This window comes from Desulfomonilaceae bacterium (assembly GCA_041662605.1).
In the GTDB taxonomy this organism is placed as follows: Bacteria; Desulfobacterota; Desulfomonilia; order Desulfomonilales; family Desulfomonilaceae; genus CAJBEZ01.
In genome coordinates this window covers 288,357-346,027 of record JBAZSD010000001.1, presented here as the reverse complement: position 1 = coordinate 346,027, position 57,671 = coordinate 288,357, and the positions used below count along the sequence as shown (strand labels likewise).

The 57,671-nt window shown below is 46.4% G+C and carries 45 protein-coding genes and 1 tRNA gene (2 of these 46 cut by a window edge); 18 read left to right on the top strand and 28 right to left on the bottom strand.

The genetic code is table 11. From position 1 onward, the window contains the following. The 6 genes from WC647_01435 to WC647_01410 form a co-directional block, all read right to left on the bottom strand. On the bottom strand, positions 1–1,756 hold the 5' portion of the coding sequence (locus WC647_01435; protein MFA6220955.1) for a phosphoadenosine phosphosulfate reductase family protein. It extends 545 nt beyond the left edge of the window; 1,756 of the gene's 2,301 nt are visible here — the first part of the coding sequence; its start codon is at positions 1,754–1,756; the stop codon falls past the left edge of the window. Between the two features lie 2 nt (positions 1,757–1,758). Further along, positions 1,759–4,314 (bottom strand): hypothetical protein, encoded by a 2,556-nt coding sequence (locus tag WC647_01430; protein MFA6220954.1) that lies wholly within the window; start codon positions 4,312–4,314, stop codon positions 1,759–1,761. A 205-nt stretch (positions 4,315–4,519) separates the two neighbouring features. Then, positions 4,520–4,798: a hypothetical protein gene (locus WC647_01425; GenBank protein MFA6220953.1), complete on the bottom strand. Its 279-nt coding sequence runs from the start codon at positions 4,796–4,798 to the stop codon at positions 4,520–4,522. A 373-nt stretch (positions 4,799–5,171) separates the two neighbouring features. Then, positions 5,172–5,498: a nucleotidyltransferase domain-containing protein gene (locus WC647_01420; GenBank protein ID MFA6220952.1), complete on the bottom strand. Its 327-nt coding sequence runs from the start codon at positions 5,496–5,498 to the stop codon at positions 5,172–5,174. A gap of 404 nt (positions 5,499–5,902) precedes the next feature. Then, positions 5,903–6,304, bottom strand: coding sequence for a type II toxin-antitoxin system HicB family antitoxin (locus WC647_01415; GenBank protein MFA6220951.1), 402 nt, complete (start codon positions 6,302–6,304; stop codon positions 5,903–5,905). 1 nt (position 6,305) lies between these two features. Further along, positions 6,306–6,527 carry a type II toxin-antitoxin system HicA family toxin gene (locus tag WC647_01410; GenBank protein ID MFA6220950.1) on the bottom strand — a complete coding sequence of 74 codons (222 nt, stop codon included), beginning with the start codon at positions 6,525–6,527 and terminating at the stop codon, positions 6,306–6,308. A gap of 124 nt (positions 6,528–6,651) precedes the next feature. On the opposite strand from WC647_01410, the gene WC647_01405 reads away from it, so the two are divergent. The 4 genes from WC647_01405 to WC647_01390 all read left to right on the top strand — a co-directional run bounded on the left by WC647_01405 (position 6,652) and on the right by WC647_01390 (position 12,716). Further along, positions 6,652–6,840 (top strand): hypothetical protein, encoded by a 189-nt coding sequence (locus WC647_01405; protein MFA6220949.1) that lies wholly within the window; start codon positions 6,652–6,654, stop codon positions 6,838–6,840. 248 nt (positions 6,841–7,088) lie between these two features. Continuing rightward, the gene (locus WC647_01400; protein MFA6220948.1) at positions 7,089–8,189 is read left to right on the top strand and encodes an SPFH domain-containing protein; all 1,101 of its coding nucleotides are present in this window, start codon (positions 7,089–7,091) and stop codon (positions 8,187–8,189) included. Continuing rightward, positions 8,186–9,211, top strand: a complete 1,026-nt coding sequence (locus tag WC647_01395; protein MFA6220947.1) for an SPFH domain-containing protein — start codon at positions 8,186–8,188, stop codon at positions 9,209–9,211. Before WC647_01400 ends, WC647_01395 begins: the two co-directional genes overlap by 4 nt. Before the next feature lie 118 nt (positions 9,212–9,329). Then, on the top strand, positions 9,330–12,716 hold the full coding sequence (locus WC647_01390) for a TM0106 family RecB-like putative nuclease (GenBank protein MFA6220946.1): 3,387 nt from the start codon (positions 9,330–9,332) through the stop codon (positions 12,714–12,716). Between the two features lie 48 nt (positions 12,717–12,764). On the opposite strand, the gene WC647_01385 is transcribed toward WC647_01390, so the two are convergent. From WC647_01385 to WC647_01375, 3 genes are all read right to left on the bottom strand, one after another. After that, on the bottom strand, positions 12,765–13,304 hold the full coding sequence (locus tag WC647_01385; GenBank protein MFA6220945.1) for a hypothetical protein: 540 nt from the start codon (positions 13,302–13,304) through the stop codon (positions 12,765–12,767). Further along, on the bottom strand, positions 13,297–13,836 hold the full coding sequence (locus WC647_01380; protein MFA6220944.1) for a hypothetical protein: 540 nt from the start codon (positions 13,834–13,836) through the stop codon (positions 13,297–13,299). The genes WC647_01385 and WC647_01380 overlap by 8 nt, the downstream gene beginning before the upstream one ends. A 133-nt stretch (positions 13,837–13,969) precedes the next feature. Continuing rightward, positions 13,970–14,734 carry a hypothetical protein gene (locus tag WC647_01375; protein ID MFA6220943.1) on the bottom strand — a complete coding sequence of 255 codons (765 nt, stop codon included), beginning with the start codon at positions 14,732–14,734 and terminating at the stop codon, positions 13,970–13,972. A gap of 197 nt (positions 14,735–14,931) precedes the next feature. Here WC647_01375 and WC647_01370 point away from each other — a divergent pair, with 197 nt between their 5' ends. The 3 genes from WC647_01370 to WC647_01360 are packed head-to-tail and all read left to right on the top strand — an operon-like array spanning position 14,932 to position 19,581. Beyond that, a complete protein-coding gene (locus tag WC647_01370) occupies positions 14,932–16,116 on the top strand; it encodes an efflux RND transporter periplasmic adaptor subunit (protein ID MFA6220942.1) in 1,185 nt (394 codons plus the stop codon). Between the two features lie 13 nt (positions 16,117–16,129). After that, entirely contained in the window at positions 16,130–19,267 is a 3,138-nt protein-coding gene (locus tag WC647_01365) for a multidrug efflux RND transporter permease subunit (GenBank protein ID MFA6220941.1), read from the top strand. Further along, positions 19,264–19,581, top strand: coding sequence for a multidrug efflux SMR transporter (locus tag WC647_01360; protein MFA6220940.1), 318 nt, complete (start codon positions 19,264–19,266; stop codon positions 19,579–19,581). Before WC647_01365 ends, WC647_01360 begins: the two co-directional genes overlap by 4 nt. Positions 19,582–19,590: 9 nt before the next feature. Here the strand turns inward: WC647_01360 and WC647_01355 are convergent, their stop codons facing one another. The 5 genes from WC647_01355 to WC647_01335 form a co-directional block, all read right to left on the bottom strand. Then, the gene (locus WC647_01355; protein ID MFA6220939.1) at positions 19,591–19,935 is read right to left on the bottom strand and encodes a CGGC domain-containing protein; all 345 of its coding nucleotides are present in this window, start codon (positions 19,933–19,935) and stop codon (positions 19,591–19,593) included. Between the two features lie 162 nt (positions 19,936–20,097). Next, positions 20,098–21,327, bottom strand: a complete 1,230-nt coding sequence (locus tag WC647_01350) for an ABC transporter permease (GenBank protein MFA6220938.1) — start codon at positions 21,325–21,327, stop codon at positions 20,098–20,100. Positions 21,328–21,359: 32 nt separating this feature from the next. Continuing rightward, positions 21,360–22,544: an efflux RND transporter periplasmic adaptor subunit gene (locus WC647_01345; GenBank protein ID MFA6220937.1), complete on the bottom strand. Its 1,185-nt coding sequence runs from the start codon at positions 22,542–22,544 to the stop codon at positions 21,360–21,362. Between the two features lie 172 nt (positions 22,545–22,716). Beyond that, the gene (locus WC647_01340) at positions 22,717–24,351 is read right to left on the bottom strand and encodes an arylsulfatase (GenBank protein ID MFA6220936.1); all 1,635 of its coding nucleotides are present in this window, start codon (positions 24,349–24,351) and stop codon (positions 22,717–22,719) included. Between the two features lie 48 nt (positions 24,352–24,399). Beyond that, positions 24,400–28,284 (bottom strand): response regulator, encoded by a 3,885-nt coding sequence (locus WC647_01335; protein ID MFA6220935.1) that lies wholly within the window; start codon positions 28,282–28,284, stop codon positions 24,400–24,402. 776 nt (positions 28,285–29,060) lie between these two features. Here WC647_01335 and WC647_01330 point away from each other — a divergent pair. Beyond that, entirely contained in the window at positions 29,061–29,342 is a 282-nt protein-coding gene (locus WC647_01330; GenBank protein MFA6220934.1) for a hypothetical protein, read from the top strand. A 79-nt stretch (positions 29,343–29,421) separates the two neighbouring features. Here WC647_01330 and WC647_01325 read toward each other — a convergent pair whose 3' ends face one another. Next, a complete protein-coding gene (locus WC647_01325) occupies positions 29,422–29,736 on the bottom strand; it encodes an RNA-binding protein (GenBank protein ID MFA6220933.1) in 315 nt (104 codons plus the stop codon). A gap of 664 nt (positions 29,737–30,400) precedes the next feature. Between WC647_01325 and WC647_01320 the strand changes: the two genes are divergently transcribed. Continuing rightward, complete coding sequence (locus tag WC647_01320) at positions 30,401–31,111, top strand: hypothetical protein (protein MFA6220932.1); 711 nt, start codon at positions 30,401–30,403, stop codon at positions 31,109–31,111. A gap of 415 nt (positions 31,112–31,526) precedes the next feature. On the opposite strand, the gene WC647_01315 is transcribed toward WC647_01320, so the two are convergent. The 6 genes from WC647_01315 to WC647_01290 all read right to left on the bottom strand — a co-directional run bounded on the left by WC647_01315 (position 31,527) and on the right by WC647_01290 (position 36,949). After that, on the bottom strand, positions 31,527–32,060 hold the full coding sequence (locus tag WC647_01315; protein MFA6220931.1) for a hypothetical protein: 534 nt from the start codon (positions 32,058–32,060) through the stop codon (positions 31,527–31,529). Between the two features lie 1,709 nt (positions 32,061–33,769). Then, a tRNA-Pro gene (locus WC647_01310) sits at positions 33,770–33,846 on the bottom strand. Positions 33,847–33,891: 45 nt separating this feature from the next. Then, positions 33,892–35,094 (bottom strand): tyrosine--tRNA ligase, encoded by a 1,203-nt coding sequence (gene tyrS / locus WC647_01305; protein MFA6220930.1) that lies wholly within the window; start codon positions 35,092–35,094, stop codon positions 33,892–33,894. A gap of 165 nt (positions 35,095–35,259) precedes the next feature. Continuing rightward, the gene (locus WC647_01300) at positions 35,260–36,012 is read right to left on the bottom strand and encodes a TlyA family RNA methyltransferase (GenBank protein MFA6220929.1); all 753 of its coding nucleotides are present in this window, start codon (positions 36,010–36,012) and stop codon (positions 35,260–35,262) included. 14 nt (positions 36,013–36,026) lie between these two features. Beyond that, positions 36,027–36,605 (bottom strand): hypothetical protein, encoded by a 579-nt coding sequence (locus WC647_01295; GenBank protein MFA6220928.1) that lies wholly within the window; start codon positions 36,603–36,605, stop codon positions 36,027–36,029. Beyond that, the gene (locus WC647_01290) at positions 36,602–36,949 is read right to left on the bottom strand and encodes a hypothetical protein (protein MFA6220927.1); all 348 of its coding nucleotides are present in this window, start codon (positions 36,947–36,949) and stop codon (positions 36,602–36,604) included. The genes WC647_01295 and WC647_01290 overlap by 4 nt, the downstream gene beginning before the upstream one ends. Positions 36,950–37,148: 199 nt before the next feature. On the opposite strand from WC647_01290, the gene serC reads away from it, so the two are divergent. From serC to WC647_01275, 3 genes are read left to right on the top strand one after another with little or no spacing between them, the layout of a single operon-like run. After that, positions 37,149–38,234 (top strand): 3-phosphoserine/phosphohydroxythreonine transaminase, encoded by a 1,086-nt coding sequence (serC, locus tag WC647_01285; GenBank protein MFA6220926.1) that lies wholly within the window; start codon positions 37,149–37,151, stop codon positions 38,232–38,234. Positions 38,235–38,240: 6 nt separating this feature from the next. Further along, a complete protein-coding gene (gene serA / locus WC647_01280) occupies positions 38,241–39,878 on the top strand; it encodes a phosphoglycerate dehydrogenase (protein MFA6220925.1) in 1,638 nt (545 codons plus the stop codon). Between the two features lie 60 nt (positions 39,879–39,938). Further along, on the top strand, positions 39,939–41,228 hold the full coding sequence (locus WC647_01275; protein MFA6220924.1) for an adenylosuccinate synthase: 1,290 nt from the start codon (positions 39,939–39,941) through the stop codon (positions 41,226–41,228). A 27-nt stretch (positions 41,229–41,255) separates the two neighbouring features. Here the strand turns inward: WC647_01275 and glp are convergent, their stop codons facing one another. The 6 genes from glp to WC647_01245 form a co-directional block, all read right to left on the bottom strand. Continuing rightward, complete coding sequence (gene glp / locus WC647_01270; protein MFA6220923.1) at positions 41,256–42,494, bottom strand: gephyrin-like molybdotransferase Glp; 1,239 nt, start codon at positions 42,492–42,494, stop codon at positions 41,256–41,258. 57 nt (positions 42,495–42,551) lie between these two features. Continuing rightward, positions 42,552–43,523 carry a D-glycerate dehydrogenase gene (locus tag WC647_01265; GenBank protein MFA6220922.1) on the bottom strand — a complete coding sequence of 324 codons (972 nt, stop codon included), beginning with the start codon at positions 43,521–43,523 and terminating at the stop codon, positions 42,552–42,554. A gap of 33 nt (positions 43,524–43,556) precedes the next feature. Then, entirely contained in the window at positions 43,557–46,658 is a 3,102-nt protein-coding gene (locus WC647_01260) for an efflux RND transporter permease subunit (protein ID MFA6220921.1), read from the bottom strand. A 276-nt stretch (positions 46,659–46,934) separates the two neighbouring features. Next, positions 46,935–48,023 (bottom strand): LPS export ABC transporter permease LptG, encoded by a 1,089-nt coding sequence (lptG, locus tag WC647_01255; protein ID MFA6220920.1) that lies wholly within the window; start codon positions 48,021–48,023, stop codon positions 46,935–46,937. Between the two features lie 16 nt (positions 48,024–48,039). After that, on the bottom strand, positions 48,040–49,020 hold the full coding sequence (locus WC647_01250; GenBank protein ID MFA6220919.1) for an NAD-dependent epimerase/dehydratase family protein: 981 nt from the start codon (positions 49,018–49,020) through the stop codon (positions 48,040–48,042). 96 nt (positions 49,021–49,116) lie between these two features. Then, the gene (locus tag WC647_01245) at positions 49,117–50,094 is read right to left on the bottom strand and encodes a glycosyltransferase family 2 protein (protein MFA6220918.1); all 978 of its coding nucleotides are present in this window, start codon (positions 50,092–50,094) and stop codon (positions 49,117–49,119) included. Between the two features lie 238 nt (positions 50,095–50,332). On the opposite strand from WC647_01245, the gene tig reads away from it, so the two are divergent. The 6 genes from tig to WC647_01215 all read left to right on the top strand — a co-directional run bounded on the left by tig (position 50,333) and on the right by WC647_01215 (position 56,976). Beyond that, positions 50,333–51,652 carry a trigger factor gene (tig, locus tag WC647_01240; protein MFA6220917.1) on the top strand — a complete coding sequence of 440 codons (1,320 nt, stop codon included), beginning with the start codon at positions 50,333–50,335 and terminating at the stop codon, positions 51,650–51,652. A gap of 23 nt (positions 51,653–51,675) precedes the next feature. Further along, positions 51,676–52,281: an ATP-dependent Clp endopeptidase proteolytic subunit ClpP gene (gene clpP, locus WC647_01235; protein MFA6220916.1), complete on the top strand. Its 606-nt coding sequence runs from the start codon at positions 51,676–51,678 to the stop codon at positions 52,279–52,281. 85 nt (positions 52,282–52,366) lie between these two features. Then, complete coding sequence (gene clpX, locus WC647_01230) at positions 52,367–53,623, top strand: ATP-dependent Clp protease ATP-binding subunit ClpX (protein ID MFA6220915.1); 1,257 nt, start codon at positions 52,367–52,369, stop codon at positions 53,621–53,623. 68 nt (positions 53,624–53,691) lie between these two features. Next, positions 53,692–56,100 carry an endopeptidase La gene (gene lon / locus WC647_01225; GenBank protein ID MFA6220914.1) on the top strand — a complete coding sequence of 803 codons (2,409 nt, stop codon included), beginning with the start codon at positions 53,692–53,694 and terminating at the stop codon, positions 56,098–56,100. A 94-nt stretch (positions 56,101–56,194) separates the two neighbouring features. Beyond that, on the top strand, positions 56,195–56,383 hold the full coding sequence (locus WC647_01220; GenBank protein MFA6220913.1) for a hypothetical protein: 189 nt from the start codon (positions 56,195–56,197) through the stop codon (positions 56,381–56,383). A gap of 149 nt (positions 56,384–56,532) precedes the next feature. After that, on the top strand, positions 56,533–56,976 hold the full coding sequence (locus WC647_01215; GenBank protein MFA6220912.1) for a DMT family transporter: 444 nt from the start codon (positions 56,533–56,535) through the stop codon (positions 56,974–56,976). A 10-nt stretch (positions 56,977–56,986) separates the two neighbouring features. Here the strand turns inward: WC647_01215 and WC647_01210 are convergent, their stop codons facing one another. After that, positions 56,987–57,671: the final stretch of a hypothetical protein gene (locus tag WC647_01210; protein ID MFA6220911.1), read on the bottom strand. It continues 767 nt past the right edge of the window; the window shows 685 of its 1,452 coding nt (coding positions 768–1,452); its start codon lies off the right edge, out of view; its stop codon occupies positions 56,987–56,989.

Sequence of the window (57,671 nt, the reverse complement as noted above, 5' to 3'; positions counted from 1 at the left end):
GCCCTAATGACACATCGGAATCCCACCCCAGCGATGAGATTAACTCACCAAATGGAGTTATCTGATTTTTCTCGGAGAGACCAGCGTCTTTCAACAGACGTTTGAAAAACGAAATCTGCTCCGGTCCCAAATTATGCTCCGAGAAAAATTCGTTTCCTTTCTCAAAGAATGCCGCCAACCATTCAGTTTTAGGGGCGTGGTTAGACATGGTGTTAAGGCTTTTCATAGGGTTTACTCCTCCTTGCGGGTGACGCAATGAGTGATACAGTAAGCAACCACTGTCGATTGCGTGGCACTTTTGACATCGGACACAGCTGTTAATGTGGACCTTGTCTCCTGCGAACTGCAATGCTCCATTCAAACAGTTGGCTTCGCAGACTTTGCAGCCCTTGCAACAAGCGGCTTTATGAAACACCTGCCGAAACAGCCTGCCGAGCAAAGGGTTCTGTTTTATAACTTCTTCTCTTAGCCTGGCGACATAGCCTGTCTTAGTTCCTTGAATGGTATAGCTATTCTTATCGATATCTATCGTTTTTATCCATTCTCGCCAGTCGGAAGTCGCATTATCAACTTCAATGGTCAAATACCCGTTCTCGATTCGTTCAGAGCAATGGTTCGGATTGTTGGCTAAGTCGCGTCCGTTCTTGCGAGCACTCCAACCGAAGTTTTTGACGTATTCATCAACATTGACATTTCGTCTTCCGTTTGCGTGCTTTATCATTTCAAAGTAACCGCTTACATGGTCAGTGTAGTTTTCGTACTCAATATATCCCGATTTACCACCTCCCATTGGGCAGCAAATGCAACCGACTCTTGCGCTACCTTTTTTGTACGCTTCATTTAGCGTCACATTGTTAGCGTACATATATAGCCACACCTCAGCTGAAGTCCATTCGAGTATCGAATTGTGGCTCAATTGACCTTTTGTCTTTTTGCCGTCGTTAAAATAATCATAGTCGGATCGTGTTGCACTTTCCTGCGCTCGAACGCCGACAAAAGCCAATCCCGTATAGTCATCTTTGCCCGTAATCTTTCGCAGCTTCAACGTCTGAGGTGCACTTTTATGCACCGAACAGCACCAGCGGAGCACACGCGATGGGGGGCCGAATAACTTCCACGATTCTTTTGGGTTGAGATGTGACTTGGCAATAAAAAACGGTATCCCGTCTGCGGCACATTGCTGCTTGGTCTTTTCGATGACCTCGTAGGTGTCTGGGAATTCCATGCCCGTGTCGCCGAATACCACCACGAAGCTGCCTTTGGGCAGCGCTTTCTTGACGAGATCGAGCAGGACACAACTGTCCTTACCGCCCGAGAACGCCACGTGAAAGCAGTCGAGCCTGTCTTTGTGCTTGGTGTAAACAGCCAGTATTTTCTTGACCGTGGTCTGCTCGATGATTTCAAGCATCTCTCGGTTTGCTTCCACCACAGCCCCTATGTCAACGGGGCGAAGCGATAGGCCTTTAGGTTCCGGCATTATCGGTTTGCCGTCCTCGCCGCTTGGAATGATAATCTCAGGGGCGGTGTAGATATTGCCCCCTTTCAGCTTTGCAACGTGCGTCCCGCGATAATAGTAGTTGTTCGCTTCCGCCCACATATAGGGTCGGTCAGCCTGCCTGTCGTACTCCCAATACTTATCAAAGCCCAGCACGTCCAATTCTGACGCGTAAACCGGGCGGGGTTCTTTGGAGAACCCGGTTGGCGAGGAATTAAGAAGTATCCCGCCCGTTTTCTTGTCGTAGGTGTACGAATACATCTTCAATTCATCCTTTTGCGCATGGCCTTCGCCTTGTCGATAATTTCATTAGCTCTTGCGGTTGTGCTTCTGCCCGTATAGCCGTTCTCATACAGGAACTTGCCCACGGCGGTGTCCTTTAAGGGAACGTCGGCCTTTGCAACAGCATCGGTCATAATCTCGGTGTAGTCCATGCCACAGCTTTTGCGGATAACCGCGCCGGCGTTCCGCGAGTTAACCGATGGTGTATCAAACCGAAACTTCCGACTAAAGCGACGGCAGTAGCTCTCAAGCAGAAACAAATTCCACGTCTGACCGCAGTGGGGGAACACCCCAAATGTGGTAAAAGATTTAAGCGGAAGATAATCTCCCTTAACAAACAGCCCGATTGCTTCATCAATTGTGTCGGCGTTGAAGTGAACATATCTGTCCGCCACATATGCGTTTTTGTCAATGCGAACCAGAATGGTGTTGCCCGCATCCATCGGAATCCAACGGTGAACTTCCCCCGTTAGTTCTTTCTCGTAGGTCAGCAGGTCGTCAAGCGAGCATTTGTCGATGGTTCGGCAGTATTTCTTCATTATGGTCAAGGCATCAAAAACATCACCTTTGAGCGAGACGATTTTGCCTTTTTTTTCGAACTTGTCCGACAGGCAAAGGCGGTAAACTGCATCATGAAATGCCGTAATGGAAAGTTGATAGTTGCGTTCCACGATTTCACCTAAGGGCAAATCTATAATCGAGGTATAGCCGCACGCCTTGCATTCCCGCACGGCGGCTTCTCGGATTACTTTCCGCTCTTCATCGGTGATTTCAATTCGGCTGACGTGTGAGAAGGTCTCCACGCTGCTCCAAATGAAGTCGCCGGTTTGACCGAGGACGGACTTAATCCTTTCAAGGGGTATGTACCGCAACCGCTCGGCAAGTTGGCTGTAGGTCAGCAGTACATCATCAGCCCACACGCGGAGGATCTCGCCCTCCAGAGCGACAAAGACGGAAGCGTCCGTGTAGCCGAAATAGGTCTGCGTGAACGACAGTTTCGGGAACAACCTACGGAGAATGTCGATGAGCATACCCTCGGAGACCACTCTTGCCCCGAACAGCCAGTTCTCGTTCTTATCGTAGAATTCGGCAAAGAAGATAGCTCGGGCTCCGTCCGAGAAGTATTTGTCTACCAATTCTTTGATTCGCTCTTCAGTCTCTGCAGACACAGCATATACCTTGTTGTCATAGGTAATTCCGCAAGCTGAAATGTATCTTTTCAGTTCCTGGTGAGGCAGCACGATTTCCTCGCCAAAATCCTCTACGGCAAAAGACCTAAAACGCTCCAACTCAATGGGGGAGTTCAGCCTGTATCCATTGCCGAAATGCGCCGAAAGAACATCAGTCAGCTTTTTGATAACTTTAGAGTCAAGCGCAGTTCTTGGCGGTGCAGCGGGAAAAACATTAGCGGGGCGTGTATACTTTTCCACCGACTGAGCGGGTTTGCCGTATTTAGGCTTATAGGTGATAATGATATCATCCAAGTTTACACCACAGTTTTGGCAAAGATTCCTGATAATTCTGACGACTGTCTGCGGGTTGTAGTTGGTGTAAATCCACATACCATTTGAGAGCAGGGAGCAAGTCCCGACTTCTGCTTTGGTCGGCAAAAAGAATGTCTTGCTGCCATACAACGACTTGCTGTCTAACGACTCAAGGTTCGGGTTGCCTTCAGCTAAAAACCACTCTGTTATGGCTACAAGTAACTGCGTCCAATTCTGCTTGCTCGGAACTACGGCTTTCCCCTTGATGATACAAGTCAGCGGACGGGTTTGGGCGCAGAGTTCTGGGCGAGCGAAGTCAACGCACTGTGCCGAATTCGTGATATCTTTCGGCTTCTTATAGACGGGCTGGGCTTCTTCCGATTCTTCGGACTTTTGCCTGCTAACCGTTCCTGAAGATTTATACCACCAAGCATCTCTGTAACCACTGCTTCGCCCACCGCCAAGCTTGAAAGTAAAAGGAAAACCAGAGTCCCGGAGTTTCAGCATTGTGGACGAGAGTTCTCTACCGCCAATCACCCATAATGCGCCGCCTGAATTCCGTGTGTCTACATGCTGCAAATTGTGACGTTCAATCAACTGAACAACATCCGGCTTTTCCATGTTGAGTTCATCTGATAGATGTTGCAGATATCTCATGTAGCAGCCCATACCAGCAGAGAACATACCTGAAGCGCTCTTGTTCACTTGCTTATAGTTTGGCGCAGTTCTGAAAATGTCCCAATAGGCATGCAGTTCATCAGGTGTATGGCAAGTGAAAACGCTCCTGACATCAAATGCGACAGGAATTTGTAGTTTCGCTGGTGCGGCACGGAGTGCATGCATGTACTGTCGCACCACATTTGCCAAATATAAAGTGCCATTGGCGTTCGGCTGAGTAACCAGCCAAGCGATTATATCTTCAGGGTCAATGGCGCTATTTGGCGTATGTTCAAATTCAATAGCCGATTCCACCCCTTTCAATTTGGCCTTGGGGTGGATGGAAGCCTTCAGATCGTCGCCAAGCAAAGAATTGATGTTGTCCATGATTTTCATCTGCGGACCACTCCAGGTTCACGATTTTTTGTAATTCTCAGAATCGCGCACGTACCCTGTCTTAGACAAAGTTAGCCCCAACAAATTATAGCAAGGGGTATGACTGATTTTTCACTAAGCTTTTATAAACTGCCATATTGTAGAGCTACCTTTCAAGTCAAAAACTGTCGCCCTGAGGAACGCCACGGTAATTGATTCTGGCTTCTCAATGAGGGCTTCTCCGAAATGGGCTGAAAGGCGATAGTCCTCCCAGATCCATGAAAAGCGGATACTGTCCGGATTTGTTCACAACCCTTGATTCCAAGGCTGAGCGGTCCCCGTACAATTCCCTAATACTAAAGGCCCCTGTCGCCAGAGCGATGTCCACGGTAAGAGAATCCGCTACCGCTTCACCGGCAGAAAGTGGTTGGTAGAGCGTCATATTGGAATGAGCCTGCCTAGCGCCAACTTTAATTTCGGTGAAAAATTCCCTGATCTGAGCCATCGTTCCGGGCTATTTTTCGTCATGATGGTCGGATTATCCCCCCGACGTGTGTCAAATAAGGACACACGTAATTGAATTATTTTGTTGCAAATGATTTTTTAAGCGATATTCGTAAGATACTACTGCAATAAACGAATTATACTGTTAGAGACAAAAACAGTTTAGTTTGCTGCATGTCGAAAAATTTATTCCCCCTCTTTTACCCCCACCACCGATTCCAATAGGGGGCGGATAACACTCCGTATATTTTTTGCCATCTCAAACGCTGATCTAACTTCGCTTTCGTCAATAGGTTCTCGGGAAATCAATGCCACGGAAGATCAGGAGGGCCTTTAGATATTTTTCCACCCAGCGCCGGACTTCAGCGGCAATCTCAGGCCGCGTGCTCATAGATGACCTTTCCCTCCCGTTCGACCTGTCGGGCAATTGACCCGGCAATGTTTTTCTGCCGTTCGTATTGTTCCGGGGTGAGCACGATTACGTCCATGGGGACGCTTCGGTCCGCCAGCAGCATATCTATTTCGTTAGCTTTCTGTCGTGTTGAGCCTTCGACTTCCATTACGATCAGCAGATCTAGATCACTGTCCGGTCCGGGGCGCCCTTCGGCGTACGACCCAAAGAGGATGATACGTTGAGGGTGGAATTTGGGAACTATACGGCGTTTTACCTCATCGAGAACCTTTTCAATTTCACTATGCATAGACATCCTCCCGGAACGACCAAAAATACCGTCAACATCGAGCCTGATTTCTAGTTCACAGATGCTTTGCAGCCCCGAAACGGTTTCGGTGGTTTCATGCCGTCTAGCCTTTCGCATTGCTCTTATAATAGTATGTTACTCTTCTGGAGTCTATTCGTATTGATTAGCCGCCTCAGGGATTTGGGTACTAGCGCCTTTGTGGCAAAAAGATTTCTCCCTGGCTCTCAAAGTTTACATAACGAAGTTCGTTTGATGGATGAAACCGTCTGCTTCGCCAAAAAGTAATGGCGGAACTTTTTCAAAAAGGATGTTCGGACAATTAATGAGCACATTATGCGCATTTTTGAAGAAGGAGAGTTACAGGCCAATTCAGTTATCCGGAAATTCCGGATAACTGCCGCAGATTATTCCACCCGAGCCTCTGCCACCATTGAACGCTTCGCCGCTTCGAGCAGGAAGGCGGATCGAGACATTTTACGTTTCCGGGCGTAAGCGTCTATTTCCTCCAGGTCGGATTCGGGCATTGTAACATTGATTCTCTTAGTCTTGATGTTTGGGATGGGTACCAGGAACGGCGTAGCGCCTGCATTCTCCGGGTCTTCGAGTATATCAGTCAGCGACCTTGGTCCAGGGATAAATTCTCCATCGGCGAGCATCCCTTTGATATGAAACCGTAATGCCTCTGAGGCCTTTCTGTAGGCTTCTTCCAAAGTGTTACCCACTGTGATACAGCCTGGAAAATCTGGGAAGTCAACTCCAAAGCCACTATTTTTTTCCTTTCGAACCAGCGCAATGTAGGTCAACATGTTATTCTTTCCCTCTTTTCAGTGACTTGAATTTTTCGCGTAGGGTAAGTCCGGACTGCCTTCGTATGCTCCCTAATGTTCCTTCGGGAATGTCTTTGACCGGATGCGGAAGTGTCACACGCCCGGATTTATCAGGGTGTTTGAACTGAAGGTGGTCCCCTTCGTGGGCCACCTGGTACCATCCGTCGGCGATAAGCATCTGTATGATACGCCTGCTATCCATTGCACCTATTATACACACTAATACATATAACGTCAATTGCCGGCAATTCTCTGCTCAAATCCGACGTCATAGTATTGAAGATGTGGATTAAAAGCGGTATCACATTCTGGGAGATTCGTAAGAAATGAGTAGAGGCGACAAATATCTCAAGATAGTTGAATGGTCGGACGAAGACGGTTGTTTCATAGGTAGTTGCCCTGAATTGTGTAATATAATTGAAGAAACCATATTAATTTACGAAAAGGACGGCAAACAGCCACCTACCGCTATGTCCGGTTCCTCCCTCGCTAAGATCAGTAAACTCTGTTTATAAGAAACCTGAGCCTATCATGTTTTTGTAACATTATGAAAATATTAAAGACGATAATTCTCGGTTTCCGGTCATTTAAATGAGAGGCGCCTTTCCCGCGCGGGACAATTCATTTGAAACATGATAGGAATGGAGTGCGGTTCTCAAGATTAAACAGAGATACAACCACAAGCGCCCTGGTTTTACAAATCATAAGCGACTTTCCCGAAACGTTATAGACGATCACTAGTTTTATAAAGGACACTGGAACCATGGATAACGACCTGATTAGGCTGAAATCGGCCTTGGAAGCTAAATTTAAGGATCGCTTCAGGCTGCCCCATATAAAGTTCGGGGTTGGAGGGCCACTGACGATACTCGTCGCTGTGGTAGCGCTCGTAATTATCTTCTACAACTTCTTCTTCGTTTACGTGCGACCCTATGAGTACGGGATCAAAGTGGTTCGAGTCGGTATAAGCCCAGGCGTTCATAAAGAAGTTTATCATGCGGGTCTTTCTTTTATACTGCCATTTGGGTTGCAGCAGATGTTCCGGCTTCCCAAAGGTATCCAGGTGCTGGAGTTGACCAACTCTCCCGGAACCGCGGCAAAAGACGCCAGAAAAGACCGGGCAGCGCATATTCAGACCTCGGATGGCTTTTTCGTCGACATAGACGTGTCGATTCTTTATCACATAAAGGATCCCTACCTCGTTTTTACCACCATCGGTCCAGGAACCCTTTTCGAAGACAACGGTATCATCCCCAAGGCCGAGCCGGCCCTGAAAGAAACCCTGGGAAAGTTGACCACTGAAGATTTTTATAATAGCCCGATCAGGGTCCAGAAAACGGAAGAGGCCAAGGATATGCTCAACCACGAGTTGAATTCGAAAGGAATCGAAGTGGACCAGGTACTCATACGTTATTTCAAGTACAGTCAGGAGATCCAGAAAAACATAGAGGAAAAGAAGCTTCAGGATCAAATGGTGTTCACCAATCGGGCGCAGGCCAGGGCGGCCAAAGAAGAGGCTGAATTGAAGAAAATCACTCAGGAGGGGATGGTCATCTCCGCCGTCGAAATGGAAAAGGGCAACGCCTATGTCACCCGTAAGATTGCCGAAAAGGATCTTTACGTTCGCAAGATGACAGCCGAGGCCGACCTTCTCGTGAAACTGGCGGAAGCGGAACGGGAGCGTCTGAAAAATGAAGCGTTGAAAGGGATTGGGTCCGAGCGCATGGTGGGATTAAAAATGGCGGACGCTTACAAGGGACTGGATGTCATCGTGCTGCCCAGCGACGGTCCGCATGCGGTCAACCCGTTGAACCTGAATAACGCCCTACAATTATTTGACGTTCGCAAAGGAGGCGCCCAATGAAGCTCCTTGTATCGGCGTTTATAGGGTTGCTCATGGTTTCCCTGGCCGGCTGTGTTCCCCATACTACCGGGGCGACGGAGGTTGGTGTCCGAACCCACAAACTGGCTTTTTTCGGCGAAAATGGGGTTGAGGATCGGGTCTACCCTCCAGGCGCCACGTACTTCTTCCTGCCGTTTGTCAATGACTGGAATGTTTTTGACACTAAGCTGCAGAACCTGGAGATGACGTATTCCAAAACCAGGGGTGACCGTAAAACTCAGGACGATCTCGTGTTCAAAACCGTAGACGGCAATGACATAAGTCTTGATGTTGTCATAGCCTATCGCATCGATGCGAACAAAGCTCCCTATATTCTTCAGTATGTGGCGAGCGACGATTCAACCTTGCGGGATAAAATTGTTCGAACTGTCGCCAGGAGCAAACCTCGGGACATTTTTGGCGAGCTGAAGACAGAGTCTTTCTACGTGGCCGAAGCCCGGGAGACTCAGTCCAACAAGGCCAAGGAAGCGCTTCAGCAAATCCTGGGGCCCATGGGCATCGTCGTGGAAAAAGTAATGACGAATGACTATCGTTTCAACCCCGAATATACAAAGGCCATTGAGGACAAAAAAGTGGCTGATCAGCAGGTCGAGAAAAACAAATCCGCTCAGCACGCCGCCCGTGAACAATATAAGCGTAAACTCGAGGAGGCCCGGGGAGAAGTCAACAAGATGGTTGCCGACGCCGATGGCCAATACCAAAAGGACAAAATTAGAGTGGATGTTTACCAGGAAAAGCAGCAGCTTATTGCAAAGGCCATCAAGGCGGAAGGCATTGCCGAATCGAAGGGGATCCAGGAAATGAACAACGCTCTCGCCGGTCCGGGCGGTGAAGCGATTGTAAAGCTGAGAATCGCAGAGGCGATTCAGGGAAAGCGTATTATGCTGCTTCCGGTGTCAGAGGGAGGGATGAATCTTAAGACAACCGATATTAATCGGCTGATCGAAACTTTAGGCATGAAGTCGCTCTCCGGTAAGCAATGACAGCAAGAATTCTTGTGACATGGGGAAAAAATTGTGACGATGCAGGATCCGTGGGGTGATCAATGAGTGAGGCAGGCGCCGGCTTCCCTTAGGCAAGCCGGCGGTATAAGTTCATAAATTGAGAATAATAGACAATAACATCCTGTTTTCCGCCACGGATCTCTGCAATTTTCTTGAATGTGAACATCTGACGGCGCTGGACAAGATTAATCTCACTACACCTCTTCCCCGGACTCCAGATACCGACGAGGCGCAACTATTTCAGAACAAGGGCTTTGAACACGAACAGTCCTACCTGCAAAAACTGGCGGATGGCGGGATAAACCTGATGTACCTGTCGGAAGTTGGGGGAACGCTTCACGACAAGGCTGCGGCCACGCTCGAAGCCATGAAGACGGGAGCCGACATAATCTTTCAGGGAACGCTGTTCAAAAACAACCTATACGGACATCCGGATTTTCTTCGAAAAGCCCATATGCCCTCAAATTTAGGCAGTTTTAGCTATGAGGTCATGGACACGAAACTGGCCGGAAACCCCAAGACATATTTTATCGTTCAATTGTGTTTTTATTCGGACTTGCTGACCGATTTACAGGGTTTCCGACCTCGCATGACTCACGTTATATTGGGGGACAAGACTGAACTCAACTTCAGGGTCGATCAATTCAACCAATACTATCAAACACTCAAGGAACGTTTTCTTGATTGTATGTCTCAGGATGTGGGCACATACCCTGAAGCGAACGAACACTGTGATATGTGCCGATGGCGTGGTCTTTGTGAAGATCAATGGCAAAAGGATGATCACCTCAACCAGGTAGCCAATATTACAAAAATCCAGATAAAGAAATTGCGCTCAGCCGGGATTCACACTCTGGCGCAACTGGCTGAACATGACGACCATGTAAAAATACAAAAGCTGGCTGCAGATACCCTGATTAAGCTTCGTCATCAGGCTTATTTGCAAACCAGGAAGCGAGCCACAGGGGCCAATGAGTTAGAACTGCTCCCACTGGATCCCGATGGTATTCGAGGGTTTTATCGACTGCCAAAGCCCGACCCTGGTGATCTCTTCTTTGATATGGAGGGTGATCCGCTTGAATTAAACGGCCTGGAATACCTTTTCGGGGTGTATTATCGCGATGGAGACGAGCCCAAGTTTCAGAAGTTTTGGGCCCACAATCGGGATGAAGAAAGAAAAGCGTTTGAAGCGTTCATGGATTTTGTGGCTCAGCGGTTAAAAAAATATCCATCCGCCCACATTTACCATTACGCCAGTTATGAAGAATCCGCCCTGAAACGGCTCATGTGTCTGCACGGGATAAGAGAAGCCCAGGTGGATGACCTGCTCCGCCGACGCAAACTCGTGGACCTTTACAAAGTAGTCAGGGAAAGCGTCCGTGTGTCAGAACCAAGGTACTCGATAAAAAATCTCGAAACGTTTTATGCGGAAAAGCGTTCAGGCGACGTCAAGAACGCTATGTCGAGCATCGTCTTCTATAATCGGTGGCTGCAAACAGGGGATAAAAAAATTCTCGACGAGATCGCCGAATACAACCATGAGGATTGCCGTTCCACTTATCTTCTCAGGGAATGGCTACTTACTTTTCGACCGTCAGATTTGCCATGGATGAATCAAACCCAGCCAGGGGACGATAAAAAGACCCGTTCAAAATCCGACCGTCAGATTAAACTGGAAGCAACACTCGAGTCATACCGAACTTACTTGCTTAAAGACCACACCATCAATCCAGAAGATAGGGTTTTTCGTGAACTGGTTTTCTATTTACTGGACTTTCATCGACGTTGCGAAAAGCCGGCGTGGTGGTCCATTTTTTCAAGGATGGAGATGGCGGATGAAGACCTGATCGACGACCCGGAGTGTATCGGAGGAATGACTCTGGCCAGGGGCCGAAAGAAATTAGACCCGAACGGTGGAGGGGTTGTTTATCAATATCCGGAGCAGGAGTTCAAACTTGGGGAAGGTGACAAGTGTGTGTGCGCCGGCGCCTTCAAGGAAGAATTCAGGATAGTTCGTATTGACGAAAATGAACGACTAGTCCAGGTAGAGTCCGATTCTGGAGAGGCGCCACCGGAAAGACTTTCCGTCTCAACAGGTGGCCCGATCAGGACCGGTTCATTGACCAAGGCTGTGTTCAGGTTTGCGGACAGCATAATTAGTGGGGACAAACGCTATGAGGCTCTTGAGTCCATCCTGAACAGATCGATACCGAGTATAACCCACCACTCTCCGGGGCAGCCTATTGTCGACCCTCAGGAGCCTGATCTCAAGGAAATTATTGAGGCTGTAGCCGGACTTCGTAAAAGCTATCTGTTCATTCAAGGCCCTCCGGGAACGGGCAAGACCTACACAGGGTCTCACATCATAGCTGAACTACTGCGCAGAGGATACAGAGTAGGGGTCTCTTCCAATAGTCACAAGGCGATAAACAATCTTTTGAAACACGTTGAGTTGCGAGCGGAAGAAATCGGTCTACAATTCGAAGGTCTTAAAAAATCTTCTGACAACAAAAGTTCGTGGTTCCAGGGCAAATTCATAGGAGATGTTACGAGCAACAAGGAAATCTATGAGTCCAAGGCTCATTTGGTGGCGGGAACGGCGTGGCTTTTCGCCGGCATGGATCAAAACCTGGATTTCCTATTCGTGGATGAAGCGGGCCAGGTCTCACTTGCAAACCTCGTAGCAATGGGCCTCTCAGCTAAAAATATTGTTCTCCTCGGTGATCAGATGCAACTTGGGCAGCCGATTCAGGGAACGCATCCTGGGAGGTCAGGTGAATCAACCCTGGAATATCTGCTCGACGGAGAGGCTACCATTAAACCAGACAGAGGGGTGTTTCTGGATGTCACGTGGCGAATGCGTCAGGACGTTTGTCAGTTTATTTCAGAAGCGGTTTATGACTCCAGATTGAAGCCTGAAGAACACAATCAGAACCAGCGCCTTCTATTGAATTCGCAAGCTCATGAGTGTCTCAAGCCATCGGGAGTAAGTTTCGTTCCGATAGATCATGATGGCTGTTCCCAGAAAAGCCAGGAAGAGGGCGATCTGATCAAAGAGATGGTGGCCAGTCTAGTTCGCCAGTCGTATCGGGACCGGAACGGCAACGAACAGCCCATCACGCTTGAAAACATCATGGTGGTTGCGCCGTACAACATGCAGGTGAATCTGTTAAAGCGGGTATTGCCGAAAGGGGCAAGAGTTGGGACGGTGGACAAGTTTCAGGGACAGGAATCCGAGGTTGTCATAGTCTCGATGACTACATCAAGCGGTGAATATTTGCCTCGCCGCATCGAATTTCTTTATAGCAAGAACCGCCTGAATGTCGCCATTTCACGGGCAAGAACTCTGTCCATACTCGTGGTCAACCCGTTGTTGCTAAGCATCAGGTGCAACACGATAGAACAGATCCAGTTGGTAAATACTTTGTGTTGGGCCAGGAATTATTCTAATTCTGCTTCAGAAGTCTGTTGTGTAAAGAAATAATTGGGCTAGTCTGTGTGGCGCCAGAACTAATACGCAAAGGCTACAATTTTAACTTACAAAAGGGAAGCTGTTGATCAGGGTTTCAGCCAAAAGAAAAACGTCTTGATAATCGTACCTGTTCTTTTGACCAATCTTTAATACCCAGTAACGCCCGTGCGCAAGCCAATGTCGGTATTTGAAAACATTTTTAAGTCTTGCTATGATTATGGAAGCGCCGGTCGCCTCTCGTTCCCAAACAGACAAAATATGTTTTTCAAAAGAAACCCTGGGCCCCTCTTCCTTGTACAATTGTCGAAAAACACGCGATATTGGATCCTTCTTTTTTGTGTAACAACGCTCCAAATAATCAATTCTAAAAATAGCTTCAATTGCCGACAAGACACTAAGGGTCGAAGTGCGGTCAATTTCTTCCAAGCAGGCCTGAAGTTCAGACTCCAACTCAGTGGCAGAACATCCAGCGAATTTTTGATCGTAATACCCGTTTGCGGGATTGAAATAACGCTTCAAAGCCTCCGTAACGTTGTCATAATGATCATTTATTTCCGACAAGTTCAGTTGTTCACCTGACAGGGGAACCTTCTTACTCATCGATAACTTCCATCAGAGAATCAAAAAATGAATCCCCATTGACTTCAATATATTTTATCCTTGGTGGGGGAGTAGCTATTTTCCAATCCCAATCGATTGATTCTGTTCCCTCTTTTGCTTTTAGTTTTTTGGGGCCAGGTCTATTCCCGATAGTGATTCTGATGGTTGGCGCTGAAGAGTTTCTGGGCACAAGAACAAATTTTACGATACCGGCGCTACCTTTCATGTCTACACGACCTTTAGCCCCGATTATGTTCGTCCCAACAGGATCAAGGACTACCAACTTATTTTTTATCCATATATGCAACTCACTAACAGCATATGAACCAATAGGGTCTTCATCAATAATTTTGTCTTGATATTTAAATGAAATATCTCCTGATGTTACATATTTTTCTAGGTATTTTTCAACTTTTTTGTAGAATTGAGCGAGCAGAGTTAGCCATTCTTCTTTTTGCGCATCCCAGTCAAACGGGGGTTCGGTAATTGAACTCTGCCGCTTCAGATATTGTTCAAATTCTCTCTTACCCATAATTTCATCCTTCCTACTAAGAAATCTGACAACATGTTCACCAGAGAGTTTGTTCGGTCACAAATTATTGTCCACCCTAATTACGATCAAATAACACTAGATGACCCACCACCGTGTTTATTGTCTCAGCCTTTCACAAACCTGCTTCAGCGGGGGATTTTCCGCACTCTTTCAAAACAGTGTTTCTCAGTCTCAATAACTTTGAGACTGTATCATCGTGGTGTTTGTCCCAGGATCTACTTAATTCTTTTACCCACTCTACAGCCGCCTTTTTTGCTTTTGCCGGAGCAGGGTCTATTTTTGAAGAATATGCGGAATATAACTCCTCAAGTTTGGCCTTTCTTTCGGGATTCTTAAATTTTTGGACTATTTCACGGCTCTTGAGCATGTACTCGATCAGAGCGTCGCACGGAGTCAATGCCGCTTGAGGTTTGACCGCCTGCGAACTGGTATCCTCTTTGAACCGAAGTGGTTGATTTGTGTCAGTCTGTGGGCTTGGATGATCCGTAATTTGAGATAGCTTCTTTTTAAGCTCGTTCACTTGAGCGCTAAGTTGGTCATTTTTAGCTTTAAGTTTGCTTACTTCAGTTTCCAGTTGTTTATATGTTTTTGAAAGCTCTTCATTTTTCTGAGCCAAGTCTGATGCGTTTTTCTTGTATTGATCAGATTCCGTGGAAAGAGCCGCGTTTTTTGTTTTTAACCCATCCAGTTCTTTTCCCAGCGTCGATTTCTCGGCTGTGAGCCGCTCATTCAATTCGGAAAGACTTTGACTTTTGGCGGTCAGATCCGCCACCTGGGATTTTACATCTTCAAAATCTTTCTTGGATGGTCCACAACTTGTCAAAGCCCCCAGGAACACCAGACACAGGATCATTGCCAGGAATTGCTTTCCGGTCATGAATGTGATCTCCTTTCAGTTAGCAGGCGCTGAAGTTTCCATGCTTGAATAACAGGTAATGTCTATCACCAGTTCTTGTAAAAGCAAAGCCGAGATTTCCAGCTTTGGGTTTTCTCGTTGTTAGAAGCGACAATTATAGCGTATAATTTGCTTCAGGTATTTCTGAACTCCAGACCACATTTTGGATGGGCTATGCTATGAAAACTCCGACGAATTGGAATTTCCGATGGTTATTGATCGTCGCCCTGGTGACTTTTGCCGGATGCTCCAAAGGCAACGAGACGCTCGTTACTCCTCCTCCTCCCGAGGTGACAATAAGTCTGCCGGTAAAACAGGATGTCACTGACTATCTCGAATTCACCGGTAATACAAAGGCGTTTGAATCAGTCGAGATCAGAGCCAGGGTACAAGGTTTCCTCGATAAGATGAATTTCCAGCCCGGACAAAATGTCAAGGCCGGAGATCTCCTGTTCGTAATTGATCCTCGGCCTTTTCAGGCTCGGGTTGATCAGCAGGAAGCCGCTCTCAAGGTCAAAGAGGCTGCGTACAACCTGGCGCAGGTGAAAGAGGAAAAATCCGCTAGTCTGCTAAAGACGTCCTCCATCTCGGAAATAAGCTTCCTGGAAGACAAAGCGAATCGGGACATGGCTTTGGCCCATGTGGGAGCGGCAAAGGCTGATCTCGAAGAAGCTCAACTTCAGCTTGATTACACCCAAGTAAAATCACCGATAAATGGAAAAGTGGGACGCAATCTCGTCGATTTAGGCAATCTGGTGGGAGCCCAGGAGAAAACATTGTTGACCACAGTAGTAAACGACAGTTCGATATACGCCTATTTCAATCTTAGCGAAAACGATCTCTTGATGTTGACCCGTCTCTATGTGGATAAAAATTCGAGAGATGAATCTCACAAACCTGAAGCGCCCTGTTTCCTGGGGCTTGCCGATGAGAAGGATTTTCCTCATGAGGGTAAGATAGATTTCGTGGACACCCAGGTAGACCAGAGCACAGGGACTTTGATGGTTCGGGCCGTGTTTAATAATAAGGACGGCCTGCTCCTTCCCGGTTTGTTCGTAAGACTGAGAGTGCCTCTCAAAAAGAGGGAAGCCCTCCTTGTGCCTAACCTGGCGCTGGGAATAGATCAGGGTGGTCGGTACCTCCTCACTGTGAATTCAGATAACGTTGTTGATCAACGACCCGTGAAAATTGGTCAGCAGGTAGGCGGCTTAAGGGTTATTGAATCAGGCCTCAAACCGGATGATTGGGTAATTGTTAATGGACTTCTATCGGCAAGACCAGGGGGTAAAGTAACCCCCATCAAAGCGCCAATACCGTCTCCGGAATCGACCGGCAATTCATCCGGAACCAAGACTCAGAAATAGTGAGGGACGCTCCATGCTAAGTCGGTTTTTTATAAATCGGCCGATCTTTGCGTCGGTCATCTCGCTTTTAATCGTTTTGGCTGGAACGACATGCGTATTCATCCTTCCTGTCGCCCAATATCCGGATATCACGCCTCCGGTCGTCCAGGTAAAGGCTTTTTTCCCTGGAGCTGACCCTAAAGTAATCGCCGACACAGTGGCCTCTCCAATTGAGCAGGAAATCAACGGCGTTGAAGGCATGCTTTATATGTCCAGCACGAGCGCTGCGGATGGCTCTTACACTCTCAATGTCACGTTCGAGCTTGGGACAAACATTGATATGGCCACCGTTCTTACTCAGAATAGGGTATCCTCAGCCATTCCCAGGCTGCCTCAGGAAGTGCAGCGTCAGGGTGTAACAACCAAGAAGGTTTCGTCCGCTCTGGTGGCGGTGTTATGTGTTTATTCTCCAGATGGGCGATATGATGATCTGTATCTTACCAATTATGTGAGCCTCAGGCTTAAAGATGAACTGAGTCGAATAAAGGGAGTGGGGAACGTCGATGTGTTCCCACAAAAAGACTATGGTATGCGTCTATGGCTGGACCCCAACAAAATGGAGTCTAGAAGCATCACAACCAATGATGTGGTAGACGCTCTGCAACAGCAAAATGTTCAGGTGGCGGCAGGCACCATAGGACAACGTCCTAGTCCTAAAGGCCAGGATTTTCAGTTAAATGTGAACACATTGGGCAGGCTCTCCGATGAATCCCAATTTGAAGACATAATAGTCAAGACCGGCGAAGGCGGCAGGCTTACGCGTGTCAAGGACATAGCCCGAGTAGAATTAGGGGGCAAATCATACGACACGTTTTCAATATTCAACGCAAAGCCAGCCGCTACAATGATTATCTACCAGTCTCCGGGGTCAAACGCCATGCAGGTGGCGGATGACGTCAATACAGTAATGGATCGCCTGAAAAGTGAATTTCCGCCTGGCCTGGAGTTCAAGGCCATCTACGAAATTTCACGTTTCATCAGTTCATCGATTCATGAAGTTATCAAGACATTATTTGAAGCTTTTATACTTGTCTTTATCGTCGTCTTTATTTTTCTCCAGGACTGGCGAGCCACGTTGATTCCAGCCATTACCATTCCTGTATCACTTGTAGGAACTTTTGCGGTAATGGCCATGCTTGGTTTTTCGATCAATATGGTAACTCTGTTCGGCATGGTCCTGGCCATAGGGATTGTGGTAGACGATGCTATTGTAGTCGTCGAAAACGTTGAACGAAACATGAGCCAGTTGGCCCTTGGCCCAAAAGAAGCCGCAATAAAAGCGATGGAAGAAGTGACAGGCCCGATAATCGGCATTACACTGGTCCTGATGGCGGTATTTGTGCCTGCGGCGTTCATGGGAGGAATAACTGGTGAACTCTATCGACAGTTTTCGCTGACGATTGCGATCACGACTTTATTTTCCGCGATCAACGCTTTGACTCTCAGCCCAGCCTTGTGCGCTTTACTTCTCCGATCGGGTCATGGCCGTAAGAACATTTTTTTCAGGGCGTTCAACAGAGTATTCGACAGAATTACGCTTACCTATTCAAATATTGTAGGGATTGGCCTCCGGCGGGTCGGGCTGGCGATGGTCCTTTTCACGGGGCTGGTTGCGCTCACTGCGCTTGGGTTCATCAAAGTGCCGACCGGCTTCGTGCCTCTTGAAGATGACGGTCTGATCCTGGTCAACGTTCAGATGCCGGATGGAGCGAGTCTTGACAGAACTGAGGCCATAGTCCGAAAAGTGGGGTCAATTTTATCGGGCACGGAAGGCGTGGCCAGCTATGGAGTCTTAGGGGGTTATTCCATGATCGATGGAGCGGCCCCAAACCTAGCGACCTTTTTCGCTCCTTTGACGCCATGGGATGATCGTGTGAAGCAGGGCAGGAGCAGAGAAGCTATTATTGAAGAGTTGACCTCAAAGTTCAGGAAGATCGAGGATGGAATGGTTTTTGCCTTCACACTGCCACCGATCTTTGGGCTGGGGACAGGGGGAGGTTTCGAACTGCAACTTCAAGACAAGTCCGGCTTGGGTCTGAACGCCTTGCAAAATTATGGCGCTCTTCTTGCCAAGGCTGCAAACGAACAGCCGAGCCTGACGAATGTCTTTTCAACATTTCGGGCCAATGTTCCGAATGTGTTTGTGGATGTGGACCGTGAAAAAGTCCAGAATCTCGGGGTTTCGCTTCAGACGGTTTTTGACGCCATGTCCGCGTATCTTGGCTCAGCGTATGTTAATGATTTCAACAAGTTCGGAAGAACCTGGCAGGTAAAGGTCCAGGCTGATACTGCGTTTCGAAGCAAGCCGGAGGACATTTTAAAATTGCAGGTTCGGAACAAAGACGGAAAGATGCTGCCTCTAGGCGCCATGGCTACCGTCAGGGATTCTGTGGGACCATTAAAGGTCGACAGGTACAATCTGTATGCATCAGCCAAGGTAATGGGCTCACCAGCCCCTGGTTACAGTAGTGGGCAGGCGCTTAACAGCATGGAAAGTCTCGCTAAAATCAAGCTGCCTGTCGGGATGGGGTACGAGTGGACGGCGATGGCTTATCAGGAGAAAAAAACAGGTAGTCAGGCTTTCGTTGTGTTTGGTCTGGCGATATTGGTAGTCCTTTTGATTTTGGCGGCTCAATATGAAAGTTGGGCCGATCCGTTCTCGGTAGTCCTTGTAGTTCCAATGGCGGTTCTCGGGGCTGTCGTAGCCTTGCTGATTCGTCACATGGATAACAACATTTATACCCAGGTCGGCTTGGTCCTACTCGTTGGGCTTTCCGCCAAGAACGCGATCCTCATTGTTGAGTTTGCGAGAGAAATGAGGGCCAAAGGTATGGGAGTCGTTGAGGCGGCGATAGAGGGTTCCAAACTGCGCTTTCGGCCTATCCTGATGACCTCTTTTGCATTCATTACAGGAGTCCTGCCGCTGGTTGTAGCGACCGGGGCAGGGGCGGTAAGCAGGCAGGCCCTTGGGACGGCCGTGTTTGCAGGCATGTTGGGAGCGACTATTCTGGGAGTATTTTTTACTCCTGTCCTGTATGTATTCATGCAAAAGATCAGAGTTGGGTTGAGCCGAAACTCAGATGGATCAGTTGGTCTCAAGGAAGAAAAGTGAGTTGGATATATCTGGTTTTTGCCGGATTATTTGAAATAGGTTGGCCTATCGGTCTGAAACTGGCTCAGGGTTCAGATCGACGTTTGTTTGGGATTGGTTTAGCCATAGTATCCATGATAATCAGTGGAGCGTTGCTCTGGCTGGCCCAAAAGCAAATCCCGATCGGCACTTCTTACGCTGTTTGGACTGGCATCGGAGCAGGCGGAACATTTCTTGTAGGCGTGTGGTTCTTTGGAGACGTCGCCGGATTGGGGAAATACCTCGGCGTGATACTTATCATCGCCGGGGTAATTACCCTGAAGCTTTCTCACTAAAACCCCGTTCTAGTGATAGTCGTGTGTACCCAATATTACCGGGATACCTGTCTTTTCCTGTAACATTTTTGCAAGGTCCTCGGGTTTGAAATAGGGGCAGTCAGGTTTCGCCGATGCCATGCACGAACTGAAATGAATCACGTCAGGTTTGAGTTCAGAAAGTTTTGCCGCCATACCCAAAGTGGGAATTACGGTTCTCCCTGGACACTCACAAGTGACAAACGCAACGACTGAAGACGGTTCATTGAAACTCCCTTCACCTAAAGCGGCGGCCTTGAGGCATCGCCATTCTCCAGGGCAGCCGTAACCGCTCTCCATATAAGCGCCACATCCCACAACCGCGACCTTTTTCATATTGTCCCTCCTATAGGCTCATTTAAAATATAATCTACGATATTTATTAGTACAATAAAACCGGAATTGAATTCTACTTGTTCTGTCAGTAATCGTCAAATCTTGTGAATTCAAACCTTGCTTAACAGAGGATTAAATGTGAAAACCAATTCTCATTGCGGCTTATTCATGGCGTAGAGCTTCAATTGGATGCAATCTTGACGCCTTATAAGCCGGATAAAAGCCAAAAAATACTCCGACTGCCGCTGAAAAGAATATTGCCGTCAACACGGTAAACGGATCAATGGACGCGGGCCAGCCGCTTGATCTCGCAAAAATGAACGCTCCAAATATGCCGATTATCGCGCCTATCAATCCTCCATTCATTGTTAGAACAACCGCTTCAATGAGAAACTGCCACAGTATGTCGGCTGATCTCGCTCCCACTGCCATGCGAATTCCTATCTCCCGAGTGCGTTCAGTGACGGAAACCATCATGATGTTCATTATTCCGATTCCGCCGACGAGGAGTGAAATAGCGGCGATAGCGCCCAGGAGAGTGGTCATTATGTTGAGGCTCTTTTGCGCTGTGGCCAGGATTTCGGTCAAGTTTTTAATGGTAAAATCCTTTTCCTGATTCTTGCCTATCTTGTGACGCCGGATGAGCAAGTCATCGACTTGCTTTTCCGCTTCCTGGATAAGCGATATGTCTTTCGCTTGCACTATTATGGCCTGGATTTCATCTGTAAAAGGAGTGCCAAAGAGCCTGTATTGAGACGTTCTAAGCGGCGTAAAGACTACATCATCCTGGTCGTCGCCCCTTGGGGATTGTCCTTTCCGATCAAGGACCCCGACTACTGTAAATGGCACGGCCTTGATCCTCACAACTTTACCCAGAGGAAAAGTGTCACCAAAAAGGTTTTCCACAACCGTTTTGCCCATTACCACAACCTTGGCCGCACGTTTTTCTTCTTCCTTGGTGAACATGCGCCCCTGATTGATGTTCCAGTCCCGGATGAGAAAATTATTTTCGCTGGTCCCTGAGACGCGGGTTTGCCAGTTGCGATTTCCATAAACGACCTGGGTGACGTTCCCCCACATGGGGGCAGCATATTTTACCGCTGGGCATTCCTTTAATATGGCCTCCGCATCGGAAGCTTTGAGTGTGTGAACCGTCCCTGAACCAAGACGGGCCCCACCCTGGACGGTGGCTCCCGGCACTACTATAATAAGATTGCTCCCGATGGAACGAATCTGATCACCTATCATTTCGCGGGCGCCGGCGCCGACGGCGACCATTACGATAACAGCTCCAACACCAATCACAATGCCGAGCATGGTGAGGAGCGAACGCATGACATTTACCCTTAGGGCTTCGACAGCGATTTTCACACCGTCAAGTGGACTAATCATAGTTGTGAACCAGTGTCGTCAATTGCGTCATGTTAAAACCTGAACCGCAGACCTGAAGAAGCGGGACCTTGTTTTTTACCGGCAATTTCTTCAACAACGACCCTGTCACCAGGTTTCAAACGGTCGGAGACAATTTGGGTCATGCCTGTTCCGATGACTCCTATGTCCACATTTACCGGTAATAATGAATCGTTGCCTTCAAGTTTCCAGAGACGCCGTTGGCCCGCCTTCAGTGGAGGAACGTCAGAAGTCACTTTTGTCTTATCCCGCGGAGAAAACAGGAAGGCTTGATCTGGAACCATAACAGCGTCTTTAACTTCATTGATGAGTATCTGAACTGTAGTTGTCATACCGGGTCTAAGTTTCAGATCATCATTGTCCACATCAAGAATCACATTGTAGGTAACGACATTCTGTTGTATCTGGGGGTCATTACGGATCTGAGTCACTGATGCGGTGAAAGTATCATCTGGAAAGGCCGGGACCGTGAAGACGGCTGTCTGTCCATTCTTAACCCGGCCGATATCGGCTTCATCGACACTCGTGTAGACTTGCATCCGCGTTAGATCCTCGGCTATCCTGAAGAGAACCGGCGTTTGAAAGCTGGCTGTTACGGTCTGCCCGACATCCATATTTCTCGCCGTTACCACACCATTAACCGGCGCAATGATCCTCGTATAGTTCAGTTGAAGCTCAGCCTCCTTTAAATTCGCTTCAATCTGGCTCACCGTGGCTTTGTCAACTTCCACCTGGGCCTTGGCGGCTTCAACATTGGTTTCCGCAGTATCGTAGTCTTGTTGGCTGATGGCGTGCGTTTTTACCAGCTCCTCTTTCCGGTGTAGAGTCCGTACCTGGTCTACCACCGAGACCTCTGATTTTAGGAGTCCGGCTTTTGCCGACAGAAGGTTTGCTTTCATCTGCTGAACCTTCGCTGCGTAAGTATCGGGGTCTATGAGAGCGATGAGTTGTCCCTCTTTGACCACAGACTCGAAATCAGCGTAAAGTTTTTTTATTGTTCCGGAAACCTGGCTCCCTACCTGTACTTCGACCCTGGGTTTTATAGTGCCGGTAGAATTTATCTCTGCTTTAAGCGTGCCCTTTTCGACTGGAACGGTAACATATTGAGACGTAGTATTCTGGTCTGTCGAGCGCCAGAAAAGAAAGTAACTTGCGGAGAGCGCCGCAATAATGACAGCCAAATATATAAGTTTTTTCAACGCTAGCCTCTTATGTGTAACATTGTAATGACGTATGACGTCTCACATCCCCGATATACAATTTAATACATTTATTCCAAGAGTTGAAGCGTCGGCTCAGCTTCTGTCTAATAAAGGAGGCTGTGTGACGAGGTTAAACCTCGCCACGCAGGAATGGATCTTGCGAAAAGCGCTACTTCTTCTGGGAGGATGGCTCCATCAGTTCGAAGAGGCGTTTCATGCCAGGCGGGTTGTTAAACTCATTTACCAACTCGCTCATCGAGCCGGCCGTAGGCAGTGTGGGCCGATTGGGACAGGTCATTAACTCTGAAAAAAATTGATCGAAATAGGGTTGGGACAGTTCAACTATCCAGCCATGATCTTCTCCTGAGAATCGCCCGGGAGAGGTTTTCAGGTCGCCTCGTGTCGGAGCGGCTCCATTAAAAACAGCGTCATATTGTTCACCGGGATCCCACCAGAGATTGTAAAGCGCTGGGAATGCAAGATTCAGATTAGGCCCCAGCCATGTGTCTTTGGCTGTATACAGTAGTTTGAAGTTGTTTACTCGCAAACCACCAAACGCCAAATCAGTTACATAGAAAAAATGGTCTCTGTTGGACGGTCCTTTACTCAGAATGAAGTCGCTGTTTTCAACGCCATCAAACACGATGTCTTTGCCGTTATTATCTTTAAAAATACGAGTCGGAGGCGTTCCTCCCGCCAGTTTGACAAAGGTAGGCCACCAGTCCATGTGAGACATCATCTGGTTGGCTGTTGTTCCGGGTGTTATGTGCCCAGGCCACCATGCCATAGCGGGGACACGATAGCCACCCTCATAGGAACTTCCCTTCATGCCGCGAAAAGGAGTGTAGCCCGCGTCAGGCCAAGCGTCCACCCATGCCCCATTGTCGGTGGTCCACACAACCAGGGTGTTCTCCGCTATACCGGCGTCACGCACGGCCTGCATTATTTGACCCGAGTTGTCGTCAAGTTCCATCAGTGCGTCGAGATAACGGCCACCACCTGGCGATTTGCCTTTGAAACGCGGGGACGGATTGTTGGGGTTGTGCACTTTCATGAAACAGAGGTACATGAAAAAAGGTTTGTCATCTTTAGCGTGTTTCTGGATGTAATTCACAGCGTCTTCGCGAATGACATCATCAACAGTAGCAAGGTCTTCGTAGCTGAATTTCTTTTTTACCACTTTGGCAGGTTCCCCTGCTTTTCCTTCCCATTGGCTCAGGTTGACCTTGCCCCACGCTTCCATAAATTTCTTGTTATGTATCGGGAAATCCGGCTGCAAAGGAAGATAGTCATAGGCGTACACGCCGGCGTAATAAGGCAGCATGTAACGCATTTCATCGAAACCGTGTTCAATCGGGAATGTTTCAGGGCGGTCGCCCAGATGCCATTTACCCCACTGAGCCGTTTGATAGCCAAGTTTTTTGAGCGCCTCAGCTATGGTCGGGTCCTCTTTTTTTAAACCGTTCAGGTCGCCCGGGGCCAGAACTGTGGAAAGAGCTGTCCTTATTGGGATCCTGCCGGTTATGAATGAAGCCCGGCCCGCTGTACAGCTTGCCTGCCCATAATAGTTTGTGAAGCGCATTCCCTCTGATGCGATTCGGTCCAGGTTAGGCGTGGGGCAACCACGGTTTTCGCCACCTCCATAGCACCCCAGATCACCCCAGCCCACGTCATCAGTCATAATCATGATGAAGTTCGGCTTCTTTTGTTGGGCTGCCGAGGGATCAGAGGAACAAACGACCAAGGCTAACGTAATGGCCACTACAAATGTCATAGAGACCGTTATGCTGTTTCGCCGATGCATTTTTCGACTACTCCTTTCCTGTGATGTTATGAACATGGAGAAGCCCAATTAATCATTGAGCTTGGGAGCTCCACAATTTGGCGCAAGACTCTCAATGGTTTCTATGAGTTCCCTGAACTGTATAGGTTTTGACACGTAACCGTCCATTCCTGCGTCCAAACACCTCTCTCTGTCACCTTTCAAGGCGTGAGCGGTCATTGCTATTATAGGCGTGTGAAAACCCGAACGTTCCTCATTTATACGAATGGTAGCCGTCGCCTCGAAACCATCCATTTCGGGCATCTGAATATCCATAAGAACTATGTCGAATTTTTCCAGTTTCAAAGCTTCTACTGCTTCTTTTCCTGTTTTGGCGAGCTTAACAGAGTGGCCTACCTTTTCGAGCAATCGAATGGTAAGCTTTTGGTTAATCGGATTATCCTCCGCCAAAAGTATTCTCAAGCAGTGTTTGCTTTCAGGTATAAGGTTATGAGGTGGAAACGTCATTGGACTTTCAACTAATCTTCTTGAACTCAACACCGAGACGAGCTTGTCAAACAGTTGTGATTGCTTGATGGGTTTGACGAGGTATTCGGAAACCCCCATATTTCTCAACTTTTTCATATTGTCCGGTCTTCCTGCGGAAGTCATCATTATAATAGGCACGTTCGACATTTTTGCGTCAAGTTTGATTTGGCGGGCGAGTTCAACGCCGTCCATTCCGGGCATTTGCACATCGAGAAGAATCAGGGCGAATAGTAAGTCATCAATTTCGGATTGTTTTATAACCTCAAGGGCCTGAAGCCCTCCCTCCACCATTGTCGGCGTCATATCCCAACTCACGAGTGTATCCTTAAGAATCGCCCTGTTGGTCGCATTGTCGTCGACCACCAAAACCCTCACATTCTTTAGTCCTGCTACTTCTGATGGGACTACACTTGTTTTTCGCCTTTTTTGGATTCCAAAGCGTCCGGAAAAGTGGAACACGCTTCCTTTGCCAAGCTCGCTTTCGACCCAAAGCCTGCCTCCCATCATTTCCACCAGTCGGGACGCTATAGCGAGGCCCAATCCGGTGCCTCCGAATTTTCTTGTAGTCGTAGCGTCAACTTGCTCAAACGGTTGAAATATCTTTTCCAATCTTTCATGGGGAATGCCGATCCCGGAATCGGAAATCGAAAAATGCAAGACCACTTCATCTTCATGAATAGACTGGTTCTCAACTCTCAAGACGACTTCACCGCTTTGCGTAAACTTTATGGCGTTAGACATTATGTTCACGACGATCTGTCTCAAGCGTTCATAATCTCCGATCACCAGTTGGGGGACATCCGGCAGAACGTGACAGGCCACCTCGATGTCTTTGGCGCGGGCCTGCACAGAGATTGTTCTCACCAAGTCTTCCAGATATTCTCGAAGGTTAAAGTCCAGCAATTCCAGATCTATCTTGCCCGCCTCAATTTTGGAAAAGTCCAGTACGTCATTAATAATTTTTAACAGGGAATCGGCTGAAATCATTACCAGATCTAAATATTCACGCTGTTCATGGGTTAGGGAGGTATTTAGGGCGAGTTCCGTCATCCCTATAATCCCATTCATAGGTGTTCGGATCTCGTGGCTCATATTAGCTAGAAAAGCGCTCTTGGCGACGTTGGCAGCGAGAGCTTTTTCTCTGGCTGCAATTAACTCGGTGACGTCTATAAATGATTCTATACCTCCAACGATTTTTCCCGATTCATCAACCATCAGATCGGCGTTTTTCAGTATGGTCAAAACTTGTCCATTCTTGCTTCTCACAGAACAATGCTGCCTAAAAATTGGCCCAGACCTTTCCGGCGAGAAAAGTGAACAATGGCTTTCGCATGGCTCAACGGCGAAAATCGTACAAGGCTGACCAATAATTTCATCGGGGTTGAATCCGGTTATTAAACAGAACTCATCATTTACACTTGTAATTCTGCGCTCAGCGTCGACAGTGACTATCGCTGTAGCCGCTGTGGAGAGTAATCTTTTTTGAAATTCGTTCGCCAGCCTAAGGGTCTCCATGGCTTTTCTGCGCTCTGTGATATCTTCATAGATATAAAAGCGCCCCCAGTAATTGTCCTTGTCGTCACGGATTTCAGCGCTGAAGCGTCTTATTGCCCTCCCGTCCACAAGATCAATTTCGTCTTCCAGGATACTGCGCGCATCGGCTGACTGGAGAGAAACGCATGATTCCGAAAAAGCCTGAGGCTCCTTTACCATGCCCGCGAATGTAGCAATTATATCGCTGTTTCTAATTTTTCCCTGCCTGATTGGGTATTCGAGACTCTGGATACCCCATATTTCACAAAAGCGATTGTTGAAATACAGGATCCGATCTGTTTTGTGATCCACCACGAGATAAGCGAGAGGAGAAGAACTCGACATATGTCTCAGAAGGGCTTCTTTCCACCGAAGTTCGTCCTCAGTTCGCTTTCTGTCAGTGATGTTTCTCGCTATTGCCTGAAAACCGATGACCTGCTTGCCTTCGGACAAAAATTGAACGTTTTGTCCGATCCAGATTACGGAGCCATCCTTCCTTGTCGCTGGGAATTCATAATATGTATTCGATCTTCTATTGGCTAACTGGGATTCGTAAAATTTTCGCACTTCAGCGACATTTTCTTCAGGAATTAATTCTGAGAAATGTCTCCCGATAAGTTCTTCCAGATTATAGCCAAAAATTCTCAATGCTACTGGGTTTACAAACGAGAAATTGCCGTTAGAATCAGTCCGATATAGGATGTCATTGGCATTCTCTACAAATTGTCTGTATTTCTCCTCACTCTGTTTTAGAGCTTCTTGCGCCCTTTCACGCACGCCAATTTCCTTCAATAAATTTTCATTGGTTTTAGCGAGATCCGCTGTCCTTTCCTCCACGCGGCGCTCAAGAGAGCCATATGCGTCCGATAGGCGCCTGTAAAACTCCTGACGTTCGCTATAACTCTTGCGAATCAACGCCAAACCAACCAGGAGGCCACCCATCAAGATCACCACGATGGCTACCCAGAGGGAATAAGAGTAACCGGCCAAATGTCTAAACCTGGGAGCTACCGTGAGCAAATGAATGGCCCCACCCATTGATTTTTCCATGGCGATTAGAACAGGGGTGGCTGCGCCTTGACCTTTAGCCGGCCAGGTAGACTCACTTAGGCCGTCATCGGGAAAGGAAGACGGGAGAATCGCAAGACTCGCGAGATTTTTACCCACTAGGGGAGGAGGCCCCAAGAAAATGGTCCCATTCGAATCTACTAAGCCGCTGAAATTATCGTCTGTCTGGGGCCCGCTAAGCTGGATCTTCTTTCTGATCGCGTCCGGCTCCAGTTCCAGAAGAAGGTACCCTTTGTTTTTGTCTCGATATCTGAAAGCTGAATATAAGAAAATCGAACTTTTATTCCCTCGAGAAACAAATCCGAGGCCCCCTCCAGGAAATTTCATGATTTCATGAGCGCCGCCGAACAGTGGTTTGTCGATCCAGCTTATGTCCCCAAAGGAGAGGCTTTTTGCAATGACTTGATTCTCTCCGATGTCAAAAAAAGCCAACCCTCTAAACACCAGATAATTGTCTGATTTGACCATTCTTTGCAGTCTGTTGAATTCATCATCAATACTCTGAATGGCTACCGAGAGTCCGTATTCTTTGGACATGCCCAGAGATTTGCTGTGATAATAAGAACTAAGGGGCTGGCTTGCCGCAATTGATTGCAAGTCAGTGATCCGCTGAGTCAGATACTCATCCAGTATAGCGGCTTTGCCACTACACTCCTGTGCGAAGGAAGATTTCCTGGCTTCAACAAGCTGAGAAGACGTTTGGTAAAGACGAAACAGGATGTAGGCTGTTGCAGCGTAAAAAAACAACAGAATTGCAACAAAAACCAAGACGGACGCGCGTAACTTTTCTTGACCGTTCGAGACTTTTTTGGGCTCGGTGGGCATACGTTTTCCTTGATTACTTAACGGCGTCCGGAAAATAATGTTTCATAGCTGGATAATATACTCGAATAAGCCTTCCCAGTTATCCGCCTTTCGTGATTTTACCCAGGAATTCATTGAAGGAAGATCGCAACTCAGGCGAATCCTTAGAAAAGCCAAATCCCATAAACTGACCTTCAGTAATCGTTCCCAATGCTTTTATTGGGCCAGGGAATTTTAGCAATGCCACTAAAGCGTCAGGGACATCAAGAATCGTTACCTCGGTAGACCCTTTTACCCGCGCTCCGGCAAATCGTTTAGAGAAATATAGTCGTTGTACATCGGACAGGCGTTCATGAATTGAATCCTTTTACTCTGAGACTCATTCCCTGACGTCACTCTAATTCTTCGCCTGATGATGTCACGTTTGATAAATTATAAACATAACGTCTTTTATTTCAACAAATTGCTTGAGATCGGTTATTGAGAAACAAATCTATTCGTATAAATACCCATTCATCTTCAAACACCACTATATCCAGTCATGAGCTTACTCATACAATACAACAAATCCTCAAAATAGTAATGTTTTCTAAAACTTTCCCAAAAAAATGATCTTGTTCCTGGGGGGCGTGGCCCGTCAAGATAACCTGGCAATTTTAATGGAACAGTGGCCAGGTTAAGTAGTCTGATAAAATGAAGCGTATTTTGACAGGAGACTAGTGTGACACTTTGAATCGGCAGCGCCATTTGTAATTACCGCTAAATATTTTAGCGCTCAAAGAAAAGAGGGTGAAAGAATGAACAAAGCTCAGAATCTATTGGCCTTTGGGGCAATCGTGGCGGTCATTATGCTTAGCCCGTATTGTTGCTTTGCGGAAAAGACCTCGCTACATGCCTTTGACCAAAAGGCTTGCTATGCCGGTTGTGGGTGTGACGCCGTCGGTATGGTGGCCGCATGTTTCGCTTGCAAGCAAGAATGTGATCGCAGGTACTGGGCTGAATTTGATCGAGAAATGGGAACAGTCAATAAGGAGACAAAAGGCCAGGGGACGACCGACGAGGACAACTTCGATCAATAGTGATACCAAAAAACACAAGAGCTTGCCGAAGCAAACTCTTGTGTGATTGTCTTACTGATTTAGTTCAAGAAAATCAGTACTACCAGCGTGAGCCACCGCCCCTATTGTCTCTACGGCCGCCACCGCCGCCGCCACCGCCGCCGCTGGTTTTAGGACGCGCTTCATTTAATTTCAGAGCGCGACCACCGAAATCCTTGGAATCGAGTTCTGTGATAGCACGCATACCTTCTTCACGGTTTTGCATTTCGACAAAACCGAATCCCCTAGATCGCCCTGTAAACTGGTCAGAGATGATCTTGACGGTATCCACCGCGCCATACTCTTCAAATAGCCCTTTAAGCTCGCTTTCGTTCGCGTCGAAGGACAGGTTGCCTACATAAATGTTAATACTCATTCTCTAGCTCCTTTTGGAAAATCGCCTGACACATTTTAGTGAGAGTGCGTTTGGGTTGATGGATAACGGGTCTTGGTGATCGGGGATATATCGACAAGTTTCGAAGGAAGGTTATCCTCGGCACGGGCTCCACGTTCTATAATCTTAATTCTCGCATAACATCCGTGTGCCCTACAAAAATAGGTCGACTGGAGCAATACAAGTTAAGTATTGAACTAAATATATATCACCAAGCATATATAGTCAATCAAAATTAGGCTCGGTATCTTTTTGTTAATTGCCCGCAAATGCTCTCCCATGATAAACTGAACCATCAAACGCTTTTAAATTCATAATATCTTACTCCAAGAGAATTAAGATGAAATCTGCTCGATTCTTGGTGGCCGGGTTCCTTGCGGGTGTCCTCATTTTGAGTCTCAGTCCCCTTGCTCATTCACAACAAGGGCTCTTTGAACCTTACAACCCGGTAAATTTCTCTCAACCGACAGGGAATACTTATCTAAACCTCATGGTAGGTCTTAGAAAATATTTTAATAGCTTTACGTCCTGGCAATTTCCAAATTTTCAGGGACCTCAAGACCCCTTAAGCCGTCTGGAGTATCCATGGGACCAGACATTTCTTGCAATTAGAGGTACTGCTACGTATACGGGTTTAGAAGTAAACATGGAATGGTCAGGAACATTAAGCGTTTTATCGAATTCCAAGGCTCAGGATAGTGATTGGCAAGACCCTAACAATCCCAATCAAAAGACAACATTTGCTGAAGCTGAGGCAACTCCAAGATGCTGGATTGTAGATTTAAGCTGCGATATGCAAGTCCCGGGTCTTGCATTCCTCAAGGGAGTCGCTGGATACCGCAACAGCCAGTTTAAGTTTACTAATACCGATGTTTATCAATATTCCATTTATGACGAGGAGACTAAGACATATGCTCATTCGTCGGTGTTCCTGCCAGGACCTAATATAGAATTCAGCCAATACTATAAACAGTTGTATGGAGGCGGTATCCTAGATGCGTCATTCAATTTCCCAGAAATATCCAACGGATTAAGAATACCTCCTCTTTTATTAAAAATTCAGGCTGACGCTTCTTATGTCATTGGGAAAAATCATGACGAACATCTTCTCAGAGGTTACAACCTGCAATCTACAGTTGACTCCTCAGGTTTTGGATGGCACGTCAACATCATAACTGGATTTAGAACTCACAGGTTCGGATTTGATATAGAGGGGGATGTGAGAGGCATCAACACAACCGGACAGATGCTGGATATGAATGGAGACCCTGCTGGACCTTACGTAAAATATATTGATGGAGCAAAGGCTTGGAGTGAACAAAAATATCTCGGTATTAATGGAAGGATGTTCTTTTAGTCTCCAAAAAAAGTTTGACCCGTTGGTTAAACGGGCCAAAGGAAGGATTAGGTTTGGTTTGTCGCTAAAGTGGAAATAGTTATTTATCGATATGTTGTCAAGCTTTTTTATAAATAGTATTAGATAAATGGAGATTATGTCGTATGTAAATCCTATAATACTTTGGTATCATTTACTAATCTTTGGTTGTATAATTTCAGATTAATTTAGAAATCTGATTGACGTTTGGCAAAGTTTCTTATCTTTACATTTGAAACAATGGTGTAAAAGGACCCCAGTAAATGGCGTTGTGTATGAAAATTTATCCACTCTAAAACTGCCCGCTGGAACGCCTCAACAAACAATTTTTTTATGACTCCTATAAAAGCCTCGTTCAATTATCCAAAGTGTTAAGACCATCGCTGATTTTCTGAGATTAGCTTTTGAACCAGTCTCTAACTAGTGCTTGGGCCTTAGAATCTTTTTCGTTTTGCATATCATCCTCAAGTTGCCGTCGTCCATTTTCTTTTTGACGAATCTTTTCTTGCCCAGCAACAAATTTACGATACTCATTGTTGGCCTTTTCGCATGAATTCTTGAGATTTGCTTCAGTATCGGGATGAGGTCCCGGGCCCTGTATGGAATATTGAAAAAATATAAATCGTTCCAAATCATATTTCCTGGAATCTGGTACACCTTTAAATAGCTTACATGAGAGGTCACGTTTTCGTGTTAGTTGGCCTGAGGGAGGGACCATACTGAAAGGCATATCGTGATATTGTAAAATTCTTTCCCCTACATACTTTTCACAACTGTCGTAAAAATCGCAAAACTCCTTCATCCACTCCTCGGGGGGAATCGAACTTAAAAGAATCGGCAAATAGTAACGTCCTTCCACTTCCTCACTGGGTACCGGAGTTAATGCCTTTTCTATTCGAATGTCTTGAAAATCTTCTCGATAATGAGACATGAACTGATTCCTCTCTCTAATTCATTTATAATTGGGTCCGATTTTCCCCTGTCGTTAAAGGCTGATGTTGGGGCGGACTCCTCAGTCAAATTAAGCTGCTTTCGTTTTTAAATCACCGAGACGCGATTAATCATTCATGTTTTCAGGCACTTTACTAAAACTCTGAATTGCGGTTCATGAAAACCGTATCGTTGGTCCAACAAGTAGTATCTATTTTGGAAACTTACATAAAATTCAATTTATCATAAATTGTAGCTGTTGTTTATATCCAACGTGATCTACAAAAAAGGACTATGTCATTGCTTAACCTCAAATTAAACGGACGGTTTTTCTCTTATTATTTGGGCTGCCATCCTGTTTTTTCATGTTGTGCGCACCGAGGCTGGAATTCCAGGCTAATGCGCTATTTGGACCCTTTATTTTACATATTCCCCGATCTTGTCGAAAATTGACATTTCGACTAAATCAAGATTGGGACTGGGTTTATAATTATATTAAGGCGACTGGATGGATAGGTCCATTCAGAGAGATGTTGGGTTTCTGATGTTCAACAAAAGAACAAATTTCTGAAGAAGTATCGACAAAATGTAGAGAAGGTTAGTAATCAAAAAACCATGGGATGAGACAGCGCATTTTCCTTAACCGAAGCCTAAATTACTGGAATTTAGTAAGACAATACTAGACCTCCAATTGTCGATGGCGGAATCACCGCATGCTGGTTTGAACAAGCAGTTATTATTGTTGCAATTATCATTCCTATCGTAACATTCAGAGTATCCGCTATTCTTCTGGTGTTGGTGGACCCTATCCTTGTGGCGTTGGAAACACTCTGGACAAATCCCGTGACTAATGTCCGTACAGGTATCTAGATTTAAGTCTGATAAATCTAATGAATTAAATTCCTCAATACCACACCAAACTCTATGGCATTCAATACATCCACATAACATGGCAATATCCTCCTATACTATAAAAAAAGTACAGAAAGTTTAACCTAAAGTGTTACACTTTTATTTTATCACACTATAATGTTAAAATTCCAGTATAATATCTCAGTTTCAGTGGAATAGAGTCTGGTAATATCAACGACCGCTCTGCCACACACGCTGCATACGGACTGCCACGATATAATTCATAAATGGCTTATGATGGTATGCATGCCTGACCCTTGCGGTGCTATATCCGTGCCATAATGAACGGGACCCGCATGTCATCTCAATCCAGCACGACGATGAGATATCTCTTCCACCGGAAATGGTTTTGTTACTGCATTCTAAATGACGGCTTCCATGGCCGAAATGGTGTGAGTATCAATGAATCGGACACTTGTCCCTGCAAGAGTTTAAGAATGGAATGAGTTGGAGATATGTGGGGTCAAATCTATGGAACTGATTCCTTTATGAAAGGGGCAATCAAAGTCCGGTGAGTATTTGCAGGCAATTAACAAAAAGGCTGGTCAGGTGGGATTACCTTTCACTGTAATAGTTTAGCCCCACTAAATCTGCTTTCTGTCCGAACCACGCCTGTAATTCTTTTTCTTCGATTAATTTGCCGTGGCAAGTCCCAATGTCTAGGGGCAATTATCCTTGATCATGGTCCCACAGCCATCGGTCAATCAGGTCAAAATAAAAGCGACGTCAAAATGACGCCAAATTCAGTTTCAAAAAGAATAGGCCATGTTTGAACATGACCTAAGTTATTGATTTATTTGGTCGGGACGACTGGATTTGAACCAGCGACCCCTGCATCCCGAATGCAGTGCTCTACCAGGCTGAGCCACGTCCCGACAAAAACTAAATATAACTTTTATCCGCTAATGTGTCTAGGCTTTTTATCCGCCAACCTTGACCCGATAAAATTTTCGTTTTCCAACCTGAATAGTAATTTCATCTGAGGATAACGCTATCTCGGTCAGAGGATCCTCGATTTTTGAACCATCCACCTTGACACCACCCTGGGTGATGAGCCTTTTCGCCTCAGCCTTGGATACCTGCCCGATCTCTGCTACCAAATCATAAACCTGATATTTGATATTAGCCAAATGAACCAGGGGTATTTCACTCGGAAGCTCACGGCGTTGCACAACCTTCTCAAAATGATCCTCGGCACGTTTTGCCGCTGACCAATCATGATACTCGCCGACTATGCTTCTCGCCAGCGCCTTTTTTATTTGCATCGGATGGAACGGATCCCCCGCTTCCTGGTGTTTTTCCACTTCCTTTAAGGCCTGGCCGTAATTATTCACTTCATCAATGTCCACATCAGTCAATAGTGTAAAATATTTTACAATCAGGTCGTCCTGAATGGACATTGTCTTACCAAAAATGTCTTCAGGAGCGTCATCAACAGCAATGTAGTTTCGTTCAGTCTTGCTCATCTTTTTCGAGCCGTCCAGACCCTCGATCAATGGTGTCATCATGACAACCTGGGGCTCCTGGCCAAACTGAAGCTGAAGATCCCGACCAGCCAATAAATTAAATTTTTGATCAGTTCCACCAAGTTCGACGTGACATTTGAGAGCCACGGAGTCATATCCCTGCATAAGCGGATACAAGAATTCCGTAATACTAATAGGAGAACCTTCCTTGAAACGTTTCTCAAAGTCATTTCTCTCAAGCATTCTCGCTACCGTAGATCGATAGGCCAAATCCAGGCAGTCCGCAAAAGACATTGGATCGAACCACTCACCGTTGTTACGGATTTCGGTCTTTTTCTCATCAAGAATTCTGAAGACCTGATCTTTATAGTTCCTTGCGTGTTCCCAGACCTGTTCTTTAGTCAATCTTATTCGAGCTTCCGAACGCTCGGTAGGATCACCAATTCTGGCAGTGAAATCACCTATCAGGAAGATAGCTACATGACCCATATCCTGAAAATGTTTGAGCTTTCTTATGGTAACCATATGACCCAAATGGATATCGGACGCCGTAGGATCCACCCCGAGCTTTACTCTAAGGGGCGCTCCCGTCTGGGCGCTCTTTGTAAGCATTCGCCGAAGTTCTTCCTCGTGAATTACTTCTTCGACTCCTCTCAAAATATGTCTCATCTGGGTTTCAATATCGGGGAACGACATAAATCAACCTTTCATTTGCAAAATTGATTCACTAAGGAACCATCCTAAAATGTAAATAGTATCTTACAGAGGGGGTCTTTTCAATCGAAAACAGGAAAATGGAAAGGGTTAAGGGGCGCCAAAAGCCTAATGCTTTATTTTGAGCACAAGATGCAACAGAAATTCACGATTCCCCTTTGGGCCTCGAATAGAAGATTCAACTTCGTTTAAAACCACAAATCCGGCCTCATGCGCTGCCTGTTTAACATTTTCGACCGTTTTAGATATGACGTGCGGATCACGAACTACCCCATGCTTCCCAATCTCTGACCTGCCGGCTTCGAACTGAGGTTTTACAAGAGGAATAAACCACGCCCCAATTGGCAGCAGTTCAGCAAATTTGGCCAAAACCAGTTTCAGGGATATGAATGAAAGATCAGCGACAGCCGCGTCTAGGGAATAATTAATAGATTCCAAATCGAGATATCGGATGTTAGTCCTTTCTATCAAACAAACCCTTGAATCATTTCTTAACTTCCAATGAAATTGACCATATCCAACGTCAACCGCAACGACCTTGGCAGCGCCTCTCTGCAACAGGCAGTCTGTGAACCCGCCCGTAGACGCGCCTGCATCGAGCACCGTTAGGCCTGCAGGATTTATCCGGAACAAATCCAAGGCGCCGGCAAGCTTGATTCCTCCACGACTTACAAAGGGAGGCTGCTCCACGACTTCCAGCTTAGCTGAATTGACAATCTCTTTTCCAGGTTTGTCAACCTTGGCTCCGTCGACAAAAACCTTGCCTTCCATGATCACAGCGCGAGCCCGCTCTCTGGAAGAAATCACCCCTCGTTCGACAAGCAATATGTCAAGCCTACGCCTGGAAGTTTTCTCAGCCATCAAACCACGCCTGATCAGGAGCCGGGCATGATCGTGAAATCAAGGACATCAACAATACTAAAACCGTAATAAATATAAATCATACCGCTTCCCAAGAAATCTTCGGGCCTGTGAATTGTGAAATGGTAGTTGAACGTCCCCTGACGATTCGTAAGCCTTACCGTCTCTTCATACTGTCTCGAATCAGGCAATTTAACCACGAATTTAAGAGGAGTGTCCGAAGTTGATGACCGAAAAGAGAATCGAATCATCAGAATAAGGCGGTCACCAAAAAGTCCCGCGTTAAATGTCCGACTGTTACCCAGAAATTTCCAGCCGTGATCCTGAGGAATCGCTGGTCCAAACTGAAGATCATATATTGATAGTCGACCAGGCATTTCCCATGACAGTTCCCGTCCTGGAGTCTCATCGCCTGATGGAACTTTTTTCTTTGGAGTTTCAACTGATGGGGGCTTGGGTTTGCCTGGCTCAGCCGCGAGACAGCGTCCATCGAAAACAAAGGGAAGAGCGAAAACCATGAACACAGCGGCGGCGCATAACATCCTTAACTTTAAGAGCCAAAGATCTCTTCCAAGGACATCCTGGGATTTCATGCGCCCCACCATCTGGGATTAATGGGTCTCGGCTGGATCGGTCCGGTTCGTCCCGGCTCACTCTGGTTATACTGAGGGCTTTCTTCGGGTCGGTAAACTTGGGAAGAACCACTTTCGGTCATTTGACTTCCAGGTTCTTGATTTCCAGCCTGATCCCCGCCTATTGTCCGCAGGAAACGCTCCTGCAATCCGGGCGATTCGGCTTCTGAGTCGCTTGCCCCTGTCTTTCGGACTTTGGACCCGAGCATGCTAAAAATCCACCAAAAAGCAAAAAGAAGGATTAAAGGGAGAACGCTACTTAGTTCTCCTCCGTATTTTTTCAAAAGTTCGTCGATGCCAGGCATTTTGATAGCCCTCCTAGCAGAACACAGGATTTATAGCGAGAAGAGAATCTCACAAAAGCGATCGATATTCAATTCGATTCGTTTGCCTATATAATGATAGAAGATGTTGATTTTTGTTGAAAAATCGACATGGAATCCATTATATTTTATAACTTGTGTATTGCGTTCCGACCTTTTCATATCGTCAGGAGGCCGAAAAATGACCCATAGAATCCACAATTTCAACCCTGGACCCGCAGCGCTTCCTTTGCCTGTCCTTGAAGAAACACGGGAAGCCTTGGTGGACTTCAAAGGCTCAGGAATGTCGATTGCTGAAATCAGCCATCGTTCAAGTGTTTTTGAAGAACTCATAGACAAGGCGGTTCACCGGGCAAGGCGATTACTCAATATGAGTTCGGACTTCAAAGTTCTGTTCCTTCAGGGCGGGGCAAGTTTGCAGTTCACCATGGTTCCGATGAACCTGATCCCTTCAAATATGTCTGCGGACTACATCAATACGGGAACCTGGGCTACAAAGGCCATTAAAGAAGTTCAAATTCTGGGTCTACCGCACGATGTAATAGCCTCAAGTGAAGACAGAAATTTCTGTTATATTCCCAAAGATTATAAAGTTTCACCTGAAGCCGCGTACCTTCATTACACTTCTAACAATACCATCAAGGGGACACAATGGAGTTCAGCCCCGAATTCAGGGAAAATTCCCTTGGTCTCCGATATGTCTTCTGACATCTTCAGTCGTCCTTTTGATCCCAGTTCCTTTGGTTTGATTTATGCCGGAGCGCAAAAAAACCTCGGACCCGCGGGGGTCACGTTGGTTATCATTCGAGAAGACATGTTGGAGCGTTGCCCGAAAAACATTCCAACCATGCTTCGTTACCCGACTCATGCGGATAAAAATTCTTTGTATAACACTCCACCATGTCTCTCAATATTTATGGTCAGCAGGGTTCTGAAATGGATAGAACAAACCATTGGGGGCCTGGAACAAATGGAACGGCGCAACAAGGAAAAGGCCGATCTGTTATATAACTACATGGATGGGTCCGAGTTCTATATGGGCACGGCCGACAAGGACAGTAGGTCCATGATGAATGTCACGTTCCGCCTTAAGTCGGAAGAACTTGAGAAGAAATTCACGGTTGAAGCGTCGAAGAACTCATTGGGAGGACTAAAGGGGCATCGCTCTGTTGGCGGATGCAGAGCGTCGATATACAATGCCATTGAACTTGAGTCGGTTAAAGCGCTGGTAGATTTTATGAAGGATTTCGCCAAGAAGAACGGTTAACCTGATATGAGATTTAAAATTTTAGTTGCGGGTGAGATCCACGAAACTGGTCTTAGCGCCCTATCATTGAGCCCTTCACTCGATGTGGACGTCAGAATCGGACTGGACGAAAAACATCTGCAAGAGATCCTTCCTCGGTATGACGCTATCGTTATAGGTGATGATGTAACAATTCAGGCTGCTGTCCTGGATTCTTGTCCCGGCTTGAAGGTAATAGCCAAAGCTGGAGTTGATTTCGAAAATATTGACATTCAAGCCGCTACCCGACGAGGCGTGATCGTAATGAACGCGCCGGCCGGCCACATTGTTTCCGCGGCTGAACATACAATTGCCCTAATCACTGCGGCCCACAGACATATACCAACTGCAGTGGATTCAATGAAACAAGGCAAGTGGGAAAAGAAGAAATTTCAGGGTCGGGAAATGGCAGGGAAGACCCTGGGGATCATTGGTTTTGGGAAAACTGGGGCATTAGTGGCTCGGTACGCCGCTCGAGGACTCAGAATGAATGTCTTGATCCATGATGCGGTTATTCCTTCGAACACGATAAAACAACAGGGCTTCAAACCTGTTTCATTGAAAGAATTGCTTTGTCAGTCGGATGCAATTTCGTTGCATGTTCCTTTGACTAGCAATACGAAGAACCTGCTTAACTCAAAGGCTTTTGATTTGATGAAGCCGGGCGCAATCGTGATAAATATCGGTAAGGCGGGACTGATTCACGAAAATTCTCTCTGGGCCGCGCTGGAATCCGGTAAAGTGGCATGCGCGGGTGTGGACGCTCATTTTGACATTCATGCGAAGAACAGTCTTCTTCTCAATCATCCTAAAGTAATAGCGACACCAGATTTGAGCGTGGCTACGGACGAGGCTAGAGCGAAAATATCGCAGTCCATCGCTGAATCCCTAAGGGATTTTTTTGAAAATGGAACGCTTGGAAACGCTGTAAATGTGCCAATAGTAGATCCAGCTCTTCGCACAAAGATGGGGCCGTACGCTGAACTTGCCCGCCGACTCGGAATGTTTGTCGGGGGGTTATCTTCAGGAAGCGCTTCCAAAATAGAAGTAAGCTTTAGGGGCGAGCTTGTAGGTTGGGACGTAAAGCCACTTACGACCTCTGTCCTCACTGGCTTTCTCAACGTGTTCAAAGGCTCGGATGTTAACCTGGTAAATGCGAATGTTACGGCCCAGGAATGCGGGATTCAGGTTCATGAAACAATTCTAAAAGAATCATCTGAAGGCAGACCCTCGATAACGATAGAGGTTTTCTCCACCAATAAAGTGTCCACCAGGGTGGAAGGTGTACTGATTCGCCGATTTGGGGAAGAACCCCGAATAATAGGTCTCAACGAATTTGTCACCGAAGCTGTGCCGGCTGGTCCCATGCTGATTGTAAAAAACAGGGACATTCCCGGAATGATTGCAGGAATATCGGGCATCCTCGCTCAAAAGATGGTAAACGTTGCTCAAATGAATTTGTCCCGGAATTGCGCAGGTGGAACTGCAATCTCCATTACCAATATTGATAGTCCGGCAGATGAGGAAACGCTCGAGAAAATAAGAAACATTGACGGAATATTGAGTGTTGATCAAATAATTCTAGAGGATTTGCCTGAATTGAACGTATGTGTCGCATCGAATTGAAAATGCAAACATAAGTCGTTTTTAACCATTATTCAGACTTATCGAGAAAGGTGATAACTTTTGAGTACACTTGTAGTCGTTGGAGCCCAATGGGGTGATGAAGGAAAAGGAAAGATAGTAGATCTACTCACCAGCAGGGCGGATGTGGTAGTCCGTTTCCAGGGCGGAAACAACGCTGGGCACACACTTAAGGTAGGCGGGGAACAGATTATTGTACATTTGATTCCATCCGGAATACTGTACCCCGACATTACGAACATTGTCGCTAACGGCCTTGTTGTTGACCCATCGGTGCTCCTTTATGAGAAGGCTGAACTTCGCGAGCGTGGTCATTTCCAAAAGGACAATCAGTTGCTTATATCGGATAGAGCCCAGGTCATTATGCCTTACCACAAGATTATTGATCAGGGCCGAGAAGAATTTCTGGGTAAGTCTAAAATAGGAACAACAGGTAGAGGCATTGGACCGGCGTATGAAGATAAAGCTTCTCGCATGGGTATACGCGTCGGAGACTTGATAAGGCCCACGTTCTTTCGCGAAAGAGTTTATGCCGCTCTGGATGAGAAGAATTTTTTGATCGAAAGGCGTTTTAGAAGACCAAAGCTTAATCCTGAGGAGATTGTTCAGGAGTATCTCAGTTATGGAGAAAGTCTGGCCCCTCATATTACTGACACTAATGTCACCCTGCAAAATTTTATAGCCGGCGGTCGCCATGTTTTGTTTGAAGGGGCTCAAGGGACCCTACTGGATATAGATCATGGCACATATCCTTTTGTCACGTCTTCAAATGTCGTTACTGGAAACGCGTGCTCAGGTTCAGGAGTAGGCCCTAACGTTATTGAAAAATGCTGGGGTGTTGTAAAAGCCTATACAACAAGAGTCGGACAAGGACCATTCCCTACTGAGCTGACAGATAGATTAGGAGAGGATCTGAGAGAAAAGGGCGGTGAATACGGTGCTACGACTGGCAGACCCAGACGGTGTGGATGGTTGGACATTGTGATCGTGAATCACAGCGTCCGACTGAACGGTTTAACAGGAATCGCTCTGACAAAAATGGATGTTCTTACGGGGATATCCCCATTAAAAATAGCAGTAGGGTACGAACTGGATGGCAAAGCCCTGGACCACGTTCCTGCCAATATTGATGATTTCAGTCGAGTGGTTCCGCGCTACCGGGAAGTAAAGGGTTGGGACGAACAATTATCTGATTGCAGGTCGTTCGATGATCTCCCTAAAAATGCCCGAGACTATGTTGAAATGATTGAACATCTTTCCGGAGTTCCGGTCACACTGGTTTCAGTAGGACCGGCTCGTGAACAGAGTATACTTAGAAAGACACCATTCTAAGTATAGTCGCCCAACCATTTCAAGACGTTAATAGTGTGATTCCGGGCTCAGCGGACTATCAGTGTGTAGAGACTGCACCTTGATCTTGTCCCCTGCTTTGAAAGGGGCATTCTCAGACGGAAGAATCATAAGCCCGTCCGCAACAACCATTGAGCGTAGCGCTCCTGAACTCTGCGTTCCGGTCGATACCGCCATCTTTATCCCGTCTTTTTCAAATAATTTACATCTCACGAGGTGAAGCCTCCCAGAGGATACCTTCACGTCCTGAGCTAGCACAGCCTCTAGAAGAGGCCTGAAGAGGTTTTTTCTACCCATCATTTTCAGCAGAGCGGGTCTAACAAACTGTTCGAATGAAATCATCGCTGAACTTGGATTTCCAGGCAGACCGAAAACCGGCTTGTCACCAATAGTTCCGAAAACCAGGGGTTTTCCCGGTTTCATGGCGACCTTCCAGAATTTGACTTTCATTCCCACTTCAGTAAGTGTGTCTTTGACCAAGTCATATTTACCCACCGACACTCCGCCGGATGTAAGAATAACATCAGCTCTCAAACCATCCTTTAACCTGGACCGAAGATCATCGGAATTGTCCGACGCGATACCCAAAGATAAAGGAATCGCTCCACAATCCAATGTCTGAGCTGCTAAGCTGTATGTGTTAGAACAAACAACCTTTCCCCGGATGAAGGGCTCGTCAAGGTCAACAAGTTCGTCTCCAGTAGACAGAATACCAACTACAGGCCTTTGATGAACGTATACATAGGCATGTCCCAAAGTGGCGAGCATCCCCACTTCCGGGGGTCTTACAACATCCCCCTGATGCAGGACTATCTCTCCAGTTCGGACATCCTCGCCTCTGGGTCTTATATGAGCGCCCTGACCAGGATCGTTGAGGCAAACTACTAGATTGCCTTCACGTTCCGTGTCTTCCAGCATGATTACTGTGTCAGTTCCTTTTGGAATCAAACCCCCAGTCATAATTCTGACTGCCTGCCCATGTTCGACAACGCCCTGATATGGTTTGCCCGCAGGGGATTCTCCAATCAGTTTCAACCGTGCGGGATTAGAAGAATTCGCGCCGGCAAGGTCCGCATGTCGAACACAGTATCCATCCATGGCGGAATTGTCCGAAGCCGGGACATCTCGTACAGCTTCTACGTCCTGGGCTAGAACCCTACCCAAGGCTTCCAGTATGTGAATTCTTTCTCGGCCAAGGACGGGGATTTCCTCGAGAACTTTTTTCTGAGCTTCACCTATAGGCAACATTATTGAATTGTCTCTCCTAATAAGATCGGGGCTGTAGTACCGTCACTGATTAAAACTCTAATTTGAATCAGTTGACCAGTTTAGACAATTTGGAGGCTTTTGTCCGCTCAAACCTGCAAGCAAATTTTCCACGGCGAGTTTTCCCATGGCAATTCTTGTTTCAAGTGTAGCGCTTCCCATGTGAGGCGAAAGAACGGTGTTCTTTAAATCAGCCAGACCACTGGCAAGTTGAGGCTCCTTTTCGTAAACATCCAGACCGGCCCCAGCTATCGTCTTATCTAAGAGAGCCTTTACAAGAGCATTCTCATCAATTACGGGTCCCCTTGACACATTTATAATGAAAGCGGATGGTTTCATTAGAGCCAGTTCCGCAGCCCCAATAATGCCTCTGGTTTGATCGTTCAATGACACGTGTAGAGACACGAAATCCGATTCTCTCAACAGGGTTTTCAGATCAACATATCTAGCTCCAAGTTCCACTTCCTGATTTTCCGGAAGTCTCCTACGGTTGTGATACAGAATTGGCATTCTGAAACCTCTGGCTCTACGAGCCACCGCTTTTCCAATCTCACCAAGACCTATTATGCCCAGAGTCTTTCCGGTTACCTCAGTACCTAAAAAAACAAACGGCGCCCAAGGTCCCCAGAGTTTAGCGCGGTTACGACCATCTCCTTCAACAACCCGTCTGGCTACGGCTAATATGAGAGCAAAAGTTAAGTCCGCCGTTGAATCGGTCAGGACTCCAGGAGTGTTTGAAACCTTAATTCCTCTTGCGGTGGCCGCTGGTACGTCGATGTTATCATAACCCACGCCATAATTCGCAATCATCCTTAGGTTCGGAGCACAGTCCATTACCTCTGCGCTGATTCGGTCGGAGATCGTACAAAGCAAACCGTCTTTGTCACGGATCTGATCCAAAATCTCGTCGTGGGACATTGGAAAGTCATTGGGATTAATAACCAGGTCATGGCCAGGCAATAATGGAGAGAGAATTTCCCGGCTTAGATTTGCTGTTACCAACGCTTTCATCTTCTTATCTCCTATTGGTAAAAAGAAACGGATTCAATCGTCCAGGGAGACCGGCTTCACTTTCCAGAATCTATTTTTCACATCATCCAGAATAGTATAGACAACCGGGATAAAGATTAGGGTGAAAAGGGTCGCGACAGTAAGACCTCCGACTACGGCCATGGCCAATCCATTGTATATTTCCGCTCCTGCCCCTGACTTTAGCGCCAATGGCAGCATGCCCAGGACCATTGCAATGGCAGTCATAAATATTGGACGCATTCTGCGCTTGCTGGCAAGGATCAAGGCCTGATCACGGTCTATCCCTTGTCCTTCCATCAACTGAACAGCATAAGTTATCAAAATAATGGCATTCTTTACGACAAGACCCACCATCATAATGTAGCCGAGAATAGTGAATGAATCAAAAGGGATTCGCGTTAAGATCACAATAAAATTTGCTCCGATTATAGACAGGGGAACGCTCAACAATATGGAAAGCGGGCGGACAAAAGATTGAAACTGCATTACAAGCAGCAAATAAACTACGATGACCGACAATGGGAAAACAAACTTTATAGCCTGATTGAGCGCCTTGAGTTCATTAACCGCTCCGAAAGGAACCCATGAATAACCGACAGGAAAAGATACAGTGGAACTGATTTTTGTTACAATCTCTCCAAAAACCTCGCTCAAAGGTCGATCTTGAATTGTAAATTGCAATCTCACGCTTCGTTTGGAGTTATAATGATTTATCTGAAGAGGTCCAAATGTGGTTGTGATGGAGGCAATTGCGGACAGGGGCAATTGAGTTTGTGAATCTTTCGGAGAAATAAGCACAATATTCCCTACGTCCGCGACATTTTGAATCGCCTGCTGTATTCCCTGTACTCTAATATAATAATAACGGCCTTCCACGTCATACTGGCTGGTAGTCCTCTGACCTCCGACAGCGGCTTCCACCGCGTCTGCGATATCTTTCACATCAAATCCAAAATGGGTGGCTCGCTGATGATCTACCTTGACTTCTACCTGGGGTTTGCGAAGGTACAGATCATTATACCTAAAGATAACACCATTGGTGTTCGCTCCTATTTCCATGATCTCTCTTACCAGAGGTTCAAGGACTTCGTAACTCTTACCCATCATTCGTATATCCACCACGTTAGACCTGGAGTATATGTTGCCGAACAAAGGAAATCTAATAGGGTTAACGGCCTTAAAAGGCAGATCTAGAGACTGAGAATAGGCTTGACGGGCTATTTCCTGAGGTGATACGCCGCTATCTTCTTCACGATCGCAAACCAGATAAATCATATTTTTCATCATATTACGGTTAGGTATGGAAACAACATATCTAACTCCTTTAATGTTACGCCATCGGTCTTCCAGGATATTCATCAACCGGCTTTTCTCATCCAGGTTTAAGCCCTCGGAAGTTTCCACCTGCATTCGGATTAGATTTGTTCCACCGGTAGGCAGGTAACCCATGCCCGGCAATAACTTATAGGAGATGGCAAGGAGTATGACTACTCCTACAATCAACATGATTTTTCTGTTAAGGCCGTGCAAAAAGAATTCAAGCGCTCCTAATAGTCCACCCGCGACTTTTTGTCCCAATACATCCAAATATGAGAATGGCGCCATAAATTTTCCATATATTCCAGACGGCTTGCTCTCTTCTTTCATCCATCGGGAGGCGAGCATGGGAACGACAGTAAAGGCATCGAAAAGAGATAGGAAAATAGCGCACGAAATGATGAACGCGACAGGGCCGAACAATGTGCCGACTTCTCCCCTGAGCATCAAGACCGGTAAAAAAACCGCTGATGTTGTGAGCGTCGACATGAAGACCGCCCCACCGACTTCACGGGTGCCGTCCACAGCCGCTCGAACTATGCTTTTGTTTTCTTCAAATCGGTGACGGTAGATGTTCTCAAGCACGACTATGGCGTCATCTACTATCATCCCGATCGACAGAGCCAAGCCTGCGAGAGACAGAACGTTTATGGAATAACCTCCCAGGTACATGCCGATAAACGTTCCAATTACGGAAACTGGAATGGATGTGGCTACAATGAATATGCTGCGCCAATTGCGTAAAAATACAAACAGGACTAGTAAAACCAGGCCAATAGCCTCAATGAGGCTTCTCCTAACGATATTGACAGCGTCCCTGATATAATTGCTCTGGTCATAGAGTTTCTGAAAATTGGCGCCTTGAGGGCCATATTCTTTTTGTAGTACAGCCAGTTCATTGTCCACTTGATCAATGGTGCGCACAATGTCCGCTCCGACCTGGTTGAACACATTGAACACGATGCCGGGCTTCCCATTAATCCGGCAATATGAATCAGGCCTTTCATATGCGTCCTCGATCTTGGCCACATCGGTCAGGTATACTACCGGCTCCTCAGGTTTGGATATGACTACTCTCCTGAACGCCTCTGTCGTCAATAATTCACCCACTATACGAACAGTCCATTCAAGTGGTCCCTGAGTAAAATAGCTTGCGCTCTGGTTTAGATTAGTCCGGTCGATAAATTTTATGATGTCGTATACTGTGAGCTTTCTTGCTTTCAATCTTTCAGGATCAAAAACGATTCTCATTTCCCGATTGAGGTTCCCATCAAACGAGCAATCACCTACCCCGGCTATTCGCTTGATCCGTGGAGCGATGTACCTGTCCGCCCAAGTAGACATGGAAACGATGTTGGCCTTGCCGATCATGGCAAATTGGTACACAGGCAGGCTGACTCGGTCGCTCGCTTTGAATATCTGGGGTTTCTCAACCAGTTTTGGAAGATCCCTGACCCTGTCCAGGTTTCTTTGAAGTTCGGAAGCCGCGATATCGAGGTTTGTCCCAGGCCGGTAGAATATTACTATTAGAGATTCTCCGCTTCGAGAGTAGCTTTGGGTGTAAATCATATTTGAAACGCCGCTAATGTTTTCCTCAAAGCGGGTTGTAACCTCACCTTCCACTTCTTCAGGAGCGGCGCCCGTGAATCGGGTCGAAACGACTAGAACTGGTTGTTCTGTATCCGGCTTAAGCTCGACGGTGAGGAAAGTTAAGCAAACGTAACCAAATACGAGCACTAGCAGCACTCGCACGATAACCGTAATTGGAAAGCGGATTGACGATTCCGCTAAATTCATAAAGGCTCAGTCTCGCGTCTGACATGAAAAGCTAGACGCTGTCTTGTTAATATTTGGGATGTGACTGTTATAAATCAGGCTAATGAGGAATTCAAGGAAACGCTGTTCCCATGTTCAACGCAATGAATTAAGGATACAATCCCGTGGGTTGAGTAACAGACTTCTTTCAAGGGAACCCGTGATCCCAGGGTTATATGCCATCGAGTCGGAGCGGAAGAAGACACTGGCGACCAAGGGGGTGATGTTGTGAGGTTTATCTGTGGATTTTCCCATGAGTCAAATTGATGTACAAGCGTTCAACAGGAGTATGCCGGCGGCGAGTCCGAATAAGGCATTTGCCGCCCAGGCGGCCACAATAGGCGGGATGTAACCTCCATGTCCCAATGCGATGAACATGGTATGCACGATCCAATAACTAAAAGCTATCACGAGTGAACCCGCAAGCCCGATTGCGACTCCTCCGCCTCGCGGCCCTGCACGCACAGCGAATGGAACACTTAGCGCAGCCATGATGAGACATACAAGAGGAAATGCGATTTTGTCATGCCAGTCGACCAGATAGCGAGTGGGAGTTTGCCCCTCGGAATCAAGTTTGTCTATTAGTTCGCCCAATTGGGTGAGATTCATCTCCTTAGTTGGCGTTTCTCCTTTTTCAAAGTCACTTGGCTTTTTGTCCAAGGGGCCTTTCATAGATGGAATTGTGTCCACAACAAAGTTGCCGTCCAGCTTTTTAACAGTCCGACTTACTCCATAAAAAATCCACTGATTGTTCCACCACTTGGCTTTATCCGCAACAACCCTGTCGACGAAATTGAAATGGCTATCCCAGCGTATGACCGAAACTCTTTCCAGGGTAAGATTATGCCTGTCATATTTTCTGATATGCGTAATTGAGTCCGCCGATTTGAGCCATATTTGATCAAATCGCACGAATGTGGTTTCTCTTTTACCTGCTATTTCTACATTTTGAATATACTCGCTATATCGGTTAGACCAGGGGATGATCGTTTCATTGGATAGAAACATAAATGCCGACCCTATTAAACCAACAATTATTACAGGTTTGGCTATGCTAATAGCGTCAATACCACCTGCCTGCATTGCTATCAATTCGGAATGCTTCGCCATCAAAAGAAGCGTGAGCATCCCGGCGAGTAAAATCGCCATCGGTAAAGCAAAAAAAAGATAGCCCGGAATCTTTACAAGGAAATATTTCAGCATCAGGAATCCGGGAGGGTTGTATTGAAAGTAATACTTAATTTTGTCGGTGATCTCGATGAGTAAAAATACAAATACAAACACTGTGAGACAAATTAAGAATATTTTCATGAACTCACGGATGATATATCTGTCTAGAATTCTCAAATTGCCTATCGCTCACCTAGAGTCTGGAACCGGCGCCACCGGATGGACGAGATTCCAGTAGCCACTCGTTTTCCAGAAGATACCTGGCGGTTCTCCGAATTCCCTGTTCTATAGACACCTGGGGTTTAAAACCTGCGGATTCGATTTTTCTTATGTCCAGATGAACAAATGGGCTGTCTCCAAGCCAGCCCCGGACTCCACCAGTATAACGGAATGTCACATCCTTGAGACCCATTTCTTCTATCACTATCGAGGCTAGTCGTTTCACGTTCATGTAATCTTCATGCCCCAGATTTATCACATTTTTTTGTTCTCTAATATTCTGCATGGATAGAAAGATTCCTCTAACGCCATCTTCAACGTGCAGATAAGATTTTCGCTGGTTTCCATCGCCCAGAATCTCCATCTCATTAGGGTTTGTTTTGAGCTTCTTGATGAAGTCATAAACCACTCCGTGTGAATATCGTTCGCCAATCCAGGAGACAAACCTAAACATGTAGCTGCGAATCCCGAAATATTCTCCATAAGCCTGAATCATCGCTTCGGCAGAGAATTTTGACGCCCCGTAAAGCGATGTTTGGAGTGGGGCGTAGTTCTCCGGGGTAGGGAAGATGTCCGGTTCCCCATATACTGTAGCTGAACTAGTAAAAACGATTTCGGGAACGTGATTGATCCTCATCGCCTCAAGCACATTGTGGGTTCCGACGATGTTTTGCTCCAGATCTACGGCGGTATTTGCTTTTCCTCCCCTGACATCCGCATTTGCGGCCAGATGGAAGACCAACTCAGATCCCTTCATGGAGTTAATCATGTTAGGGAGATCAAGAATATCGCCGACTATCAATCCAACACCCCCTTTGGATAATCCGGATTGCAGGTGGCGCTCGTAACCTGTGGAGAGATTGTCGTATACTATTACTTCGAAATCACGTCTAACTAGTTCATCAACAATGTGGCTTCCTATGAATCCTGCGCCACCGGTAACAAAAACCTTCATAATTCTACCCGTACGAAAAAGACTTTAAACAATTAATGAGAAATCTTCCGTGAGTCGCGTATGGATATTTCAAAATCTCGAAGGGACAATTTGAAACTATTGCATTTTCCTCATCAGATTTTCCGATTCCACGATCTTCTCGACTATAAATAAGGGTCGGCCCCTGGAGTCTTCGTAACAACGCAAAACATACTCACCGACTATGCCAAGACAACCTATGGTCAATCCAAATAACATCCAGAACGACAAAAGTAACGCATGTAGGCCCGAGTTATCGCTAAAGCCCCTGAATAATCCCCAGATGGTGAAGACCAACCCGGATACAAGTCCTGCGCTGAATATGACTAGACCCAGGGCCAGGACAAGTCGTATCGGCGCTTTAGAAAATGGGACGATCCCGTCGAGCGCTATGCCGACAGCTCCTAAAACCGAAATTTGAGTCTTTCCAGCTAGTCTTGGATTCCTTTGAAATGGGATTATAGCGGTCTTGAAACCTACCAAAGCGGTCAAACCTCTTAAGAATCCGTGTCTTTCGTGGATCTTGAGCATTTCATCGACAACCCGTTTATCCAGCAACCGAAAGTCACCGCTATTTCTAGGTATCTTGACCTCAGAAAACTTGTCCAGAATCCAATAAAAAAGTTCCGCAGCCTTTAGATAAAAGAAATTTTCCCCTAGCCTCGATGTCCTCTGGGCTATGACAACCAGATTTCCATCCCGCCATTTATCGATCATTTCTCCGATGAGTTCAGGTGGGTCTTGAAGGTCCGAGTCGATTACTACGCATGCTTCTCCAAGACAATGACGGAGACCGGCAATCACTGAAAGAGGTTTACCGAAACGTCTGGAGAACTTAACGAGGCGAATTGGGAAGCCTGCGCCTATAAGTTCAAGGATCTTATCTTCAGTGTGGTCTGTGCAAGGATCCAGCGCAAAGACCAATTCCCAATCTACCTGTAGCTTGCTAAACACATCGTTCAACCTGTTGACCAGGATGACTACGGTGGCTTCTTCATTATATACTGGAACCACCACACTTATGACGGGAATGACTCTTGCTGGATTTGAGGACAAAGTCGATTTTCTCCGTTACTATTTCGAAAAATGGCAAGAAAGAAATCCCTAACAGAATCCGATATGCCGTTCAAGAAAAATGAACCTAGTGAGGAAGTTACGGATTTCATAAACTTCCCTTTTGCAGCGTAGAGAAGTATAATAAAAATGTTAGTTGACAGTGTCCATTCCGCCAGGTTTTGATTTCAAATCTTCTGACCCCATCGGTGTGGCCAAATATTTATGTGAAAGAGGAGTCATGACAAACATTCAGGTTGAAGATCTAAGCGCTGTCAGAAAAAAAGTGACTTTCGAAGTTCCTCAAGATCGAGTTTCAGAAACACTCGACGCACAGTACAAGGATCTCAAAAAAAACGCCCAAATCAAGGGGTTTCGTAGAGGGAAAGTCCCTATGGAGATCCTGAAGAACTTGTTTAGGGAACAAGTCCAAAGTGACGCGGCCAAGAAGATTATTGAAGAGACTTTTGAGCTTGGGCTGGACGAAAAGAAAATCAAGCCAATAACAGTGATCCATTTGGACCAAGAGCCTTTAGAAGCGGGAAAACCGTTTATTTACACGGTAGAAATAGAAGCCCCTCCTGAACTCGATGTGCAGGGATATAAAGGTCTATCTTTGGAAAAGACGATTCGAGAGGTCCAGGATAAAGAGGTCGACGAGCGATTGGAATCCGTGAGGCAAAGACAAGCGAGATTGGTTCCAATAACTGAGGACAGGGATATTCAGGATGGCGACCATACAGTCGTGGATATTGAGGCGGTGGCTGAGGGTGAGACCGTCAAATCTTTGACCGTAAAAGATTATCACCTGGAAATCGGGAGAAACTTTTATCTACCGGATTTTGACTCGAAAATAATTGGGTTGAAGGTCGGAGAACCGGCCACGATAACGTATGATCTCGCAGATGACTTTCCACGGAAGGAATTGGCCGGAAAGCCAGTGACTTTTACCATAACTATAAAGGAAGCCAAAGAGAGAGTCGTTCCTGAACTTAACGACGAGCTGGCTAAAGACGCCGGAGACTTTGAGTCTTTGGATGATTTAAAAAAACAAGTTACTGAAGATTTGCGACGCTCATTTGATATGGACACCACGCAGCAATTGAGGAAGCAGATCGTTGAAAAGATTATCGAAGCTAATCCCTTTGAAGCTCCCGAATCACTGGTTGAATCGCGAATCGACGACATAGTTATGGGCGCAAGGGAAAATCTTGCCCGCCAGGGAATAGACATGAAGAGGTTTCCCATGCCTGATAAGGCTCAGCGTGACTCGATAAAACCGAGAGCCATGGAACAGGTAAAGGCAGGTCTAATTATTAAGGGCATTGGAGAAAAAGAAGAGATTCAGGTAAGCGGAGACGAAATAAATTCGGAACTGGAAAAGCGCGCAAAGATTTTCGGTTGGACTCCTGATTTCTTGAAAGACCAGTTGGAAGAAAATCAGACGATGGACAATTTCACATCTTCTTTACTTGAAGACAAAATATATTCATTTATTGAAAGTCAATCTGACATTACAGAAAAGGCCTATTCAGAGCAGGAAACGGAATCGGCCGAATAATTACGAAAAGAGAGAGATGAATAATGTTGGTTCCAATTGTTGTAGAACAGACTAGCCGTGGTGAACGATCGTATGACATCTACTCGCGCCTCTTAAAGGAGCGAATTGTCTTTTTGGGTACCGCCGTAGACGATATGGTGGCAAATCTCATCATCGCCCAGCTCCTTTTTTTGGAGAGTGACGATCCTGATAAGGACATCAATTTCTATATCAACTCTCCTGGTGGAGTAGTGACGTCCGGTCTAGCGATTTATGACACCATGAAATACATAAAACCGGAAATTCAAACAATCTGTATTGGTCAAGCAGCGTCAATGGCCGCCCTGCTTCTTGCCGCAGGCACCAAAGGGAAGCGGCATGCGTTGCCTCATGCCAGAATTCTGATACATCAGCCTATGGGAGGTTTCCAGGGACAGGCTACGGACATTGAAATACACGCTCGTGAAATCCTGAGAATGCGTAGTGAGCTGAACAGGATATTGGTAGAACACACGGGCCAACCCTTGGAACGGATCGAGTCGGATACGGAACGGGACTATTTCATGAGCGGAGAAGAAGCGGTGGAATATGGGATAGTTGATAATGTGCTAACCCATCGTGCAATTTCTGATCTCAGGAACAAAGCTTAGGTTAGGGAAATACTCAGACGTTTTCTTGAGGGTGAGCGCCGGCATGGTAAATCGCCCTCATGAGGACGCGCTGAAGGAGGATTACATGGCAGCAAGAAAAGGCAATTTTTCTTCTCTTTATTGTTCATTTTGTGGGAAAAGCCAGGACGAAGTCAGGAAATTGATTGCTGGACCGACTGTATACATTTGCGATGAATGTATCGAACTTTGTAATGAAATTATTGCTGAAGAATATGAAAAAGAGGAGATGGGGCGAGGTAAGTCTAAAGTTCCCAACCCGTCTGAGGTTAAAGCTTCACTGGATGAATATGTGATAGGCCAGGAGCAGGCCAAAAAGATTCTATCAGTCGCTGTGCACAACCATTACAAGAGGATTGATTCCAAACCCGACCTGGATGGCGTCGAACTACAGAAGAGCAACATACTGTTAATCGGCCCGACAGGTTCGGGAAAGACACTATTGGCGCAGACCCTAGCCCGTATATTGAACGTTCCATTCGCAATCGCCGACGCTACGACTTTGACTGAGGCCGGATACGTAGGTGAGGACGTTGAAAACATTATTTTAAGCCTGCTGCAGAATGCTGACTATGACATATCAAGGGCTTGCCGAGGAATAGTATACATTGATGAAATCGACAAAATATCTCGCAAGACCGAGAATCCGAGCATAACTCGAGACGTGTCCGGCGAAGGTGTTCAACAGGCCTTGTTAAAAATCGTTGAAGGAACCATGGCCAATGTTCCGCCCAAAGGTGGCCGCAAACATCCGCAACAGGAGTTTTTACAGGTTGACACAACGAACATACTCTTCATATGCGGAGGAGCGTTTGTGGGGCTGGATAAGGTGGTCCAACAGCGACTAAACATGAAATCTATGGGATTCAACGCTCAAATCGGCGGGTCAAAGAATGATGATGTAGCCGACCTTCTTGAACAGGTTCAACCGGAGGATCTGATCAGATACGGGCTGATCCCTGAATTTGTAGGGCGGTTGCCGGTCGCGGCGACTCTCCATGAACTCAATGAGGAAGCGTTGGTGCGTATACTTCTCGAACCTAAAAACGCCCTGGTACGCCAATATAAGAAGCTTTTTGGTTTTGAGCAGGTCAAACTGCGATTTACCGATGAGGCTCTTCGCTCTGTAGCGTCACAGGCTCTGCATCGTAAAACCGGAGCGAGAGGTCTTAGATCCATACTCGAAGCGGCGATGTTAGACATAATGTACGAATTGCCCGAGTTCAAGAACCTTCAGGAAGTTATCGTGAACGACGATGTAATACAAAAACGATCACCCTGTATTCTGGTTTTTGAGAAAGAAGCCGAAACATCCGCATCCTAAGAAATTCGACGGCAAGTTGACCTAACAAGATAGCCTTTCTGTAATTCCTAAACATAAGGTAGCTTAAAATGTTTTTTGGAAAGAAAGACGAAACGATAGTCTCGCCAAATATAGTGTTGCCGCTTTTGCCACTTAGAGACATTGTTGTTTTCCCTCATATGGTAGCGCCACTGTTTGTGGGAAGAGACAGATCCATAAAGGCCGTGGAAAACGCGATCAAGACTGAGAAGCTGATTTTTCTCGCTTCACAGAGAAACGCCCAACAGACAAATCCTGAAGCGGAGGACATCTTTTCTATCGGTGTTGTCGGACAAATAATTCAACTATTGAAATTGCCCGACAACACAATAAAGATCTTTGTGGAGGGACGCTATAGGGCTTCTATACAGCGTTTCGTTGAAGATGACCCTTATTTCCGGGTGGAGATTACTCCTATCGAAGACGAATTTACGGGTCGTGAGATTGAAATTCAGGCCTTGGCCAGGGGATTACGCAACGTTTCCGAAAGTTACGTGGCCACCGACAATAAAGCCCCCCAAGAGTTCCTTAACGCCATCAAATCCATAAAGGAACCTGGGCGACTGGCGGATACGATCGCTGGTCAAATCAGCCTGAAGTTGGAAGATAAACAGGCGTTACTGGAAAAAACTTCGGTTCGTCAACGGATAGAACGTTTACTTGAGTTGATGCAGAGCGAAATTGAGATCTCGGAGATCGAAAAGAAAATTCGGGAACGCGTCAAAAAGCAGATGGAAAAGACTCAGAAGGAATATTACCTGAATGAGCAAATGCGAGCGATTCAGAAGGAAATGGGTGAAAAAGACGAGTTCAAAACCGAGATAGCCGAAATTGAGGAGCAACTCAAACAAAAGAAGCTTACCCAAGACGCCGAGTCCCGGGTTCGAAAAGAAATTCGAAAACTGAAAATGATGGCGCCGATGTCGGCGGAAGCCACTGTTGTAAGGAATTATATTGACTGGTTCCTCGTGCTGCCGTGGTCTGACATGTCAGAAACGGAAATTCCCATTAATAACGCTCAGCAAATTCTCGATGACGATCATTACGGTCTCAAAGAGGTAAAAGAAAGGATAATAGAATATCTCGCGGTCCAAAAACTGGCGCCGGATATCAAAGGACCCATTCTCTGCCTGGTAGGGCCTCCAGGGGTCGGTAAGACATCGCTTGCAAAATCCATCGCTCGGGCGACAGGAAGGGAATTTGTGAGAATATCGCTAGGCGGGGTTCGTGACGAGGCCGAAATCAGGGGACATAGACGCACATACATTGGCGCTCTCCCGGGCAAAATAATTCAAAGCATGAAGAAATGCCAGACCATCAACCCGGTGATGTTGCTGGATGAAGTTGACAAGATGAGCATGGATTTCCGTGGGGACCCGTCCGCCGCTTTGCTGGAAGTCCTGGATCCGGAGCAAAATCACACTTTCAATGATCATTATCTTGATATTGATTATGATCTTTCGAAGGTGATGTTTATTACCACGGCCAACACTCTGCATGGCATACCAGCGCCACTCCAGGATAGGATGGAGATAATTCGGTTACCTGGATACACCGAATTTGAAAAGCTGAGAATCGCTGAACGCTTTCTAGCGCCAAAGCAGATCCAAGCCAATGGGCTTACCTCAAGCCGGATTACCTTCACCCGCAAGGCTCTAATTCGCGTCGCAAGACGGTACACCCGTGAAGCCGGGGTCAGGGAGTTGGAACGACAAGTTGCCAAGATTCTTAGGAAGGTCGCCCGGAAAGTTGTAGACGGAACTATCAACAATGGAATGGAGATTACTCCGCGAGATATTGGGATATTTCTGGGCGCTCCAAAGTTTAGGTATGGTGAAAAAGAACAATCCTTCAAGACGGGTATAGCAAATGGTCTGGCGTGGACAGAAGTTGGAGGAGAACTACTGACTGTTGAGGTCGCTCTCATGCCAGGTTCCGGAAAATTTACGGTCACTGGTAAACTTGGCGAAGTTATGCAGGAATCCGCGCAAGCCTCTATGAGCTACGTAAGATCACGAGCGTTAAGCCTGGGTCTAAAGCCTGATTTTTACGATAAAATAGACATCCACATCCATGTCCCGGAAGGAGCCACTCCAAAAGATGGCCCATCAGCAGGCGTAACTATTACAACCGCTATTCTTTCGGCGTTGACGAAGCAACCTTTTCCGAATGATCTTGCCATGACGGGAGAAATAACCTTAAGAGGGAGAATTTTGCCCATAGGAGGTCTGAAAGAGAAGCTACTTGCCGCCAGGCGAGCCCTCGTAGCAAGGGTAATTATACCACGAGAAAATGAAAAAGACCTTTTTGAGGTTCCCAAGAGGATCAAAAAGGGGCTCAACATATTGTTGGTTGATCACATGGATGAGGCTCTGAGGATTGTTTTCCCTGAAATCAGGGAAGCTTTCATTCCTGCGGAGCAGGTCGGTGAGCAGTCTTTTGCGGTTCTCAAACAATAAATGAGGATAAGTTTGACGAAATCTTGTAGAATAGGGAACTTGATCAATTGTTAGTTTACTAATTAGTGTATATTAAGGATTAAAGGAGTGACTTATGCTAAAAATGGATGGATCAAGAGTGAGGCTAACACCGGAGAATGTTCATACAATGCTTAAGCAGGGTCTTTCCTTTAGAGAAATAGCATCTCGATGCGATGTTTTCGAAGACGCTATAGACGCGTCATTGGTTCGATGGCTCAACCAGGGACGGTGGCCGATCGAAGACGATGTAGTAGCAGCATAGAGTAAAACGCGCAGTTTTTTCCAGGTGAGCCCACCGTGGCTGACGAATCTTAGGCACGGATTTGAAAACGGAACCTTAGCACAGGGTTCCGTTTTCTGTTTTTTTTGTGATTGGTGTTTAAGAAAATCTGACTTTCAGAGGCGTTATTCATGGATTTGTATTACGTAATATTGGCCCTGATAGCAGGGGCTTGTTCTCCTACCCAGGCTGGAATCAACGCTCAGCTTGGTTCGGTGACTGGAGATCCCGCTGTCGCCGCCGCTATATCATTTATAGTAGGCGCGGTAGGTCTGAGCGTTTATGTGACTATGTCAGGCGCTCCACTGCCCCCGGCGAAGACCTTGATAGGGATTCCATGGTGGATGTGGACAGGCGGGATTCTTGGAGCTTTTCTGGTTTTCGCGTCCATCATACTGGTCCCCAAGTTGGGGGCGGCGACGACTCTAGGGTTAATTGTTGCAGGGCAGATGATTACATCGCTGGCGCTCGACCATTTTGGATGGGTAGGTTATGAAGAGCATCCAATAAATATTTGGAGGATCCTAGGTGTCGCAATGTTGTTAGGCGGCGTAGTCCTTATAAAAAAATTCTAAGGTTGGCCGATTAATTGACTTTTTTTGGAAAAAACCCGATGAATTTTGGCCCTATACTGAATAACATCACCAGATAAAAGATTATCGTACAGGCAACCGCCGGATGCAGTGAAATGAAAGGCTCGGAAAAGAGGAAAAGACCAAATGAAGTCAACCCCAGGGTGATTGGGAACAGAAAATCTTTCACCCGGACAAACCCAAAACTCAAGCGACAATATGTAAATGTAAGAGTGACTATAAATAGTTTTGTGAAAATAATTACAAAGCAACCACCTTCCAGTTTTAAAATTGGAACCAGAGTAAAGTTAAGAACGAAATTGACAATGGTCCCTGCTATCTGAACGATCAGCAGCATATTGGCGGCCCCTGCCACCATCATAACGTAGGAAAACAAGTTATTTTCGAAAGATACCACGATGGTCCATGCCAGATATTTTTGCATCCATGCCGCGTCAACATATTCGGCAGGATAGATCACTCCAATTATCAGGGCGCTTTCCGCATAAAGAAAAAAGATGACAGGAAAAGCAATAGCCATTAGCCACTGAGCGTTACTCCTCACTAACTCTCCTGCTCGCTTTCGGTCCTTCCACCATAGTGTGGCCAGCAGGGGAAAGATGACCCATCCCAGGAATTGCTCGGATCCTAACAATGAAACAGCTTCCAATATGTTATACGTGGCGCTGTAATAGGCT

What these genes read in the sequence shown, in the direction of transcription:
- WC647_01430 (MFA6220954.1), bottom strand. Translation starts at nt 4,314, where the DNA reads ATGAAAATCATGGACAACATCAATTCTTTGCTTGGCGACGATCTGAAG.
- WC647_01425 (MFA6220953.1), bottom strand. Translation starts at nt 4,798, where the DNA reads ATGGCTCAGATCAGGGAATTTTTCACCGAAATTAAAGTTGGCGCTAGG.
- WC647_01420 (MFA6220952.1), bottom strand. Translation starts at nt 5,498, where the DNA reads ATGCATAGTGAAATTGAAAAGGTTCTCGATGAGGTAAAACGCCGTATA.
- WC647_01415 (MFA6220951.1), bottom strand. Translation starts at nt 6,304, where the DNA reads ATGTTGACCTACATTGCGCTGGTTCGAAAGGAAAAAAATAGTGGCTTT.
- WC647_01410 (MFA6220950.1), bottom strand. Translation starts at nt 6,527, where the DNA reads ATGGATAGCAGGCGTATCATACAGATGCTTATCGCCGACGGATGGTAC.
- WC647_01405 (MFA6220949.1), top strand. Translation starts at nt 6,652, where the DNA reads ATGAGTAGAGGCGACAAATATCTCAAGATAGTTGAATGGTCGGACGAA.
- WC647_01400 (MFA6220948.1), top strand. Translation starts at nt 7,089, where the DNA reads ATGGATAACGACCTGATTAGGCTGAAATCGGCCTTGGAAGCTAAATTT.
- WC647_01395 (MFA6220947.1), top strand. Translation starts at nt 8,186, where the DNA reads ATGAAGCTCCTTGTATCGGCGTTTATAGGGTTGCTCATGGTTTCCCTG.
- WC647_01385 (MFA6220945.1), bottom strand. Translation starts at nt 13,304, where the DNA reads ATGAGTAAGAAGGTTCCCCTGTCAGGTGAACAACTGAACTTGTCGGAA.
- WC647_01380 (MFA6220944.1), bottom strand. Translation starts at nt 13,836, where the DNA reads ATGGGTAAGAGAGAATTTGAACAATATCTGAAGCGGCAGAGTTCAATT.
- WC647_01375 (MFA6220943.1), bottom strand. Translation starts at nt 14,734, where the DNA reads ATGACCGGAAAGCAATTCCTGGCAATGATCCTGTGTCTGGTGTTCCTG.
- WC647_01370 (MFA6220942.1), top strand. Translation starts at nt 14,932, where the DNA reads ATGAAAACTCCGACGAATTGGAATTTCCGATGGTTATTGATCGTCGCC.
- WC647_01365 (MFA6220941.1), top strand. Translation starts at nt 16,130, where the DNA reads ATGCTAAGTCGGTTTTTTATAAATCGGCCGATCTTTGCGTCGGTCATC.
- WC647_01355 (MFA6220939.1), bottom strand. Translation starts at nt 19,935, where the DNA reads ATGAAAAAGGTCGCGGTTGTGGGATGTGGCGCTTATATGGAGAGCGGT.
- WC647_01350 (MFA6220938.1), bottom strand. Translation starts at nt 21,327, where the DNA reads ATGATTAGTCCACTTGACGGTGTGAAAATCGCTGTCGAAGCCCTAAGG.
- WC647_01340 (MFA6220936.1), bottom strand. Translation starts at nt 24,351, where the DNA reads ATGCATCGGCGAAACAGCATAACGGTCTCTATGACATTTGTAGTGGCC.
- WC647_01335 (MFA6220935.1), bottom strand. Translation starts at nt 28,284, where the DNA reads ATGCCCACCGAGCCCAAAAAAGTCTCGAACGGTCAAGAAAAGTTACGC.
- WC647_01330 (MFA6220934.1), top strand. Translation starts at nt 29,061, where the DNA reads ATGAACAAAGCTCAGAATCTATTGGCCTTTGGGGCAATCGTGGCGGTC.
- WC647_01325 (MFA6220933.1), bottom strand. Translation starts at nt 29,736, where the DNA reads ATGAGTATTAACATTTATGTAGGCAACCTGTCCTTCGACGCGAACGAA.
- WC647_01320 (MFA6220932.1), top strand. Translation starts at nt 30,401, where the DNA reads ATGGAATGGTCAGGAACATTAAGCGTTTTATCGAATTCCAAGGCTCAG.
- WC647_01315 (MFA6220931.1), bottom strand. Translation starts at nt 32,060, where the DNA reads ATGTCTCATTATCGAGAAGATTTTCAAGACATTCGAATAGAAAAGGCA.
- WC647_01300 (MFA6220929.1), bottom strand. Translation starts at nt 36,012, where the DNA reads ATGGCTGAGAAAACTTCCAGGCGTAGGCTTGACATATTGCTTGTCGAA.
- WC647_01295 (MFA6220928.1), bottom strand. Translation starts at nt 36,605, where the DNA reads ATGAAATCCCAGGATGTCCTTGGAAGAGATCTTTGGCTCTTAAAGTTA.
- WC647_01290 (MFA6220927.1), bottom strand. Translation starts at nt 36,949, where the DNA reads ATGCCTGGCATCGACGAACTTTTGAAAAAATACGGAGGAGAACTAAGT.
- serC (MFA6220926.1), top strand. Translation starts at nt 37,149, where the DNA reads ATGACCCATAGAATCCACAATTTCAACCCTGGACCCGCAGCGCTTCCT.
- serA (MFA6220925.1), top strand. Translation starts at nt 38,241, where the DNA reads ATGAGATTTAAAATTTTAGTTGCGGGTGAGATCCACGAAACTGGTCTT.
- glp (MFA6220923.1), bottom strand. Translation starts at nt 42,494, where the DNA reads ATGTTGCCTATAGGTGAAGCTCAGAAAAAAGTTCTCGAGGAAATCCCC.
- WC647_01265 (MFA6220922.1), bottom strand. Translation starts at nt 43,523, where the DNA reads ATGAAAGCGTTGGTAACAGCAAATCTAAGCCGGGAAATTCTCTCTCCA.
- WC647_01260 (MFA6220921.1), bottom strand. Translation starts at nt 46,658, where the DNA reads ATGAATTTAGCGGAATCGTCAATCCGCTTTCCAATTACGGTTATCGTG.
- WC647_01250 (MFA6220919.1), bottom strand. Translation starts at nt 49,020, where the DNA reads ATGAAGGTTTTTGTTACCGGTGGCGCAGGATTCATAGGAAGCCACATT.
- tig (MFA6220917.1), top strand. Translation starts at nt 50,333, where the DNA reads ATGACAAACATTCAGGTTGAAGATCTAAGCGCTGTCAGAAAAAAAGTG.
- clpP (MFA6220916.1), top strand. Translation starts at nt 51,676, where the DNA reads ATGTTGGTTCCAATTGTTGTAGAACAGACTAGCCGTGGTGAACGATCG.
- clpX (MFA6220915.1), top strand. Translation starts at nt 52,367, where the DNA reads ATGGCAGCAAGAAAAGGCAATTTTTCTTCTCTTTATTGTTCATTTTGT.
- lon (MFA6220914.1), top strand. Translation starts at nt 53,692, where the DNA reads ATGTTTTTTGGAAAGAAAGACGAAACGATAGTCTCGCCAAATATAGTG.
- WC647_01220 (MFA6220913.1), top strand. Translation starts at nt 56,195, where the DNA reads ATGCTAAAAATGGATGGATCAAGAGTGAGGCTAACACCGGAGAATGTT.
- WC647_01215 (MFA6220912.1), top strand. Translation starts at nt 56,533, where the DNA reads ATGGATTTGTATTACGTAATATTGGCCCTGATAGCAGGGGCTTGTTCT.